Annotated in this window: 49 protein-coding genes (1 of these 49 only partly in view); 25 read left to right on the top strand and 24 right to left on the bottom strand. The window is 69.1% G+C overall.

Going from position 1 to position 56,571, the window contains the following annotated elements:
* On the top strand, positions 1-1,114 hold a 1,114-nt coding region (locus tag ATO3_RS24215), incomplete at its 5' end, for a glycosyltransferase (RefSeq protein ID WP_143747366.1).
* A gap of 159 nt (positions 1,115-1,273) precedes the next feature.
* Here the strand turns inward: ATO3_RS24215 and ATO3_RS24220 are convergent.
* The 7 genes from ATO3_RS24220 to ATO3_RS24250 form a co-directional block, all read right to left on the bottom strand.
* The gene (locus ATO3_RS24220; RefSeq protein ID WP_088652454.1) at positions 1,274-1,525 is read right to left on the bottom strand and encodes a hypothetical protein; all 252 of its coding nucleotides are present in this window, start codon (positions 1,523-1,525) and stop codon (positions 1,274-1,276) included.
* Positions 1,526-1,957: 432 nt separating this feature from the next.
* Positions 1,958-2,209 carry a hypothetical protein gene (locus tag ATO3_RS24225; protein WP_088652455.1) on the bottom strand — a complete coding sequence of 84 codons (252 nt, stop codon included), beginning with the start codon at positions 2,207-2,209 and terminating at the stop codon, positions 1,958-1,960.
* A 157-nt stretch (positions 2,210-2,366) separates the two neighbouring features.
* Positions 2,367-3,083, bottom strand: a complete 717-nt coding sequence (locus ATO3_RS24230) for a YjbF family lipoprotein (protein WP_088652456.1) — start codon at positions 3,081-3,083, stop codon at positions 2,367-2,369.
* Positions 3,080-5,305 (bottom strand): YjbH domain-containing protein, encoded by a 2,226-nt coding sequence (locus tag ATO3_RS24235; protein ID WP_088652457.1) that lies wholly within the window; start codon positions 5,303-5,305, stop codon positions 3,080-3,082. The genes ATO3_RS24230 and ATO3_RS24235 overlap by 4 nt, the downstream gene beginning before the upstream one ends.
* A 221-nt stretch (positions 5,306-5,526) precedes the next feature.
* Positions 5,527-7,413: a polysaccharide biosynthesis protein gene (locus ATO3_RS24240; RefSeq protein WP_088652458.1), complete on the bottom strand. Its 1,887-nt coding sequence runs from the start codon at positions 7,411-7,413 to the stop codon at positions 5,527-5,529.
* A 496-nt stretch (positions 7,414-7,909) separates the two neighbouring features.
* Entirely contained in the window at positions 7,910-8,623 is a 714-nt protein-coding gene (locus ATO3_RS24245; RefSeq protein ID WP_088652459.1) for an ABC transporter ATP-binding protein, read from the bottom strand.
* Between the two features lie 79 nt (positions 8,624-8,702).
* Positions 8,703-10,202: a capsule biosynthesis protein gene (locus ATO3_RS24250; protein WP_233152302.1), complete on the bottom strand. Its 1,500-nt coding sequence runs from the start codon at positions 10,200-10,202 to the stop codon at positions 8,703-8,705.
* Between the two features lie 453 nt (positions 10,203-10,655).
* Between ATO3_RS24250 and ATO3_RS24255 the strand changes: the two genes are divergently transcribed.
* A complete protein-coding gene (locus ATO3_RS24255; RefSeq protein ID WP_088652460.1) occupies positions 10,656-11,513 on the top strand; it encodes an ABC transporter permease in 858 nt (285 codons plus the stop codon).
* Positions 11,514-11,519: 6 nt separating this feature from the next.
* Positions 11,520-12,446, top strand: a complete 927-nt coding sequence (locus ATO3_RS24260; protein WP_088652461.1) for a glycosyltransferase — start codon at positions 11,520-11,522, stop codon at positions 12,444-12,446.
* A 244-nt stretch (positions 12,447-12,690) separates the two neighbouring features.
* Here ATO3_RS24260 and ATO3_RS24265 read toward each other — a convergent pair whose 3' ends face one another.
* The 3 genes from ATO3_RS24265 to ATO3_RS24275 all read right to left on the bottom strand — a co-directional run bounded on the left by ATO3_RS24265 (position 12,691) and on the right by ATO3_RS24275 (position 17,016).
* Complete coding sequence (locus ATO3_RS24265; protein WP_088652462.1) at positions 12,691-13,503, bottom strand: sulfotransferase family 2 domain-containing protein; 813 nt, start codon at positions 13,501-13,503, stop codon at positions 12,691-12,693.
* An 88-nt stretch (positions 13,504-13,591) separates the two neighbouring features.
* Positions 13,592-14,317 (bottom strand): CatB-related O-acetyltransferase, encoded by a 726-nt coding sequence (locus ATO3_RS24270; RefSeq protein ID WP_088652463.1) that lies wholly within the window; start codon positions 14,315-14,317, stop codon positions 13,592-13,594.
* A complete protein-coding gene (locus tag ATO3_RS24275) occupies positions 14,314-17,016 on the bottom strand; it encodes a glycosyltransferase (RefSeq protein WP_088652464.1) in 2,703 nt (900 codons plus the stop codon). The genes ATO3_RS24270 and ATO3_RS24275 overlap by 4 nt, the downstream gene beginning before the upstream one ends.
* A gap of 614 nt (positions 17,017-17,630) precedes the next feature.
* Here ATO3_RS24275 and ATO3_RS24280 point away from each other — a divergent pair.
* Together ATO3_RS24280 and ATO3_RS24285 are read left to right on the top strand one after the other, a co-directional pair.
* Positions 17,631-18,752, top strand: coding sequence for a DUF2793 domain-containing protein (locus ATO3_RS24280; protein WP_088652465.1), 1,122 nt, complete (start codon positions 17,631-17,633; stop codon positions 18,750-18,752).
* A 232-nt stretch (positions 18,753-18,984) separates the two neighbouring features.
* Entirely contained in the window at positions 18,985-20,031 is a 1,047-nt protein-coding gene (locus ATO3_RS24285) for a hypothetical protein (protein ID WP_088652466.1), read from the top strand.
* 50 nt (positions 20,032-20,081) lie between these two features.
* Here the strand turns inward: ATO3_RS24285 and ATO3_RS24290 are convergent, their stop codons facing one another.
* The 5 genes from ATO3_RS24290 to ATO3_RS24310 all read right to left on the bottom strand — a co-directional run bounded on the left by ATO3_RS24290 (position 20,082) and on the right by ATO3_RS24310 (position 25,756).
* Entirely contained in the window at positions 20,082-20,987 is a 906-nt protein-coding gene (locus tag ATO3_RS24290; RefSeq protein ID WP_088652467.1) for a sulfotransferase family protein, read from the bottom strand.
* A 162-nt stretch (positions 20,988-21,149) separates the two neighbouring features.
* Positions 21,150-22,070 (bottom strand): sulfotransferase, encoded by a 921-nt coding sequence (locus ATO3_RS24295; RefSeq protein ID WP_088652468.1) that lies wholly within the window; start codon positions 22,068-22,070, stop codon positions 21,150-21,152.
* 30 nt (positions 22,071-22,100) lie between these two features.
* Positions 22,101-23,456 carry a glycosyltransferase gene (locus ATO3_RS24300; RefSeq protein ID WP_088652469.1) on the bottom strand — a complete coding sequence of 452 codons (1,356 nt, stop codon included), beginning with the start codon at positions 23,454-23,456 and terminating at the stop codon, positions 22,101-22,103.
* Positions 23,457-23,467: 11 nt separating this feature from the next.
* Positions 23,468-24,955 carry a glycosyltransferase family 2 protein gene (locus tag ATO3_RS24305; protein ID WP_088652470.1) on the bottom strand — a complete coding sequence of 496 codons (1,488 nt, stop codon included), beginning with the start codon at positions 24,953-24,955 and terminating at the stop codon, positions 23,468-23,470.
* Positions 24,956-25,168: 213 nt separating this feature from the next.
* Positions 25,169-25,756: a hypothetical protein gene (locus ATO3_RS24310; protein WP_088652471.1), complete on the bottom strand. Its 588-nt coding sequence runs from the start codon at positions 25,754-25,756 to the stop codon at positions 25,169-25,171.
* 431 nt (positions 25,757-26,187) lie between these two features.
* Between ATO3_RS24310 and ATO3_RS24315 the strand changes: the two genes are divergently transcribed.
* Positions 26,188-26,895 carry a sulfotransferase family 2 domain-containing protein gene (locus tag ATO3_RS24315; protein ID WP_158218050.1) on the top strand — a complete coding sequence of 236 codons (708 nt, stop codon included), beginning with the start codon at positions 26,188-26,190 and terminating at the stop codon, positions 26,893-26,895.
* Between the two features lie 161 nt (positions 26,896-27,056).
* Here the strand turns inward: ATO3_RS24315 and ATO3_RS24320 are convergent, their stop codons facing one another.
* The 3 genes from ATO3_RS24320 to ATO3_RS24330 all read right to left on the bottom strand — a co-directional run bounded on the left by ATO3_RS24320 (position 27,057) and on the right by ATO3_RS24330 (position 31,073).
* Positions 27,057-28,106 (bottom strand): hypothetical protein, encoded by a 1,050-nt coding sequence (locus ATO3_RS24320; protein ID WP_088652473.1) that lies wholly within the window; start codon positions 28,104-28,106, stop codon positions 27,057-27,059.
* Between the two features lie 330 nt (positions 28,107-28,436).
* Positions 28,437-29,468, bottom strand: a complete 1,032-nt coding sequence (locus tag ATO3_RS24325; protein ID WP_088652474.1) for a ParB/RepB/Spo0J family partition protein — start codon at positions 29,466-29,468, stop codon at positions 28,437-28,439.
* 234 nt (positions 29,469-29,702) lie between these two features.
* Positions 29,703-31,073, bottom strand: coding sequence for an AAA family ATPase (locus tag ATO3_RS24330; protein ID WP_088652475.1), 1,371 nt, complete (start codon positions 31,071-31,073; stop codon positions 29,703-29,705).
* Between the two features lie 481 nt (positions 31,074-31,554).
* On the opposite strand from ATO3_RS24330, the gene ATO3_RS24335 reads away from it, so the two are divergent.
* Positions 31,555-32,580, top strand: coding sequence for a replication initiator protein A (locus ATO3_RS24335; protein WP_088652476.1), 1,026 nt, complete (start codon positions 31,555-31,557; stop codon positions 32,578-32,580).
* 125 nt (positions 32,581-32,705) lie between these two features.
* Here ATO3_RS24335 and ATO3_RS24340 read toward each other — a convergent pair whose 3' ends face one another.
* Positions 32,706-33,401 carry an FkbM family methyltransferase gene (locus ATO3_RS24340; RefSeq protein ID WP_088652477.1) on the bottom strand — a complete coding sequence of 232 codons (696 nt, stop codon included), beginning with the start codon at positions 33,399-33,401 and terminating at the stop codon, positions 32,706-32,708.
* Positions 33,402-33,808: 407 nt separating this feature from the next.
* Between ATO3_RS24340 and rfbC the strand changes: the two genes are divergently transcribed.
* The 6 genes from rfbC (at position 33,809) to rfbA (ending at position 38,923) form a co-directional block, all read left to right on the top strand.
* On the top strand, positions 33,809-34,369 hold the full coding sequence (gene rfbC, locus ATO3_RS24345; RefSeq protein ID WP_088652478.1) for a dTDP-4-dehydrorhamnose 3,5-epimerase: 561 nt from the start codon (positions 33,809-33,811) through the stop codon (positions 34,367-34,369).
* Between the two features lie 43 nt (positions 34,370-34,412).
* Positions 34,413-35,459 (top strand): dTDP-glucose 4,6-dehydratase, encoded by a 1,047-nt coding sequence (gene rfbB, locus ATO3_RS24350; protein WP_088652479.1) that lies wholly within the window; start codon positions 34,413-34,415, stop codon positions 35,457-35,459.
* A 127-nt stretch (positions 35,460-35,586) separates the two neighbouring features.
* Positions 35,587-36,303, top strand: coding sequence for a sulfotransferase family 2 domain-containing protein (locus ATO3_RS24355; RefSeq protein ID WP_088652480.1), 717 nt, complete (start codon positions 35,587-35,589; stop codon positions 36,301-36,303).
* Between the two features lie 27 nt (positions 36,304-36,330).
* Complete coding sequence (rfbD, locus tag ATO3_RS24360; RefSeq protein WP_088652481.1) at positions 36,331-37,200, top strand: dTDP-4-dehydrorhamnose reductase; 870 nt, start codon at positions 36,331-36,333, stop codon at positions 37,198-37,200.
* 4 nt (positions 37,201-37,204) lie between these two features.
* Positions 37,205-38,047, top strand: a complete 843-nt coding sequence (locus ATO3_RS24365; protein ID WP_088652482.1) for a sulfotransferase family 2 domain-containing protein — start codon at positions 37,205-37,207, stop codon at positions 38,045-38,047.
* Between the two features lie 3 nt (positions 38,048-38,050).
* Positions 38,051-38,923 (top strand): glucose-1-phosphate thymidylyltransferase RfbA, encoded by an 873-nt coding sequence (rfbA, locus tag ATO3_RS24370; RefSeq protein WP_088652483.1) that lies wholly within the window; start codon positions 38,051-38,053, stop codon positions 38,921-38,923.
* A gap of 178 nt (positions 38,924-39,101) precedes the next feature.
* Here rfbA and ATO3_RS24375 read toward each other — a convergent pair whose 3' ends face one another.
* On the bottom strand, positions 39,102-40,217 hold the full coding sequence (locus ATO3_RS24375) for a polysaccharide biosynthesis/export family protein (protein ID WP_088652484.1): 1,116 nt from the start codon (positions 40,215-40,217) through the stop codon (positions 39,102-39,104).
* A gap of 87 nt (positions 40,218-40,304) precedes the next feature.
* Here ATO3_RS24375 and ATO3_RS24380 point away from each other — a divergent pair, with 87 nt between their 5' ends.
* From ATO3_RS24380 to ATO3_RS24400, 5 genes are all read left to right on the top strand, one after another.
* On the top strand, positions 40,305-41,207 hold the full coding sequence (locus tag ATO3_RS24380; protein WP_088652485.1) for an NAD-dependent epimerase/dehydratase family protein: 903 nt from the start codon (positions 40,305-40,307) through the stop codon (positions 41,205-41,207).
* Positions 41,208-41,314: 107 nt separating this feature from the next.
* A complete protein-coding gene (locus ATO3_RS24385; RefSeq protein WP_088652486.1) occupies positions 41,315-41,929 on the top strand; it encodes a sugar transferase in 615 nt (204 codons plus the stop codon).
* A 310-nt stretch (positions 41,930-42,239) separates the two neighbouring features.
* The gene (locus ATO3_RS24390; protein ID WP_088652487.1) at positions 42,240-42,920 is read left to right on the top strand and encodes a WbqC family protein; all 681 of its coding nucleotides are present in this window, start codon (positions 42,240-42,242) and stop codon (positions 42,918-42,920) included.
* Positions 42,917-43,957 (top strand): PLP-dependent aminotransferase family protein, encoded by a 1,041-nt coding sequence (locus tag ATO3_RS24395; protein ID WP_088652488.1) that lies wholly within the window; start codon positions 42,917-42,919, stop codon positions 43,955-43,957. The genes ATO3_RS24390 and ATO3_RS24395 overlap by 4 nt, the downstream gene beginning before the upstream one ends.
* Positions 43,958-44,060: 103 nt before the next feature.
* Positions 44,061-44,954: a glycosyltransferase family 2 protein gene (locus ATO3_RS24400; protein WP_088652489.1), complete on the top strand. Its 894-nt coding sequence runs from the start codon at positions 44,061-44,063 to the stop codon at positions 44,952-44,954.
* 97 nt (positions 44,955-45,051) lie between these two features.
* Here ATO3_RS24400 and ATO3_RS24405 read toward each other — a convergent pair whose 3' ends face one another.
* Positions 45,052-46,017, bottom strand: a complete 966-nt coding sequence (locus ATO3_RS24405) for a GNAT family N-acetyltransferase (RefSeq protein ID WP_088652490.1) — start codon at positions 46,015-46,017, stop codon at positions 45,052-45,054.
* 90 nt (positions 46,018-46,107) lie between these two features.
* On the opposite strand from ATO3_RS24405, the gene ATO3_RS28895 reads away from it, so the two are divergent.
* The 5 genes from ATO3_RS28895 to ATO3_RS24430 all read left to right on the top strand — a co-directional run bounded on the left by ATO3_RS28895 (position 46,108) and on the right by ATO3_RS24430 (position 50,364).
* Positions 46,108-46,908 (top strand): class I SAM-dependent methyltransferase, encoded by an 801-nt coding sequence (locus ATO3_RS28895; RefSeq protein ID WP_158218051.1) that lies wholly within the window; start codon positions 46,108-46,110, stop codon positions 46,906-46,908.
* Between the two features lie 232 nt (positions 46,909-47,140).
* Entirely contained in the window at positions 47,141-47,347 is a 207-nt protein-coding gene (locus tag ATO3_RS24415; protein WP_088652491.1) for a cold-shock protein, read from the top strand.
* A 181-nt stretch (positions 47,348-47,528) separates the two neighbouring features.
* Positions 47,529-47,792 (top strand): DUF982 domain-containing protein, encoded by a 264-nt coding sequence (locus ATO3_RS24420; RefSeq protein ID WP_088652492.1) that lies wholly within the window; start codon positions 47,529-47,531, stop codon positions 47,790-47,792.
* Between the two features lie 104 nt (positions 47,793-47,896).
* The gene (locus ATO3_RS24425) at positions 47,897-48,157 is read left to right on the top strand and encodes a hypothetical protein (RefSeq protein WP_198963346.1); all 261 of its coding nucleotides are present in this window, start codon (positions 47,897-47,899) and stop codon (positions 48,155-48,157) included.
* A gap of 185 nt (positions 48,158-48,342) precedes the next feature.
* Positions 48,343-50,364 (top strand): hypothetical protein, encoded by a 2,022-nt coding sequence (locus tag ATO3_RS24430; RefSeq protein WP_088652494.1) that lies wholly within the window; start codon positions 48,343-48,345, stop codon positions 50,362-50,364.
* A 9-nt stretch (positions 50,365-50,373) separates the two neighbouring features.
* Here ATO3_RS24430 and ATO3_RS24435 read toward each other — a convergent pair whose 3' ends face one another.
* Positions 50,374-52,881, bottom strand: coding sequence for a right-handed parallel beta-helix repeat-containing protein (locus tag ATO3_RS24435; protein WP_158218052.1), 2,508 nt, complete (start codon positions 52,879-52,881; stop codon positions 50,374-50,376).
* Between the two features lie 407 nt (positions 52,882-53,288).
* Between ATO3_RS24435 and ATO3_RS24440 the strand changes: the two genes are divergently transcribed.
* Positions 53,289-54,002, top strand: a complete 714-nt coding sequence (locus tag ATO3_RS24440) for a sulfotransferase family 2 domain-containing protein (protein WP_158218053.1) — start codon at positions 53,289-53,291, stop codon at positions 54,000-54,002.
* Complete coding sequence (locus ATO3_RS24445) at positions 53,999-54,928, top strand: WcbI family polysaccharide biosynthesis putative acetyltransferase (RefSeq protein ID WP_088652497.1); 930 nt, start codon at positions 53,999-54,001, stop codon at positions 54,926-54,928. The genes ATO3_RS24440 and ATO3_RS24445 overlap by 4 nt, the downstream gene beginning before the upstream one ends.
* Positions 54,929-54,967: 39 nt before the next feature.
* On the opposite strand, the gene ATO3_RS24450 is transcribed toward ATO3_RS24445, so the two are convergent.
* Together ATO3_RS24450 and ATO3_RS28900 are read right to left on the bottom strand one after the other, a co-directional pair.
* Positions 54,968-56,236, bottom strand: coding sequence for a glycosyltransferase family 61 protein (locus tag ATO3_RS24450; RefSeq protein WP_158218054.1), 1,269 nt, complete (start codon positions 56,234-56,236; stop codon positions 54,968-54,970).
* Positions 56,233-56,571 carry the 3' portion of a sulfotransferase gene (locus ATO3_RS28900; protein WP_158218055.1) on the bottom strand. 225 nt of this gene lie beyond the right edge of the window, so the window shows 339 of its 564 coding nt (coding positions 226-564); its start codon lies beyond the right edge, outside the window — the gene reads right to left on this strand; it ends in the stop codon at positions 56,233-56,235. Before ATO3_RS28900 ends, ATO3_RS24450 begins: the two co-directional genes overlap by 4 nt.

Consider the following 56,571-nt stretch of genomic DNA (forward strand, 5'->3'; position numbering starts at 1 on the left):
CCGGGTCCTGTTCATCGACTATGCCACGCCGCGGCCCGACCGCGACGCCGGCAGCTATGCCGCGATCCAGGAGATCAGGCTGGTGCAGTCGCTGGGCTACAAGGTCACCTTCATGCCGCGCAACATGGCGCATCTGGGCGGCTATACCGAGGAGCTGGAGAAGATGGGGGTCGAGATGATCTATGCCCCCTTCTACATGACGATGGATGAATACCTGGACAAGCATGCCCAGGATTTCGATGCCTTCTACATCACCCGCTTCTACGTCGCCCGCGACGTGATCGCCAAGCTGCGCAAGCTGGCGCCGCAGACGCGGATCCTGTTCAACAACGCCGACCTGCACTTCCTGCGCGAGTTGCGCGCGGGGCTGGCCAATGACGATCCCACCCGGATCGAGGCCGCCCGCCGCACCCGCGAGATCGAGCTGGACGTGATGACCCAGGCGGATGTGGTGCTGTCCTACAACGACACCGAACACGCGGTGATCCAGTCCCATACCGACGGGGCGGTGAAGATCGCGAAATGCCCCTGGGTGGTCGAGGCGCCCGACACCGTGCCCCCGCGCGAGGGCCGCGCCGGCATGTCCTTTCTGGGCAATTACCATCACCACCCCAATACCGAGGCCGTGGAATGGTTCGCGCGCCAGGTGATGCCGCTGCTGCAGACGACCCATCCGGAGCTGGAATTCGTCATGTACGGCTCGGCCATGCCCGACGAGGTCAAGGCGCTGGCCAGCGACCAGATCCGGGCCCAGGGCTTCATCGAAGAGATCTCGGACGCCTATGACCAGCACCTGATCTTCACCGCGCCGCTGCTGTCGGGGGCGGGGATCAAGGGCAAGGTGCTGGCCGCGCTGGCCCATGGCGTGCCCTGCGTGATGACGCCGACGGCGGCCGAGGGGATCGGCCTGCGCCATGGCCACGATTGCATGATCGTCACCACGCCCGGCGACTGGCACGACGCGATCGACGCGCTGATCACCGATCCCGAGCTCTGGCACGCCATCTCCCGCAACGGGCGCGACTACGTGGCACGCAGCTTCTCCTTCGAGACCGCGCGCGGCCAGATGCGCACGGCCTTCGAGGCGGTGGATCTCTATTCGCCGGAATTCTGACCGGATCCTCGGACCATCGGACATGACAAAGGCGCCCCCGGGGCGCCTTTTCATATCGTCGGTACAGATATCATGGGGCCGCATCCGGTATCGTCAGGCCGAATGCCGCGTCCCCGCCAGGGCGAGGGCAGGGGGATCACGCCGCGTCGCAGGCCCGCGTCAGTTCGACGGGGCTGTCGTCGTGGTGGTCGTGGTCGTGGTGCTGTCGTCGCTGTCGCCGGATGCGATGACCACGATCAGAAAGCCCAGGGCGGTCGCCCCGATGACGGTTCCCGCGACCAGATCGGTGTCGCCGGCAAGCGGTGCCGGAACGCTCGGCGCGGGGGCCGGCGTGGGCGCGGGCTGAGCCGCCAGAAGGGTCGGGGCCGCCACCATGGCCGCCGCGGCGAAAAGGGCCGGAAGGGTCTTCATGCTCCACACTCCCAGGTGAGACTTAACATAAGGTAACGCATCCCCGTCCCGTTCACAACGAGATCCGCAGCGCCCTGCCCCCGCCACAGCGACAATCCGCCTTCGGGCCATGGGCCTCTGCGGGACCTCGGGGAGAGGCGAGAGAGAGCTTCGGAGCTGCGCGCGGGAGAGAGGCCCGGGCGAGACATCCGCCCTATCCTCCGGGAGCGCGGCAGGACGAGGCGGGAAGAGGCTCGGGGCCGCCCGGGCGGTCAGGCCCCGTCACGCAAAGGGCCCAGCCCGCAAACGCTCGACAAAACGCTCACAAAAACGGGCCAGACATGCAAAAGGCAGGCCCCTCAAGGCCTGCCCTGTCGGCCATCCGGCCGAATATGTGCAATCTGACCGTCGCGCGCGGCCCCGGGATCACCCCAGGTCGCGCGGGCCGCCACCTCAGTTGGTGGTGGTCGTCGTGGTGGTCGTGGTGGTGCTGTCGTCGCTGTCGCCCGATGCGATGACCACGATCAGGAAACCAGCGGCGGTGGCGCCGATGATGGTGCCGGTGGTCAGCTCGTTGTTGCCGGCCAGCGGTGCGGGCACGGTCGGAGCCGGCGCAGCCGTCGGGGTCGGAGTTGCCTGCGCGAGAGCGGCAACGGGAAGTGCTGCAACAGTCGCAGCGGCGATCAGAGCGGTGATGGATTTCATGCTCTAAAACTCCTTTGAATCTACTTGATTATCCACGTAGCGCAGCAAGATGCAAAATTCAACGTCAACTGCCTGTCTTCCGGCCCCCCGGCAGCTTTTTTCCGCTGCATTGCGGAAATGTGGCCAATTGAGCACCACCGCAGGCGGGTGACGGGTGTCACGGCGTCAACTGGCGGAAGGTGACGTAGCCGATATTCGGCCCCGCCCATTGCCGCGACCGCCAGACGGTCGGGCCGCGCGAATCGACCCAGTAGTCATTGACCACCGTGCCGCCCTTCAGCTCGCAGGTTTCGCGCAGGTGGCGCGTGGCATGGCGGCGCTCGACGATGACGATGGTCTCGGGGCCCAGGTCGTCGACGGCGCAGACGAAATTCATCACCACCGGCTTGTTGTCGAGCGCGGAATAGACCTGCCGCTTGGCCCCCTGCCCCGCGCTGCGCGACCGCACCGCCGCCAGCGCCGGGCCGCCCTCGGCCGAGACCAGGTCGCCGCCCAGGCCCCGGGTCTCGATCAGCACGCCGTCGCGCAGGGTCAGCGAGACATCGTTTTCCGTGCGCCAGACCAGCAGGCGGCCGCCCTCGGAGCCGGCGGCCTGGCCGTTGCGCTCGGCCGAGATGTACATGAAGGCGCGGCTGCCGGTCTTCTCGATCTCGGCCTGGATGAATTCGCCGTCGATCGTGTTCAGCACCGCGCGGGTCAGCGGCGGCTGCGCCGCGGCCTCGTCGGGGCTGACCGCCCGGGTCGCGGCGGCCTGCAGCGCGGCGAGGGTCTTCAGCGTGGCGCTGGTCTCGTCGCCGCGGTTGGAACAGGCGGCCAGCAGCGCCAGCGCGGCCAGCAGGGCGGGACGCAAAAGCCCGGGTTTCGCGAACATCATTGCCAGAACCTCACCGACTGGTCGTCCAGCGCCTTCCTGTGGGCCGCGCGGACCTGCGGATAAAGCCGGCCCGGCACGTTCAGCCTCTGGCCGCCGTCACGGGTGATCGGCGTGATCGTGGTGCCGACGGTCTGGCGGCTGGGCTGGCCCAGGATCCAGTTCACCGGCATCGAGAAGCGGATGCCCTTGTCGAACGAGCCTTCGCCGAATTCCTCGGCCGAGACGTTGGTGATCGTGAAGAAGGCGCCGATGCTCCAGCCGTTGTCGAAGGTCCGGTCGAGCGAGAAGGTGCCGCCCCAGTCGCCGGCCAGGTAGCGCCCGGCCGAGAATTGCGCCAGCAGGCCGGGGCCGAATTCGTAATAGGCCGTCGCATGGCCGGTGGCGACTTCGTAATCGTACTGGCCGAAGCCGAAGAGCTGGTCCTGGTCACGCTGCGCGACGTAGTTCGCCTCGATCCCCAGGCCCAGCGGGCTGTTCACCGGCTTCCACAGCAGCTCGGTCGAGACCCCGCCGAACATCTGTTCGAGATAGCCGACCGTCGCCCGCGCATAGAGATCCCTGCCCGGCCGCCACTGCCTGGCGGCATAGAGGTTGCGCATGGTGAAATCGTACTTGGCGTATTCCGCCCAGTCCGAGCGCACATGCGGCAGCACCGAGTTCGAGGGCCGCCCGCCGTCGAGATCGCCGAACAGCTTGTAGCGCAGCGCGCCACCGACGATCCAGCCGGGCGCCGGACGGTAGGCGCCGTTCAGCTCGATGCCGACATCCAGCCGGATCGGCTTGTCCGGGTCGAAATAGCTGGGTTCGAAATAGGGCTGCAGCGCATAGGTGAAGCGGGGATAAAGCCCGGTGTTCAGCGCCGCGTCCGGGCTCAGCTGCGGCGGGTCGGAATAGCCCAGCAGCGCATCCGTCGCCGCGGTCGCGTCGGGCTCGTATTCCAGCACCTCCAGGTCCGAGCGCCGGATGGTGATCCGGTTCAGCGCCATGCCGCCCGATTGCGGCACGATGTGGAAGGTCTCGACCGAGGGCGGCAGCACCTGCGCCATGGCCCGCGCGACCCGGCCGACCGCGCCCATCTGCGGCCAGTAGCGGCGGTTGGAATAGCGGACCTCGGCCACATGGGCGGAAATGGTCAGCGCCTCGACGGTGATGCCCTGCGGATCCAGCACCTCGATCAGGTTGTCGCGCAGCGCCGGGGGCACCTCGCGGCTGCCGGCCCAGGCGGTCGACCAGGCCTCGGGATCGGTGCGCGGATCCTGCCGCACCAGCACCGGTTGCGGCGCCGGGATCGCCAGCGGCGTGGCCGGGACCCTTGGGTTGGCCTGGATCTGGATGTTGAAGCCGAATTCGGAGCCGTACATGTAATAGCCGCCGAGCCGGATCGCGTCGTTGATCTGGTATTCGACCCCGAAGTTGATCGGCGACTTGCGCTCGAAGACGTTGGTGTCCTGCGTGGCCAGCACGTAATCGTCCGAGGAATATTCGACCTTGATGCCCAGCTTCTCGGTCGGCCGCCATTCGATCCCGCCGAAGGGGGCGAAGGGGCCGCGGAACCAGCTGTCGTAATCCGCCTGGCCGCCGGTGGAATTCGGATTGTAGGCCGGCCGCGTGCCGGTGCTGGCGATCGACCCGAAAGAGCCCAGAACCCCCCAGCCAAGGCCGCCGGTGACCTTCAGCGACCCGGTATTGCCAAAGCGCGACGGCGGCAGGGCAAAGGTCTTGGTCGCGGCGATATATTCGCCCGACGAGATCCCCGTGCCGATGAAATCCTGCAGGCCCAGCGTCACCGCCGGCAGCCGGTCGGTTTCCTTCAGCAGGCGGAAGCGCAGGTCGAAGCCGCGGTCGTAATAGGTTTCGAACCCGGCGAAATTGGCATTGGCGAGCGAGTTGTAGCGGAAGCTGGCCGCGATCCAGGGCAGCGCCTGGAAGGACAGCGTGTAGCGCCCGACCCCGCCGAACCAGGACACGCCCACGTCGATCTGACCGTCGGGCTGCGCCTCGCCCGAGGGCATGTCCATCAGGCCCGGCGCGCCGTAGAAGTTCAGCGACGGGCGCCCGGGATAGCGGAAAATGGTCGGCGCGGCCTCGGGCGTGCCGGGGGCCGCCATCGGATCCACGGGGCCGGTGACAGTGTTCAGCCCCTCGCCCAGCCATCGCGCCTGCGCCATCGCGCCCGGTCCCGAAAGCGCCCCTGCCACAGGCAGGATCAGGAAAGCCGTCAAGGCTGCTCCGGCGGCGCGCCCTGCGGGCGCGAAGGCGCCCTGCCCTGGCTGAAATCTTGTCGTCACGTGCCCTGCCCAGTCGTTCCAATGGCCTTAGACCATGGCCTGCCTGCCCCGATCAATCCACCCCCTGCCCGATCCCGCGGCACCGGCGAAAAAAACCCGGGCCTGCGGCTCTGATGCCGCGGTTTCGTCCGTTCCTCCCGGAATTCGGAAATCTCTCAGGAACTGCGCCCGCCGGCGGTGCCGGTGCCGCTCATCAGGCGGTAGCCCTCGACCCAGCGGGTGATGACGGCGCGGGCCGCGTCCTCGTCGCTGGCCGCCAGCGCGTGGCGCAGCGACCGCAGGACCGAGGCGACCTCGATCTCGCTCAGCTTCTCTTCGCGCGCGCAGAAGATCTTCTGGTGGCGGGTGCCGATCAGGTCGCCGGTGATGGTCAGCTCTTCTTCCAGCTTCTCGCCGGGGCGCAGGCCGGTGATCTCGATATCGATATCGCCTTCGGGATGCTCGGCGTCGCGCACGGTGTAGCCGGCGCTTTCGATGACCTGGCGCGCCAGGCGCATGATCGGCACCGGCTCGCCCATGTCGAGCACGAAGACCTCGCCGCCGCGGGCCTCGGCCCCGGCCTTCAGCACCAGTTGCACGGCCTCGCGGATGGTCATGAAATAGCGCTTCACGCGGGCGTCGGTCACGGTGACCGGGCCGCCGCGGCTGACCTGGTCCTGGAACAGCGGCACGACCGAGCCCGACGATCCCAGAACGTTGCCGAAGCGGACCATGGTGAAGACCGTGTCGTCGAACCGGGTGGCCAGATCCTGCACGACCAGCTCGGCCATGCGCTTGGACGCGCCCATGATGTTGGTGGGCCGCACGGCCTTGTCCGAGGACACCAGGATGAACCGTTCCACCCCGGTCTCGGCCGCCTCGCGGGCCAGTGTCTGGGTGCCGAAGACGTTGTTGGCAAGTCCGGGAAGCGGGTTCGCCTCGACCAGCGGCACATGTTTATAGGCGGCGGCGTGCAGGACGACCTTCACGTCGTGATCGGCCAGCACCTTCTTGACCTGGCGCGGATCGGTGACCGACCCCAGCACCGGCACCAGGTCGATGGAGGTCCCCTCGACCAGCTGCGACAGTTCCTGGTGGACGGTGTAAAGCGCCAGTTCCGACAGTTCGTAAAGCACCAGCTTGGCCGGCCGGCACGACAGCACCTGGCGGCAGAGTTCCGAGCCGATGGAGCCGCCGGCGCCCGAGACCAGCACCGCGCGGCCGCGATAGCTGTCGCAGGCCTCGCCCAGCGTCACGTCGCAGGCGGCACGGCCGAGAAAATTCTGCGGGGCGACGGGCGCGAGCTTGTCGATCAGCGCCTCCTCCCCGATCAGCTGCGCGAAGGAGGGCAGCGCCTGCACCTCCAGCCCCATCTTTTGCAACCGGCGCGCGATCTGCGCCTGCTTGGGCTGCGACAGCGAGGGCATGGCCAGCAGCACGCGGTCGACGCGGCGTTCCTTGACCAGCTCGGGGATCCGCGCGGGCGGGCAGACCGGCAGCCCGGCCAGCATCATGCCCTGCAGCGAGGTGTTGTCGTCGACGAAGGCGACCGGGTCGATCGTCTGGTGCGGCTTCAGCGCGGTGGCCAGCTGCATGCCCGTGGTGCCGGCGCCGTAGATCAGCACCCGGCAGCGCGGCTTGGCGCTGGTATAGACCGCCATCACCACCTGGTAGAGCACCGCGCGCATCGCCACGGCGAAGAGGAAGTAGATGATGCCGAACATCACGTGGGTGCCCGGCGGGAAGGGCAGATCCCACAGCGCCGAAAGCACCGCCGAGGCGCCCGCGGTCAGCAGCGCGAAGATCGCCGTCAGCCCGACGGCATGGCGTTCATAGGCGTTCAGCTGGATCTGCGGGATGCCCAGCCAAAGCGACAGCCCCGCGGCCGAGGCCACGAGATAGGGCAGGATCGGGGTGGTTTCCCCCAGCGCCGCCATGGGCGTCATCGGCAGGGACTGGACGACAAAGGTAAACAGCAGGGCCACCGGGATCAGCGCCAGATCTATGCCCAGAAAGACATAGCCTTTTTGCCGGCGCGTCAGGGTGTTCAGAAAACTCAGCATATTCAGGTCTCTGTCCCCAAAAGGTCGTTGGCTGTTCCCCATGGCCCCTTGTCAGAGCACGGGACGTTCAGAGAAAATGGCACCAGCCCAATGCAGTAAAAACAAGCAGCTGTACAAATAGCACGCAAAACGCTCTTATCCCAAATTAAGTATTTCGCCAAAGGTAAATGTCGCGGCCGCAGCATACGGCCAGTGGGAAGCGGTCATTTGGGCGGATGCCCGCCGGTTTTACGCCCCATTTCGCCCGGAAGTCGGGCGAATCCCCCCCTGCTGTCCCCGTTGTTTCCCGTTGTCGCGAAAGGGTTTTCCACGGCGCGGCCTGTTTTACCAGTACCGTTTCACCCGCAGTCTTAAGACCTGTCCCGCGCTTCGGATCGGGCCCCGGGCCGCGGCCCCGGCGGCGCTGTCGCCCGGGCTGAATTAAGATCTGGCGCAGGCGGCGGCCCCCCCGTTCCTGTCCCGGTCCCGCCCCCGTGTCCTGCCTGTTCCTGCCCCCTCAGCCCCCGGCCCGCGCCCGCGCCGCGCTGGTCATGCGGTCGATCGTGGCCCGCGTGGCCCGGCGCATGTTGTCCTCGTGGGCCGCGATCGCCTCCTCGAGATCCTCGTAGAAGGTCGCATGCCCGCCCTCCAGCACCACGCCCACGTCGCAGAGTTCCCGGATCAGCCCCATGGAATGGTTCACCACCACCGCGCCGGAATGTTTCATCCGCGCCAGGAAGACCGCATTGGCCTTGTCCTTGAAGGCCCCGTCCCCGGCCGAGGTGGTCTCGTCCACGAGATAGGTGTCGAACTGGAAGGCCATCGACAGGCCAAAGGCCAGCCGCCCGCGCATGCCGGTGGAATAGGTCCGCACCGGCATGTGGAAATGTTCGCCCAGATCGGCGAATTCCTCGACGAAATCGCGGGTCTCGTCGGTATCGGCGCCGTAGACGCGGGCCACGAACTTCACGTTCTGCGCCCCGGTCATGTCCTGACTGAACGAGCCCGCGAACCCCACCGGCCAGGACAGCGAGCCGGTGGTGACGACCTCTCCGGAGGTCGGCGGCACCAGCCCCGAGATCATGTTCAGCAGGGTGGATTTACCGGTGCCGTTGCGCCCCAGAAGCGCCACCGCCTTGTTCGAGGGCAGCACCAGGTTGAGATCCTCGCAGATCACCTTCTCGCGGCCCGCGGTGCGGTAGATCTTGGTGAGGTTGCGCAGCTCGATCATCGGCTCGGTCCCTTGGCTTCCGTCAGCTCCGTCAGGCCTGCCCCGGCAGCGCCGGGACGGCCGGGGTCAGGCGCCCGGATCAGCGCCTGTCGCGCAGCGCATAGGCCACCAGCACCAGGAAAGCCCAGGCCACGAAGAGGAACAGCACGATCACCGTCAGCGTGCTGACCCGGTCGGGATATTCCGCGCGCTCGGCCTTGGTCGGCGGCACGTGGGCGGCCAGGTAGCGGCTTTGCCGCCGCGCCTCGTTGCGGGCCGAATCAAAGGCCACCCGCGCCGCGGTATAGGCCTCCTGGGCGAATTGCAGGTCCGCGGCCAGCGCCTCGTACTGACCGACCAGGTCGGCCACCGTGGCCGACTGGTCGGCACCTTCCAGCCCGATCACCGAGCGTTCGGCGGCGATCTGCTTCTCGATCGCCTCGATCCGGCGGTCGATCTGGGTGACCCGGGGGTCGTTCTCGCGCGCGGTGTCGGCCAGCAGCTGGCGTTCGATCTGCGCCTGGGCCAGCTCGGTCTCCAGCGCGCCGATCAGGCCGGACTGGGACTGGCTCTGGATCGTGGGATCGACGATCTGGGTCCGGTTCCGGAAGGCCTGCAGCTCGATCCGCGCCTCGCGCAGCTGCTCCTGCGCCTCTTCCAGCTCGTCCCGGGCATAGCTGATCGCATCCTCGCGCGCGATCGCCGAAAGCCGGTTGATCATCGCGCTGCTCTCTTCGTAGATCGCCTCGGCGATGGCCTGGGCCTCGTCCGGATCGAAGGCCAGCACCCGCAGCTGGATCAGGCCGGAATTGCTGTCGTAGTAGATCTTGACCTTCTTGCCCCAGTGCGCGGTCAGGTCCTCGATCGTGCCGGGCCCGTTATAGGCGAAGATCGGGTCCTTCTCGACCCCGGGCCGGGACCACATCGCGCGGATGCCCAGGTCCTTGTCCACGGCCGAGACCAGCTGCTGGCTTTGCAGGAATTCGTAAAGGATATCGGTGTCCGACGAGCTGGAGCCCGACAGGTCCGACACCCCGAACAGCCCCTCGATCGAGGGGCCCTGTTCCTCGGTCCGGACCGAAAAGCCGACATAGGAGGCATATTGGTCGGTCGCCCGTTCCCACAGGTACCAGGCCGACAGGGCCGCCGGCAGCAGAACCAGGAAGATGAAGCTGGTGACCATCATGTAATGGCGCCGCTTGGCCCGGGCGCGGTGCACCGGGGGGGCGGCATTGTCGATGGCGGCCTGCTTGTTGGCCTCGGCCTCGGCCCGGGCCAGTTCGCGCTCGGCCTTCTGGGTCTCGGCGATGGCGCGGGCTTCCTTGCGGGCCTTCAGCGCCGCCTCGGCCTCGGCGCGCACGGCCTGGGCGGCGGCGCGGCGCGCGGCCAGCGATCCGGGCTTCGGCTCGCCCGTCTCCGGGTCGATTTCCCCGTCTGTACCGGCGTCCGTACCGGCGTCGGTCTCGTCCCGCTCGGTCTCGCCGGTCTCGGTGTCGTCACTCTGCCGGAAGCGCTGTGCGTCCTGGTCGGTCTGTGTCCCCGGGTCTTCGGCTCCGGTCTGTGCCGCCCGTTTCGGGTCGGCGGAGGAGGATGCGGTCAAAGGGCGCTCCGGACTGACGGTCATTGTATGTAAGGATTCCGTGATACATAAACGCAGGAGTTTTATTCAGCAAGCCGACAGCGCCCCGCCCGGGGAGGAGGCCCGCACCGCCGCCGCCAGCCCGACGTTCCGAGAGACGGCCCCGAGAGACAACCCAAGACCCGCGCCGGGACCCGCACCGGGACCCGGCATCCGGGACCTGGTATCCCGTCTCCGGAGTTCCGGCCTCCGCCGCGCCCGGGTAGAAAGCCCCGTCCCCACCCGAATCCAGAGGTCCCCAATGAGGTCCCCACTCCGGAGGTCCCGTATCCACAGCTTCCCGGCCCCGGCGCCTCGGTCCCGGGGGGCCCAAGGCCGAAAGCCCCGAAACCGCAGCAGAACTCAGACCGCCTGCCCCGAAACGCTCCGGGGCGCCCTGCTTCTTCAGACACGATCGACATCCGCAGATCCCGCATGACGGCCACACCCGATACCTCGTCCGCCTCCTCTTCGCTTTCGGATTACGCCCCGCCGCCGGTGGCGCGCGCGCCCGACCCCAGCACCAACCGCCGCTTCGCCACGTGCCGCACGATCGCTGCGCTGATCCTGCGCGACATGTCCGCGACCTATGGCCGCTCTCCGGGGGGCTATGTCTGGATGGTGCTCGAACCCGTGCTGGGCATCACCCTGCTGACGGCGATCTTCTCGGCCGGGTTCCGCAGCCCCGCGCTCGGCACCAATTTCGCGATCTTCTACGCCACCGGGCTGGTGCCGTTCCTGATGTATTCCACGATCTCGAGCGCGGTGGCCAACGCGGTGCGCACCTCGCGGCCGCTGCTGGCCTACCCGGGCGTGACCTTCTTCGACACGCTGGCCGCCAAGCTGCTGCTGACGACGCTGACCCAGGCGCTGGTGTCCCTGATCGTGATCACCGCGATCCGGTCGATCTACGTGACCCAGACGGTGATCGAGTTCGGCACCATCCTGACCGGCTATACCATGCTGATCGGCTTCGCCGCGGCGGTCGGGCTGCTGAACGGCTTTTTGTTCATGAAATACGAACTCTGGGGCCGGGTCTGGAGCATCATCAGCCGGCCGCTGGTGTTCATCTCGGGGGTGATCTTCCTCTATGAGAACATGCCCGAACCCTATCGCGGCTGGCTCTGGTGGAACCCGCTGGTGCATTGCATCGGCAAGATCCGCTCGGGCTTCTACATCCATTACGACGCCCTCTATGCCAGCCCGATCTACGTCTTTATCGTCACGGGGCTGGTCGGCCTGACCGGCATGCTGTTCCTGTCGCGCCATTACCGCGAATTGCTGGAGATCTGAGCCCCGATGTCCGCCGCGTCCGCGCCCGCCCTCTCCTCCGGCCCGCCCGTCCGCATCCTTCTGGCGACCTGGAACGGCGCGCGCTACCTGCAGGCGCAGCTCGACAGCTACCTCGCGCAGGACCACGACAACTGGGCGCTCTGGGTCTCGGACGACCTGTCGACCGACGGCACATGGGAGATCCTGCAGGCCTTCGCCGCCCGCCACCCCGAGCGCGAGATCGTGCTGAAACGGGGGCCCGGGCGCGGCTCGGCGGCGAATTTCCTGTCGCTGCTCTGCGACCCCGAGCTTCCCGTGGGCCCCGTGGCCCTGTCGGACCAGGACGATGTCTGGCTGCCGAACCGGCTGACGGTGGGGCTTTCGGGGCTGGACCGGGCGCATCCCATGGTCTCGGCCGCCCATACGCTGGAGACCGACGCCGCGCTGCGCCCGACCCGGCGCAAGCCGCGCCGGCTGCCGCGGCCGTCGTTCCACAACGCGCTGGTGCAGAACATCCTGGCGGGCAACACGCTGACGCTGAACGGCCCGGCGCTGGTGGCGCTGCGCCACGGCGGCGTGGCCCATGTGCCGTTCCACGACTGGTGGGTCTACCTGCGGCTCTCGGCGGTGGGGGCGCAGGTGCATGTGCATGACGACCGGGTGCTCTACTACCGCCAGCACGACAGCCAGACGCTGGGCGCCCACCGCGGGCTGATCGCCGGGGCCCAACGCATGGGCGCGCTTGCGGGGGGCCGCTACCGCGCCTGGGTCAAACAGAACCTCACCGCGCTGGTGACCCGCCCCGAAGGCCTGCTGCCCCCGCACCGCATCGCCGCCGAACGCCTGCTGAACGACCCGATCCGCCTGAGGGCCTTGCGCGAAAGCGGCGCCCGCCGCTCGGACATGGCCGGCCGCCTGATCCTGCCGGCGCTGGCCCTGACCCGGCGGATGTAACGGCGCACAGCTGACGGGCGCCCTGTCCCGGGACCTGTGCCCCTGGCCGGCGTTGCGTCGGAGTATTTGACCCAAGAAGAAGACAGGAGGACGGCGCGGACGGCCCTCCCCTCGGCTTGTTTGCAGATGTCGGACCCGAGGGCGGCAAACAGGGGGGCCATTGGGGCAGCGTGACCACCCCATGTCTTCACCTTTGGAAAAATACTCCTGCGACCGGCCCGCAACAGGCGCGCCGCCCAGGCCTTCAGGTGCTGACGCCCAGGCGCTCCATCAGTTCCAGGTCGCCCTCGGCGAAGGCTTCCAGATCGGCGCGGCCCCTGTCGGTGGCGATGCGGTTCAGAAGCTTCGGCCAGCGGCTCTGCTCGCGCGCCATCGGGCCCGCGTTGACATAGGTCCCCGTCACCGAGATCTGCGCGCCGAAGCGGGCGGCGATGTCGGCTTCCAGCTGGCCCAGGCCGGAGATCGGGTAGATCCGGTCGATATGCGAGGTGTTGGCCAGCGCCTTCTCAAGCCTCTGCGCCGCGGTCAGGTCGCGCAGCTCGGGCCGGCCGCGCATCTTCCGCGTGGCCAGGTAGGAGACGTAGAAATTGTCGTAATGATCCCGGATGAAGGCATTGAACCCGGCCGGTCCGCCAAAGAAATACTCCTCGGCCGACCGCTGCAGGATCAGCTTCTTGCCGTGGTTCTCGGGGCGCTCCAGCGCCGCGCGGTCCAGCGCCTCGGCCTCCTTCAGCAGGAAGAAGTAGAAGGACGCGATCCTCTCGCGCGGGTCGCGCAGCACGGTGAAGGTGAAGCGCCCGCCGGGCAGGGTTTCAAGCTCGGTCCAGTCGATATGGCCGGAATAGAGCGCATAGCCCGCCGGCATCTGCGGCGCGTCGCCCGGGGCCTGGGTATGGGTGCGGATCGGGCTGACATGCCGCCCCCCCACCATGGCGGCCAGGGCGTTGTGGATGGTCTGTCCCGCCGTCTTGGGGATGTGCAGGAAGACGATCGGCGATTGCGCCGCCAGCGCCGTGCCATTGGCCGAAGCCTGGGAGGTCAGGGATGAAATCGGCATGGTCTCACTCCGAGGGCTGGGCCTTGTCCGGCCGTTGTCCCGCCGCCGGGCGGGGCTTGAGCATTCACTCCGGCCCGCGCCGGACAGCTCAGCTGTTGCGCAGGTCGAAGACGTCGGGCTGGAACTCGGGCTCGCCATCCATGCCCAGCACGCCGGTGACGAACTGGTGCGGCTTCGACGGGTCCAGATGCGTCAGCTGCCAGGGCGCGAACCGCCACCAGCGCGAACGCAGCATGCCCGAGATGATGTTGGGGTCCACCCGCCAGCGCTTGATCACCGCCGGGTTGCCCGCGACCACCGCATAGGCCGGCACGTCCTTGGTCACCACCGCGTTGGCCGCCACCACCGCGCCATGGCGGATCGTCACGCCGGCGGCGATATAGGCGCCGTGGCCGATCCAGACGTCATTGCCGATATTGGTGATCTTCACCCGGGTCGGCGGGCCATCGAAGGTGAACTTGTAATCGTGGTATTCCCGCCCGCCGGTGAAGTTCCGGCCCAGCGAGAACAGCTGATCCCCCAGGTAGAAGGCCGGCGAGGTCGACACCCAGCTCATCGGGTGGTTCTGCCGCCCGATCTGCACGTCTTCCCCGAAGGAGCAGTAGCGCCCGATCCGCGCGGCGAAGCAATAGCCCGACACCTGGTAGGAGAACGCCCCCAGTTCGATCGAATGTTCGTAATTGGTCCATTTCAGGCTGCCCGGCGCCTCGAGCACCGTGTGCCGCGGCAGGCCGACCTGGCCGCCGTTGCCGCGCGGCAGAACCTCGATCCCGGCGTTTTCCAGCCGTTTTATGGGTATGCTGATCTTGCTCATGATGCATCGGCCCGCCGGACCGACCCTCGGGTCATCGGGCCGGTGTCGCGGGCGGTCTCTCCTGTCGTGCGGTCTTCGTCGGCATCTTCATCGGGACGGACGCCACCGGCCAGCCCGCTGTCGTCCCTGAGCGCGCTCAGCACGTCGCGGGCCAGCGTGCCGTCGGCATCGAAGGGCACCGCCCGGCCGTTGTCCGCGCGCGCCACCGCCGCGCCCTGGGCGCCGATGGCGAAGGCATAGACCGGCAGGCCGGTGGCCAGCGCCTCGTGGGTGGTGAAGGAAAAGGTCTCGGGCCAGACCGAGGGGATCAGCCAGTCGGTGATGCCGTAGCGCGCCGCCAGGTCGGGCAGCTCGGCGATCTCGTAATCGCCATGCACCGGGACGCTGGCGGGCGGGATATAGGCCGGGTCCACATTGCCGATCAGCACCAGGCTCAGGCCCTGTTCGCTCTCGATCAGCCGGCCCAGATCGGCCACCACGGCGGCGCCCTTCTGGTAGCCGATGTTGCCCAGCACCGCGACCGTGCGCGGGCCCGCCTCCGGCGGGACGAGGCGCGGCACGCGGGCCAGCATCTCGTGCGGGCGCAGCACCAGCTTGCCGGCGTGGTCGGGATAGGCCGCGCTCACCTGCAGGTGGCTGTCGTCCGAGAACACCACCAGCGCGTCCGCCCGCGCCATCAGCGCGCCCCAGGCCCCGCGCCACTCGGCCAGGGTGACCCTGGTGCCGTCGGGACGCTGGATGCCATGGGCGCTGTCGGTGCGGTCATCGGTGACCGGGCCGCGATAGCACCCGTCGGAATCGAGCAGCGTGTAGGAGGGCGTCAGCGGGAAGAAATCGTGGAACAGCACCTCGAGCGTGTCGGTCTCGCCCAGCAGCTCCAGCAGGTGGCCGGGCAGCTCGGCCGGGTCCGGGTCGCCCACCGCGCAGGAATAGACCAGGTGGCGCCGCGAGACCGGCTCCAGCAGGCGTTTCACGAAATCCCAGTCCTCGGTCATGCCCGCCACGCGGCCGGCCTTCGACACCACCTCGACCTGCCAGCGCGACGGCCCGCCCAGCCGCAGCACCAGCGACGGCCGGCCACGGTCGAGGTCGGTCTCGATCCGGCGCTCCAGGTATTTCTCGGCCCCGCCGCCCATGGAATGGGCCACGTAGATCGGAAAGCCGGTCTCTTCCTCCGCCTCGCCCGGGCGGCTCATCGCCCAGGCCACGGCCAGCGCCACGCGCGCGGTGACCAGCGGGTCGGCGGCGATGAAGCCCTGCACTTCCATGTCATAGGGCGGGTAGCGGCGCGCGATCGTCTCGTTGTTCTTCTTGACCAGCTTGAGCTTCTCTTCGCTGCCGAAGCTCTCGCCGCCGCGGTGTTCCACGAAGAGCCCGGGCAGCCCCAGGTGCTTGCCGCCCATGGCGCGGATCTTCTGGCACCAGTCGACCTCCTCGCCGTAGCCGCGGCCGAAGGAGGTGTCGAATTCCGGGACCTTGCGCAGGTAGTCGATGTTCATCGCCATGCAGAAGCCCACGCCGGTGGGGGCCTCGGCCAGGGTCGCCTCGGGGTGGAAGGTCCGGGCCAGGGCGTCCATCGCGTCGCCCTGCCCCGGTTCGATCACCGTGCGGGCGCAGATCGCCGGGACAGAGAAGATCTCGGCGTCGTTGGACATCGGCGTGACCGTGGCCACGTCGCGGCCCGCCAGGATCGGGCGCAGCAGGCGGCTGGCCCAGCCGGCCGGCACGAAGGCGTCCGAGTTCAGAAGCATCACGTGGTGGCCGCGCCGGAGCGCCTCGGCGAAGCCGCGGTTGACCGACCGGATGAAGCCCTTGTTCTCCTCGTTCAGCAGCAGCGTGATGCGGCCCGGCGCTTCGGCCTCGCGCTGGCCGACCCAGTCGGTCAGCCAGGGCCGCACCTCGGGGTCCGAGGAGCAATCCTCGATCACCACCAGGTGCCAGGGCAGGTCGGTGTTCTCCACCACGCGGGCCAGCACGTCGGGCAGCAGCGAGAAGGCGTTGTAGACCGGCAGCACGATGGTGACCGGCTGCGGATCGGGGGCGGGGGTCGGCGCAGAAGCGGGGGCCGGCGCAGAAGCGCGGGCCGGACCAGAGGCGTGGCCCATGCCCTCCGCCCCGCGCGCCTCCGCGAAGAGATGCACATCCATCGGCGCCGCCTCCGGCCGGGTGTCCAGCCCCAGGATCCGCTTCACCTCGGCCCGGGCGGCGGTGTCGTTGGACCGCAGCGCCTTCACCGCGTGGGGCGCCGCGCGCAGCACCGCGCCGAGAAACCGCAGGAACAGCCCCGCGCTGTTGCGCTTCAGCTGCAGCCGGCCGATCGGCGCGCAATGGTGCTGGATCCTGCGCGGCCCGGCCTCGGCCAGCAGGGTGAAGCGGCCGTTGCCGAAGGGCTGGGTGATCTCGAACCCGACCCGGGGCGAGATGCCGTAGGCCTCGGCCACGTCGGTGCGCAGGACCGAAGGCCGGGTCACGCCGCGGCTCACCCCCGAGACCAGGGTGATCCGCTCGGCGGTGGTCCAGCCGGTGAAGGTGACCCTGTCGCCGTGCAGCACCACGCGGTCCACGTGGCCGGTGATCTGCCCGGTGTCCAGCGCCCCGCGCTTCGACGCGCTGGTGGCGCCGAAGGAGAACCCTGTCACGGCCAGGTGCCGGTGCTGCCGGGCATAGCGCCTGAACAGGCCAAGCAATCTTCTGAACACGCCCCTGGATGCTCCTGTTGTCGTCCCTGCCGCGGCGCAGCTACGCCGGCCGCGGGTCCCGTGGGACGTATCGTGAAGGGCCGCCGGTGTCCATCGCGCAGCATGCAAGAGCGTTACCCTGCCGGGCAGACCTTTGCGCCGATGCCCGGCGCGTCCCCGCCCTTCCCCGCCGGTCTGCGGGCCATCTTTCGCCGGTCCCCCCGCGTCCGCCGTCCGCGTCTTTTGTCGCGCCCCCGCGGCGCCGCCCGGTCCCCTGCCCTCGCATCACGTCAGAGGCCAAACACCAGCAGATCCCAGCCCGGCCCAGCCCGGCCCACTCCCTGTCACGACGATCCCGGGATCCGGCCCATGGACCCCCACCCCGGTCCCGTCGGGGACCCCTCCGGTCCCCCGGGTTTCCGCGCGGCCTGCAGGATCGCGCCGCCCGCCCCGGTTGCCGGCCCTGACGGGCCGCCACCTGATCTGCCACCCGATCTGCCGCCCGGTCTGTCCCCCGATCTGCCACCCGGTCCGCCGCCTGTCGCGCAACACCCACCGCACGCCCTGCTCACCGGGCGTTCAGACCCGGCCGCTAGCCCTCTTGCCCGACATCGGCCAGCGCGAAGGTGCCCCCCATGCCCGACACAGCCCAAAGCTCCCCCGTCCTCTCCCTGCCCTATATCCAGCCCTCCCAGGCGCAGAAGCACGTGACCCACAACGCCGCCCTCGCCGCGCTCGACACGCTGGTGCAGGCGGTGGCCGTGGACCGCACCCGCACCGCGCCGCCCGATCCGGCGACCCCCGGCGCGGTGCATATCGTCGCCCCCGGCGCCACCGGCGACTGGGCCGGCCAGGACGATGCCATCGCCACCCGTGACGGCACCGGCTGGACCTTCCTGGCGCCGAAACCCGGCTGGCGCGTGCACGTGCTGGACGAGGGCTTCGACGTGATCTTCGACGGCGGCGAATGGGACTCGGCGCGGCCGGATTTCGACAACCTCCTGGGGCTGGGCATCGGCACCAGCGCCTCGGCCGGCAACCCGCTGTCGGTGGCGGGCGACGCCACGCTGCTGACCCATGACGGCGCCGGCCACCGGCTGAAGATCAACAAGGCCTCGGCCTCCGACACCGCCAGCCTTCTGTTCCAGACCGGCTGGTCCGGCCGGGCCGAGATGGGCACGATGCAATCCGACGATTTCGCCATCAAGGTCAGCGCCGACGGCAGCGCCTGGACCGTGGCGCTCCGCTTCGACGCCGCCAGCGGCGCCGCCTCGGGCGCGGCCGTGCAGCAGGATCCCTCCGACACCACCGCCGGCCGGCTGGCGCGCGCCGATTACGCCTATGGCCCCGGCAACCTGCTGGGCCAGGTGTCGGACTTTCAGGGCACGCCCACCGGCGCGGTGATCGAAAGCGGCACGGCGGGCGGCGGGCGGTACATCCGCTGGGCCGACGGCACCCAGATCTGCACCGCCGAGCTGGTGCTGAGCCATGCCGGGGCCGAGCGGCTGGAAGCCTACTGGAGCTTTCCCAAGGACTTCGCCGGCGCGGCCGAGGTCAGCCTTTCGGCGCTGCTCGATGCCGGGGATTTCGCCGCCAGCGTCTCGGGCCCCGGGCTGGACGCGGCGCTGGCACCCGCGGCCAGCGCGATCACCGCCACCGGCACCACGATCCGGCTTTACCGGGTTGCGGGGGCAGCGGATTTCTCAAGCGGCGACAGCGCCGCCTGCCGGGTCACCGCGATCGGCCGCTGGCTGTGATCGCGGCCGGGGGCGCGCGGGACTCCCCCGCGCGGCCCCACGCAACACGGCCCCGCGCCGGGGCACCGGCCGCCAGTGTCCCATATCTAAGACACTATCCCAAATAAGATCCCCCAGGCGCCCCCCGCGCGCGCGCTGGTCCGCCGGCCTCTCCCGGTGCTTGCCTTCCCGGTGCGGTCTGGTAACGAAGGATATCCTTCGGACCAGGTCCGGCGCATCCCGGGAATCCGCCATGCCCAGCTCTCTTCACCTCCACATCGGCCACGGCAAGACCGGCAGCAGCTATCTGCAATCGGCGCTCGCCCTGTCGCTCCCGGCGCTGGAGGCGGCCGGCATCTGCTACCCGATCGACGAGGCCACCGCGCGCTCGGCCGGCGAAGGCAACATCTCGGGCGGCAACATCCACGGCCGGGCCGGCGCCCTCGCGCAGCTGGCCGCCTCGGGCCGGGTGCCGAACGACCGCGCCTGCCTGCTCTCGGCCGAGAGCCTGTTCTACTACATCATGAAATCCCCCGAGGGCTTTCTCGAGGATCTCGCCGCCCTGCGCGGGCCCGATCCCGACAGGGTGCCGCTGCACGTGCTGCTCTACCTGCGCGACCCGGTCGATCACGCGGTGTCGCATTACCAGCAGTCGGTCAAGCGCGGCAATTACACCGGCACCCTGGCCGACAGCCTCGGCCTCTACCGGCTGCCCGCGCAGACCCTGCGCGTGCTCGAGGTGCTGCGCGGCGCGGGGGCCGAGGTCACGATCCTGAACTATTCGCGCCACCGCGCCCGGCTGCTGCCGACGCTGGAAAACTGGCTGGGCCTGGCCCCCGGCACCCTCGAGATCCCGCCGGTGGCCCAGGTCAACCGCTCGCCCACCCGGGCCGAGCTGGAGCTGCAGCGCCTGGTCAACGCCTCCGAGGCGCGGCAAAGCTGGCGCGTGGTCTCCGATCCGCTCTGCAACCAGCTGCCCGAGATCCGCTCGGAACAGCCGGCGCTGTCGTCCGGGGCGCTGGCCGCCTTCCTCGACCAGATGGCCGCGGTGATCGGCTCCGACGCCTATGCCGCCGCCGTGCCCGAGGCCGAACGCCCACGGGTCGGCACCCTGGCCGATTACGCGGGCCGCTTTCCCGATCCCGACGCGCAGGACGAGGCCGTCTACAGCTTCACCGCCGCCCAGCTGCAGGTGCTGGCCGGCGCCATCGGGGCCGAGATGAAGCGCTCCGACCACCTGCGCGACCGCCTGGAAAAGGCCCGCCGGCAGATCCACCGCCAGAAGAAGACCGCCGGCTGATCCCGGGCACGGGGTGGGTCACCCCGCCGCCGGACCCGTAGGGTGGGTTTTCAACCCACCGCTCCCCCCTTCGGAGCCCGCGTGACCCGGGCCACGTGTTTCGTCCAGGCCTCCAGGAAGGCCACCCCCGCGCCGTCGTCGTCCAGCCGCTCCACCGCGCGGCGCATCCAGCCCACCGGGTCGGGCGGCGCCGCCTGCAGGATCGCCTCCAGCGCCGGGCGCCGCGCCTCCACCGGTCCGATCGTCTCGTCGGCAAAGAACCCCGTCGCCCCGATCTGGCGCATCTTGCCGAGCGCGTCGCGCTCCACCTGCTGCATCTCGGCCACCGGCGGCTTGGGCCGGGCCGCGCTGCGTTCGCGCCGGCGCACGATCCGGCCCAGCTCGTCCTCGCGGAACTCGGGGGGCACGTCCGGCGCCACATGGGCCAGCGCCTGCCCCATCACCGCCCGCCAGTCCGCGACCAGCGGCCCCTGCGGCACCGCCAGGATGTGATCGCACCGCTCCAGCCGGTGCAGCGCCCGCAGCAGCACCAGCGCGTCGCCGAAGGCAAAGAGCGCCCCGCGCCCGCGCGGCCAGCTGTCCTCGGGATCCGCCGCGCGCATCGCATAGGACGCCGCCACCTGCTCCAGCGGGCGCAGGCACAGAAGCGACGGCACCGGGCCCAGCTGGTCGTAAAGCGCGGCGAGGTTGTAGAAATAGGTCGGCGTCTTGTTGCCCCAGACCCGGATCCCCCCGCCCCGCGCCGTCACCTCGGCGACCGAGGACGGGCGCCAGAGCGGATCGTCATGGGCCAGGAAATCCCGCGGCGCGCGCAGGGCCCCGTGATCCATGAAGGTCGGAAACACCTCCAGCCCGCAATGCACCCCCGGCACCGCCGAGAGATAGGCCGCCACCGCCGAGGTCCCGCTGCGCGGCAGGCCGTAGACGAGGTAATCGAGCGGTCTCAGGCGGGGCATCCCGGCACCTCCGGCAGGGCATCAGACGGGGCATCAGACGGGCCATCAGACGGGGCAGCGCGACAGCCCCCGAACGGGAAGCGGCCCCCTGTCGGACCACGCATCAGGACAGGTATCGGGGGGGCCAGGCGCATCGGCGGGAGGACGGGCATCCGGGCGGGCTCAGCCTGCGCCGCCGCAGGCGGGCTCCGTCTCCCGGAAATAGCTTTCATAGCCGTAGCCCATCGCATCGCCCACCGGGCCGCAGATCTTCACGAAGGTCTCCTTCTCCGCCTCGGTCCAGTCCAGCTCCGAGAACTTCAGGAACCGGGTCGGATCCCGCGTCGCGCTGGCCGCCTGCGGGCGCTCCGAGACGAGATAGGCGGCCATCCCCGCCTCCTCTTCCGGGGGCAGCTCCAGGTAGGCGGCGATGCGGGCGGCGATCGCCCCGGGCCGCACCGCCAGGTCGTTGAAATCGAAGGCCAGGTAATTGCCCTCCAGCTCCTCCTTCACCGTGGCCCAGGACCGGTTGCACCTGGCCCAGACCCGGCACTGGGCTTCGAAACTCCGGCCGCTGAACTTCCTGATCTTCGACTGGACGTTGTCCACGTGCCGCCGCGCGCAGAAGATGAACTTTGCATCCTGGTGGTAGCGGTTCAACAGCGGCACGGCGGCGACCATCCGGCTGGTCGGCGTCTTGTCCAGCAGGTAGCCCGACCGCCGCTGTTCCGACAGATAGGCCTCGTAGCCGCGAAACAGGTGGCGCAGCAGCGCCTCGCGGTCGATCCCGGCGCGGGCATTGCCCGGCCTTGGCCCGGCGGTGGTGGTGGCGCCATAGGCCAGCACCTCCTCGGAGAGGCGCGACAGCAGGGGCTGCATGTGGCCCTCGCCGTAACCGTTGTAGCGGGTCCGCGCCAGCGCGTTGCGCAGCGCCGAGGTGCCCGAGCGCGACGAGCCCAGGATGTAGACGATCCGCGTCCTGCCGTCCTCGGGATACATCCCGTGCAGGCGGTCCCGGCGGCGCGGCCCCCGGGCCCGGGCCTCCTCCGCGTCGGGGACCGGCGCGGTGTCCCCTATGCCCGGCATCTCCGTCGGTCCCGACATCCCGTCTCCCGTCCTTCTCCCGTCCGTGGCTCAGCCGGCCGTGCCCGGCGCCGCGCCGCTGTCCGGCCGTCCCGCGATCCCGGGCTCATCCGCGGCCTCTTCCGGGGCCCCCGACACAGCCCCCGAGACATCCGCCGTCACATCCGCGATCACGGCCCGGTGCGCCGCCCAGGCGTCTTCGACCGAGATCTCGTCGGGCATCTCCTGCGCCATGCTCTGCCACAGCTCGGCATTGCCGATGCAGATCTGCATCAGCTGCGCCAGCTCGGTGTCCGATCCGGGCAGGAACGAAAACCCGTTGACCCCCTCGATGATGCGGTCCGACAGCCCCCCCGCCCGCGAGGCCAGCACCGGGCGCCGCGCGTCCCAGGCCTCGGAGACCACAAGCCCGAAGGTTTCGGGCCAGATCGAGGGCGTCAGCACCCAGTCGACCGAGGACATCAGCTCGAAGACGTTGTCGCGGCTGTAGGATCCGACCTCGGTCACCACCAGCTCGGGCGGCGCGCCGTCGAGCACCGCCTCGATCTTGTCCAGGTAATCGGCGGTGGCATATTCCTTGTTGCCGCCGAAGACCTTGATCTCCACCGGTTTGCCGGTCGTCTCGGCCACCCGGCGCGCGGCCTTGAGCGCGACGTCGATCCCCTTGGCATCGACGAACTGGCCGAAGAAGCCGAAGACGTTCAGCCCCGGGCTGTGCTGCGGCACGAACCCCTCGGGGCGGCGGCGGCGGTGGCCATTGGCGATGACGGTGATCCGGTCGGCGTCCAGCCCCCAGTCGACATACCGCTGTTTCAGGTAGTCCGAGGGCGCGATGAAGCGGTCGACCCTGGCAAAGGCGCTCTGGAAGCCGCGGCGGCGCAGGATGAATTCATCCGTGGTCCGTTCGGGGAAGCAGCCGGTGCACTGATCGGGCCGCGTATCCTGGCAGATCCCGCCCTCGTGGTAGCGGTACAGCTGCCCCTGCCGGTGACAGATCGGCAGGTATTCGTGCAGCGTGTAGATGATCCTGGCCCCGGGCAGCACCTTGCGGATCAGCTCGATCACGTCGAGCCCGACCCAGAGCGAATGGTGCAGGTGGATCACGTCGGGCCTGTGGTCGCGCAGGAACCGGGCCAGCGCCTTGTTGCGGCGCGGGTCGTACATGCGGTGGAAGAAATCGTCGAACCGCCGCCCCGGCATCAGGAACTCGTCCTCGCTGTCGGGCAGCGCGGTGATCGCGGCGCCGACCTTGGAATATTGCGGAAAGCGGTTGCCGTCGATCGCCGCCAGCATGACCGCCTCGACCTGCGGATCGGCGGCGGCTGCATCGTGCAGGTCCTTGGCCACGTATTGCGCGCCGCCCCGCATGACCCGGGGATGGTAAAGCGAAAGGGTGAGAAACTTCATCTTGCCGGGCCTCAAAGCTGGGACAGGTCGGTGGCGGCGGGCGCCAGGAAGGGCGAGCCGGCGAACCGGCGCGAGTAATGCGCGCGGTTCAGCCACATCACCGCGCGCAGCCGGGCCGGGCGCGGCTTGCTCACGCCCTCCATGTGGATCCAGCGCGATCCCCGGTCCAGCCGCACGGGGCGCCCGGCCTCGAGCATCTTGAGGCAGAAATCGGCATCCTCGTAATAGGCGATGATGTAATCGGTGGGCAGGCCGCCCATCTCGTCGAACACCGCCTTGCGGATCCGCCACAGCGCCGCCGTCACCAGCAGCCCCTCCTCGGGGACCTCGCGCAGCGCCTCGGCCAGCTCTTCGGGGCTGTCGTCCACATGGGCGGTCAGCCCCTTGCCGTAATGCTCCACCCGCAGCACCGGTTCGGAAAAGCCCTGGCGCGCGTCCACCGCCATGTCGGCGGTCGTGTACATGCCCGAATGCATCAGCGACCCGTCGCCGTAGTACAGAAGCGCCCCGTCCAGCCCCTCGCCCGGGTCGCCCGCCAGGAAGGCAAAGGCCTGCTCTTCCTGCCCCTCGGGCGGGAAGATGTCGGGGTTCATGAAGATCAGCACCTCGCCGCGCGCGACCTTCGCGCCGTGGTTGTTGCCGGCCGAAAAGCCGGAATTGCCCGAACAGACATGGACCGAGATCGAGACCTCGTGCAGCTGGCTGAAGGCGGCGATCTGATCGGCCAGCACATGGGTTTCGCCGGTGAACTCGTTGAGCACCAGGATCACCTCCGCCGGCTGGCCGTCCAGCGCCGGCGCCAGGGTTTCCAGCTGCGGCATCAGCATCGAGATATCGCGGTAGATGGTGATGATGATCGACCGGTTCACCGGCCGGTCGGCGCCGGTCTCGTAGAGGCAGCTGAAGCTGAGCCGGTCGAGGTAGGTCTCCCAGAGCTCGGTGATGCCCGGGGCCAGGTGCCGGGCCGCGTCCATCGTCGTGCCGATGGCGCCGTCGGCCAGCACCGCGCAGGTGGTCAGCGCCTCGGTCATGAACTTCTGCACCGACATCAGGCGGGTGGTCGCGCTCTGGAAATGCTCCTTGCCGTTGACCAGGATCGTGATCGCCGAATGCGGGTCGAAATCGGGAATGCGCATCACCAGGACAAAGCCCGAGGGCCGGTCGAAATCGCCGATCGCCTCGGCCACGTCGAGCCGGCGGTACCAGCAGAAGCGGTCCGAGAGGTCGTCGAAATCGTATTGCATGTAGCCCACGACGAACGACAGCGTGATCCGGTCGGCCAGGCGCCGGTCGGCCCAGCCCGCCAGGCAGACATGCCCGTCCTCCGACAGGGCCATCTTCTCGATGCGCATGTAATCGGCAAGCGTCACGCCGCGGCGTTCGTTCTGGCCGTACTTGTCGTAATGCTCGCGCAGCGCGACGTCGTCCTCGTTGCCGTAAAGCTCGCCCAGATCGCCGTTGTCATCGGCATATTGCTTGTGAAGGAAAGTGGTTCTCATGTGTCCCCCGGCATCGGGGAGCGGTCAGCGCCGCCCCGGCCCGTCCTGTTCCATCTTCATGCGCGTCCCGGCCAGGCCGGCGCCTCTGTGTCGTCCGGCCCTGCCGGCGCCTGTATCTCGTCCGGCCGTGCCGGCGCCTGTATCTCGTCCGGCCGTGCCGGCGGGTTCATAACCTCCGTCCGGGCCGGCTGCGACCGCTTCGGTTTACCGGATCTATGGGTCTGCCCCGTCCCGGGATGCAAGCCGGAAAGACCGTCCTTCCCCGAACCCCACCTGCACGAAATGGTCCAGTGCACTGCGGAAGGCACCTTCGCGGATCGAGGCCAGCACATCGGGATAGTTTTTCAGGTAATCCGCGTTGTCGAGCCTGACCCGGTAGGGCATGCGGCCCTCGTAGATGCCGGTCTGCAGGTAATGCGCCCGGCCCGAGGCCAGCACCCCGCGCGCCACCGCGTCGGCCACGTCCGCGTAGCGGCCCAGGTACCATTCCTCGTCCACCAGCGCGCCCAGCCCCGCCGACAGCGCCTCGGCCAGCACGTCGCGCGGCAGGCCGACCTGGCCGCCCTCCACCCGGGCCTGGGTGCGGATCCGCCGCAACAGGTCCAGCCGCGCGCGCTCGTCGGTCTCGACGTCGGCAAGCTGCCGGGGGGCCGCCGGAGCTTCGGGCGCCTGCGGTGTTTCGGGCGGCGTGTCGGGCGGCGTGTCGGGCCCTGTTTCGGGCGCAGCGGCCCGGCTGTCCCGGTCGTTCCGGTTCTTGCCGGGCCCGTCCTCGTTCCCGACCTCGCTCTCGTTCTGGTTCATCCTGCCTCCCGGAATCCGTCTCGCCCTTCAATAGCAAGGATGGGACAGGAGACAAACAGAGCGCGCCACCGCAGGCGCCTGCGCTCTCTTCCCCAGCCCGCCTGCCCTGCCATTGCCTCCATCCGTGCCTTGCGCCCGATATTCCGCCCACCGGAGTGTCGCAGGTTCCGCCGCCCCATGCGAGCCTTCCCCGGGGTGCCGGCAAATATTGCCCAAACCCGCCCCAGCGGATAAGGGAGATGGAACCGCCCCGGCCGGCCGGCAAAAGGCGCCCGCGGCCGGGAGGACACGCCCGGAGAGGGACCGACGCAGGACCGGGCAGGGCAGACGAGATCACCGGGGGCACAAGGCCCGGGCCGCACGCGGCCTGCCCGCCCCGACGCATCCTGGCGGCGGCCGGGCAGAAGACGACAGGCAGACGGGCAGACCCCATGAAATTCATCCACCTTCACATCCCGAAAACCGCGGGCACCTCGCTGCGCGAGAGCATCGTCGTGGCCCATCCCGAGCTGAAGGTGCAGGGCATCGTCGACCCGGTGCCCGAGACGATCCCGGCCGAGGTCGACATCGTGTCGGGGCATATCTCCCACGAGGACGCGATGCGCTTCGGCGGGCAGATGGGCACCGACCAGGTGGTCACCGTGCTGCGGCACCCGATCGACCGCTTCGTGTCGATCTACTACTTCTGGCGCGAGCTTTACGACAAGGACATCGAGAAGACCCGCAAGACGACGACGGCGCACAAGCTGTCGCTTCTGGATTTCGCCCGGGCCATGGACGAGCCCGAGCTGTGTTCGGAGCTTTACAACCGGATGTCCTGGCAGCTGCATTCCAGCTACCGGCTGATGCGGCGCTTCGAGATGCGGCGCGATCACGGGATGACGCAGGACGACCTGGCCGAGCAGGTGATGGCGAACCTGCGCAGCTTCGCGGTGGTCGGGTTCCAGGACCATTACGGGGATTTCGTCGCGGCGATCAACGACCGGTTCAAGCTGGATATCGAGAACCGCAAGATCAACGTCACCCAGCGGCGCAGCTCGGTCGAGGACCTGTCGCATGCCGAGCTGCAGGCGATCCTGCCCTGGGTCTCGGTCGACATGGAAGTCTACGCCGCCGCCCTGCGCGAATTCGGCAAATAAAGCGCGCGCGGGCGAATTCCAGGACGCCCTGGGCTCCGCCCGTTCGCAGGCGACCTGTTTCGCGCGCGAAACATCTGCCGGGGATGTAGGGTGGGGTTCCACCCCACCGTTTGCACGCACCGATGACCGGAGGCGGTGGGGTGAAACCCCACCCTACGCCCCTAGCCCTTCTTCTCCAGCGTCTCGCGCAGCTCGGCCACCTCTTCCTTCAGCGCCAGCACCTGCGCCTGCAGCGCGAAGGTCATGCGGAACAGCATCTGCTGCAGCTCCCAGTCGCTGGCCTCCAGCTCCGGCGGGGTCACCGGGTCGAAGACCATGGGCGGCTGCCCCTGCTCTTGCAGCCGTGCATTGATCTGCTCCAGGTCCGCGCGGAACGTCTCCTGCGTGGCCTCCACGTCGCCGGCATCGGGCAGCAGCTCCTGCGGCTTCGGCACCACCCCGTTGGGATTGCGCGTGATCTGCAGCGGCGCCGCGAGCCGCCGGAAATCCGCCGCCCAGGTCGGCCCCGGCCGCGAGCCGCTGAACACGGTCCAGGCCGTCATCAGCCCGGCGCCCCGCGCCTCGTTCGCCCGCACCGAGGACACCCCCTCGAGCCCCAGGATCTGCCCGCAGAAATGCTGCGCCACGTCCCCGATCTCGTCGAAATTATAAAGCTCGATCTGCGGGAAATGCTGCGCCCAGGTCTCGACATGATCGGCATAGGTCAGCCGCGGCGCGGCCTCCTCCAGCCAGTCGGCATACTTGTGCAGCGCGCCCTGGTGGCGCTTCGACCGGATCTCGAATTCCGTGTAGGCCGAGATCGCGCGCTTGTCGTGGCGCCGCATGTAGACCACCGGGCGCACCTTGACCCCGTCGGCGGCGACCTTCTGCAGGATCCGCAGGATCCGCCACTTCTGCACCAGGAAGGCCTCGTTGCTCCAGACCACCTGGCGCACGCCCAGCCCGGCCAGCCGCTCCAGCTCGTCGCGCAGGACCTGCTCCACCTCCGCCTCCACCGGGGTGTCGGGGCGGGGGGCAAAGAACAGCTGCGGCCGGTCGCGTTCGCACCAGGCATGCGCCGTGGCGCCGGGCACCTCTTCCAGCGCGAGCCCCATGTAGGACAGGCCCGCCGCCGCCAGCGCCTCGGGATTGCGCATCAGCGTGAATTGCAGCGAGGTCGAACCGGCCTTGCCCGCCCCGATATGGACGATGAGTTCGGGAAGATCTGCCATGATGGTCTTTCCAGGATGGGCCAGCGCCGGGACGTCCCGCGCCGGAGGTCGCGTTGTGCCGCCCGTGATGCCATCGCCCCGGCCCGAAAGGCAAGCGTGGGGCGGGGGCCGGTTGAACAGGAGTGCGGGTGGAACAGGAGCGCCGGGCAAATGGCAGGAGAGGGCAGGGGGCGGCGGAGCCACCGGATGACACGGAAGCGCCGGGACGCCCTGGGCGCCGCCCGTTCGCAGGCGAAAAGGTCCACCGGACCTTTTCCGGGAAGCTTGCTCACTGTTTCGCGCGCGAAACATCTGCCGTGGCCGTAGGGTGGGGTTTCACCCCACCGCTCCCTACCGCCGCTCCAGCCAGTCCTTCAGATCCGCCAGCAGCGCCTCGTCCACCTGCTCGCCCGCAAGCTCGATCCGCCCGCTCTCCGGCCAGTGCCTCAGCACCAGCCCGGCGGTGATGTCGTAGCGCGTGAGATCCGGCAGCGGCTTCGCCCCCTTGCCCGCCGCCCTGTTCACGGCCCCCTTGGGCACGTCCGGCGCCGCATGGGCCTCACCCTCTTCCAGCATCCCCTGCAGCACCGCCAGCTCCTCGGCGGACGAACGCGCATCCGCCCGTTCCAGCCGCGCACGCAGCTCCTCCGCGCCGCCCTCCTCCAGCCGCTTCACCAGCGCCAGGCCCAGCTTCTCGGAAATCGTCCAGGGATAGCGCAGCACGTCGTCCAGCGCCGCGACCAGCCCCATGAACGACCCGATCTTCGACCGCTTCGACCGCGGCGCCGCGCCATAAAGCCCCTGCAGCGCCGCCCGGTCGGTCTCGAACACCCCCTCGGCCACGGCCCGGTGCGCGATCCGCGCGCGCTCGTAATGGCTCAGCCCCGCGCGGATCTCGTTCTCCTCGACCATCGCCACATAGGCCGCCTCGGCGCTCTCCGGCGCGGTCACCAGCGCCTTGACCGTGGCAAAGCGCGCCTCGCCGGTCTCCTCGTGCAGCCGCGTCAGCGCCGAGAGCCGCCGCCAGCCGGAGATCAGCCCATAGCGCCCGCCCTCCAGCTTCACCACCTCGATCGGCGTCTGCTGCCCGCGCGCCTTCAGCGAGGCCATCAGCGCGCCCATCTCCTCCTCGTCCAGCTGGATCCGGTCGCGCACCAGGTGCCCGGCGGCAATCGCCCCGATCGGCAGCGCCTCGATCAGCCGCCCCTCGTCCCGCGCCGCCTGCAGCGCCCCCGACAGCTCCGCCAGCGCCGCGGCCGACGCCGCCTCTCCGGCCACGGAGGCGATCGGCGCGGGGCCAAGACCCGCCGGCCCCGCCGCGGGGGCAGGGGAGGCAGACAGGTAATCCCCCTGCGCCGGGGTCAGTCGCTTGCGTTTGGCCATGTCAGAGCTCCTCTCGCGATCGGGTTAATCCCTGGTGAGCGTTGCGGTCGGGGGCTCTGCCCCCGTCGCCTGCGGCGACTCCCCCGGAGGTATTTTTGCAAAGATGAAGACAGGGGACAGCGCGCGGCCCGGCCCCTTGCCATGTTTGCAGATGTGGGATCCGCAGGGTGGAAAACAGGGCGCGCGCCCGGGGCCGTCGCGTCCACGTCCTGTCTTCATCTTTGCAAAAATACCTCATTCCCCGCTCTCCACCATGTCCCGCCGCCAGGTCCCGATGAGCAGACGCTTGAAGGCGGCATAGGTCGCATCGAAGGTCTCGCGCCCGCGGGCATAGGTCTCGCGGTTGAAGTCGCGGTAATCGGCCTCGTAGATGCCCGAGACCTGCTCGCCCGCCTGGCCGATCAGCGCGGTGAAATCCTGCCGGTGGGGCGAGAGGGTGCGGCCGAGGTAGGCCTGGATCAGCGAGGCCATCTCGCCCTGTTGCGCGCCGTCGTAGCGGGTGATCACCGCGCGCACCGCGTCCCATTGGAAATTCAGCTCCTCGCGGCCCAGGGCGCGGGCGGCGATGTTCTCGCCCTCCTCGATCGAGGCGAAGGTGGAATGGAGCATGTCGAAGAAGCGGCCCGTGCTGTCGAATTCGAGGAACGACGCGCCGAGGGGGACCAGCAGGATGTCGGCCGCCGCCAGCCCGTTGATCGTCAGGTAGCCGAGCGCGGGGGGCGTATCGATGAAGATCACGTCGTAATCCGACAGCACCCCGTCGGCCTCCAGCCGGTCGGTCAGCGCGTCCCAGAGCTTCCAGCCGCGCGAGGAGATCCGCCAGACCGGGATCTGGAATTCCGCCCAGTAGAGGTTCAGCTGCGCGCCGATCAGGTCGATATTGGGCCAGTGGGTCGGCTGCACCAGGTCCTTCGAGGACATCTCGAGCGCGGTCGACAGCATCTCGTCCAGCGGCTGGGGCGCCTCGCCCCGGGCGGCGCGGGCGCGGTTTTCCTCGCGCAGGTGGTCGCCGTAATGGCGGGCGATCAGCGGGAAGGCGGTCTGCCATTCGTCCTCGACGCGGCCGCCGAAGATCGAGGTCATGGAGCCCTGGCTGTCCAGGTCGATCACCAGCACCCGGTAGCCGTCGAGTGCCGCCGACATCGCCAGATGCGCCGCCGTCGAGGTCTTGCCGACGCCGCCCTTGAAATTGGCCACCGCCACGAGTTTGGCGGGCAGGCCTTCGGGCCGGTAAGGTTTGTATTCCTTCGCGCGCGAGCCCTGGCTGGCGAAATGGGCGCGCAGGCGCAGCACCTCGTCGAGGGTGAACCACTTCGCCCCGCCGTCGGTTTCCGAGCGGCCCTGGGGCAGGTCGGGATTGGCCTTCAGCACGCGGCGGAAATGGGCCTGGGCCACCGGGATCAGGTAGCGCGTGATCTCCCAGGTGGAGAAGAGGCGCAGCGATTTGCGCCCCTCGGTGTCCAGCCCGCGCGAGGCGAGATCGGCGCGGCCGCGGGCGCAGGCCTCGGCGATCTGTGCGAAACCGGCGGTGGTGCCGGGGGCGTCGAGCTCGGCCAGGGCGGCGTCCGCGTCGATGTTGAAATAGGGGGGGAGGGTCCCGGCCATATCTGGTCTTCCGCTCGATGTGCCTTGTTTTTCGCATTCTACGCCAAAAGGGCGTACATGGGAAGGATCGCGGCAGGTTGGCGGGATTTTCTTTGCAGATTCGGGCCTTGGGGCCCCTTTGCGCGGCGCGGATCAGGGCGGATCCGAAGGCGGCGGAAATTTTCTGATGAGTTAGAATCTGGTTATCTAAGTGTTAGGGGCGCCGGGGTGAGGGGGCAAGTCCTTGGATGGACATGGGAAATTCGCGGATCTGGAGGGAGAGGCGACTCTGATCCCACGATAAGGCGACTCCGATCCCCCGACAGGGTGACTCTGATCCCCCGATGCGCAGCGCGGGGCGCGCTGGACGGGGGGATGTGGACAAGTCTAGGGTGGCGTCAATGAAACCACGAAGCTCTGAGCCGGACGTCCGGAGCCCGGGGCGCAGGACGTGGCAAGACGGGACAACCGGCCGCAGAGCCGGCAGCAGAGGACAGGCAGGATGAGCGGCGCGGTCACAGCCGGCGCCGGGGGGCTGATGCCCGACCGGCACCCGCAGGGGGATTTCTTTCTCTGCGACATCTTCGATGCGCTGCCCAAGGACGACCTGGCGTCGATGGAGCATCCGCTGTTCTCGCTGTCCACCCGGCCCGACCGGCGGGTGCTGGAGTATGAGCACAACGGGGTCGAGATCACGGTGGTGCCCTCCGTGAAGGGGCTGGCCACGATCCATGACAAGGACATCCTGATCTTCTGCATCAGCCAGCTGATGGCGGCGATCAATGCCGGGCGGAAGGTCAGCCGGACGCTGCAGCTGAAGGCGCATGACCTGCTGGTGGCCACCAACCGCGAGACCAGCGGCGATGCCTATCGCCGCCTGCGCGAGGCCTTCGAGCGGCTGGCCGGCACGCGGATCACCACCAATATCGTCACCGGCGAGCGCGAGACGACGACGGGCTTCGGGCTGATCGAAAGCTGGGAGATCGTGCGTCGGTCGCGGGGCGGGCGGATGGTGTCGGTCTCGGTGACGCTGAGCGACTGGCTGTTCCGGGCGGTGCTGTCGAAATCGGTGCTGACGCTCAGCCGCGATTACTTTCGCCTGCGCAAGCCGCTGGAGCGGCGGATCTACGAGATCGCGCGCAAGCATTGCGGGCGGCAGGAGAGCTGGCGCGTGTCGGTCGAGGTGCTGCTGAAGAAATCCGGCTCGGCCTCGCCGCGGCGGGTGTTCCGGGCGATGCTGCGCGAGATGATCGCCAAGGACCACCTGCCCGATTACCAGATGCGCGAGGAGCCGGGCGACCTGATCCGGTTTTCGCTGCGCGAGGGCGTGGTGGAGGTGGTGCCGCCGCCGCTTTTGAAGGCCGACACGCTGGAGCGGGCGCGCGACATGATGCCGGGGGCGGACGTGCATGCGCTGGAGGCGGAATGGCGCGGCTACTGGGTGTCGACCGGGCGGCCGAAGCTGCGCAGCCCCGATCGCGCCTTCCTGGGCTTTGTCGCGGGCAAGGCGGGCCGGGGCGCGGGCTGACGGGAAGGGCGGTGGGTTGGAAACCCACCCTACGGGCGGCGGGACAGGAGGGTCGGGTGGGGTTTCACCCTACGGGCGGTGGGGCAGACGCGTAGGGTGGGGTTCTACCCCACCGTGCCGCGGGCTCAGCCGAGCAGCTCTTGCCGGATCGCGACCCGGTCGAGGCAGCGGCCCTTCTTGCTGTGCCCCGTCCGCAGCACCCGGTAGCCGAGCGCCCCGAGCCGGTCGCTGGTGCCGCGTTTTTCGGGGCCGATCTGCTCCCACAGCAGGATGTCCGGCAGCGGCGCCCGGTCCGCGCTGTCGATCAGCAGGCCGACGAGGATCTCGTCATAGCCCTCGGCGTCGATCTTCACGAAATCCGCCCGGTCCCAGTTCACCAGGTCCAGCGCCATGTCCGGCGGCAGGCAGGCGACCTCGATCCCGGTGACATCCGCGTCTTCGGGGGTCGGGCGGCCCATCAGGCTGGAGCTCTTGCCGTCGCGCCCCGCCACGTGCAGCACCCGGCGTTCGACCTGTTCGGTGATCGCGCAGTTGAGGAAATGCAGACGGTTGGAATGGCCCGCGTAATTGGCCACCAGCCGGTCGTAGGTCTCGGGGATCGGCTCGATCAGCAGGGCGCCCCAGGCCGGGTGATCGCGCAGGAACTCGAAGACGAAGTCCTTGTTGTCGGGCTTGGCATATTCATACATCCCCTCGTTCGCGCCGATCTGCATCAGCCGCCGCGGCGCCTCCTGCCCCATCGGCACCAGGAGGCGGGCAACCAGCTCGGCCTCCTCGATCTCGTCCGTGTCGGGAAAGGCGAGGAGGCTGGCAGAGGTCATGTGCAATTCCGGGTTGAGTTTCTCTTGCGGCTGACCGTAGCACGTGATCGCCTTTTGGGCTATGTGATTGCTGCTGTTTCCGGAGGATGCGGGCGCCCGGCGGAGGGGCTGAATGTTTCGCGTGCGAAACAGTGAGCAAGCGTCTCGGAAAAGGTCCGAGGGACCTTTTCGCTTGCGAACGGGCGGAGCCCCAGGGCTTCCTGGAATTCGTCCAGTGGTCGCAGCCCCCGTGCCCGGGATCCGGCGCCCGGCCCGCGCGCCACCAGCCCCCCACCAGCCCCCCAACAGCCCAGTCCCCCGCCGTCTGCCGGCCCCTGCCGCCGCCCGTGACCCGCCTGTCGCGCCAGCCCGTGACACCGCGGGCCGGGGTTGCTAAGAGAACCCGTGATTGAGCGGAAACGAGGCCCATGCAGATCGAAGAAACGCCGCTTCCAGGTGTCGTGATCCTGACCCCGAAACGCTTCGGCGATGCCCGTGGCTTCTTCTCGGAAAGCTGGAACCGCAGGCTTCTGGCCGAGCACGGGATCGAGATGGATTTCGTGCAGGACAACCATTCCGTCTCCGAAGCCGTGAACACCGTGCGCGGCCTGCATTTCCAGGCGCCGCCCGATGCCCAGGACAAGCTGGTGCGCTGCGGGCAGGGGGCGCTCTTTGACGTGGCGGTCGACATCCGCAAGGGCTCGCCCACCTATGGCCAGTGGTTCGGCACTGAACTTTCGGCCGAGAACGGCAGGCAGCTGCTGGTGCCGGCGGGCTTCCTGCATGGCTTTGCCACCCGCGCGCCGCATACGGAAATCATCTACAAGTGCACCGATTACTACGCGCCGCAATCGGACGGCGCCGTGCGCTTCGACGATCCGGACATCGGCATCGACTGGGGCCTGACGGGCGAGGCGGTGCTGAGCGACAAGGATGCCGCCGCGCCGCTGCTGAAGGATTTCGACAGCCCCTTCATCTGGCAGGGTTAGGCCCGGTCCCGATGGCGGAGGATCTCTTGCAAAGGAATAAGGCATGAAGCTTCTTGTCACCGGCGGCGCCGGGTTCATCGGCTCGGCCGTGGTGCGCCAGGCGATCGGGCAGGGCCACCAGGTGGTCAATGTCGATGCGCTGACCTATGCCGCCTGCCTCGACAACGTGGCAAGCGTGGCGGACGCGCCCGGCTATGCCTTCGAGCAGGCCGACATCCGCGACCGCGCGGCGATGGACCGGATCCTCGACAGCCACAAGCCGGATGCGATCATGCACCTGGCCGCGGAATCCCACGTGGACCGGTCGATCGACGGGCCCGGCACCTTCATCGAGACCAATATCACCGGCACCTACACCCTGCTGGAGGCCGCCCGGAAATACTGGGCGGGGGCCGGCAAACCGGAGAGCTTCCGGTTCCACCATATCTCCACCGACGAGGTCTTCGGGAGCTTGCCCGATGACCCGCAGGTGATGTTCACCGAAACCACCGCCTACGATCCGCGCTCGCCCTATTCGGCGTCCAAGGCCGCCTCCGACCACCTGGTCAGCGCCTGGCACCACACCTACGGGCTGCCGGTGGTGATGACGAATTGCTCGAACAATTACGGCCCCTTCCATTTCCCCGAGAAGCTGATCCCGGTGATCATCCTGGGTGCGCTGGCCGGCAAGCCGCTGCCGATCTACGGCGACGGGTCGAACGTGCGCGACTGGCTTTACGTCGAGGATCACGCCGACGCGCTGCTGACGGTGGTGCAGAAGGGCGAGATCGGCCGGTCCTACAACATCGGCGGCGAGAACGAACGCACCAACCTTGAGCTGGTGCAGACGCTCTGCGGCATCCTCGACCGGCTGCGTCCCGGCGCGGCACCCTACGCCGAGCAGATCACCTTCGTCACCGACCGGCCCGGGCATGACGCGCGCTATGCGATCGACCCGACCCGCATCCGCGAGGAGCTGGGCTGGCGTCCCTCCGTCACCGTCGAGGAGGGGCTGGAGAAGACCGTGCAATGGTATCTCGACAACGAGGCCTGGTGGCGCGCGCTGCAGACCCGCGAGGGTGTCGGCCAGCGCCTGGGCAAGGCCGGCTGACCGGATGCGCGCGGGCAGGGGGCAGGGCAGGGTCCGGGGGACCGGCAGGGCAGGGGGCCAGGCGCCGGCGACCTGCGTTCTGACTTGCGTCCTGAACGCCCCCCCGTTCGGACAGGAGGGCTGAGCCATGCCGATCGCGCGGGTCTCGGGCAAGCTGGTGCTTTTCATGCATGTGCCCCGCTGCGGCGGCACCTCGATGGAAGATTACCTCGAGGCGCGCTTCGGCCCGCTGGCGTTTCGCAGCCGGTTCTTCCTTGACCTGCCGCCGCCGATGCGCTGGACGCGCACCGCGCCGCAGCACGTGGCGGCGACCGACCTGGCGCGGCTGTTCCCGGCGGGGTTCCTGGACGAGACCTTTGCCATCGTCCGCCACCCGGTGGAGCGGCTGAAAAGCGTCTTCCGGTTTCAGCGCGACGTGGAACGGCGGTTCGGCCCGCGGCTGGATTTCGAACGCTGGCTGGTGCGCATGCAGAAGCAGGAGGCGATGCAGCCCTTCCTGCTCGACAATCACATCCGGCCCATGACCGAGATGGTGCCCGAGGGCGCGCGGATCTTTCACCTGGAACAGGGGATGGACCCGGTGATCGCCTGGCTGGACGATCTGGCCGGGGGGCCGGCGCCCGGGGTGCCGATGAAGCTGCGCAACAATTTCGCCGAGCGCGTGGCCTGGGCGAAGATCGAGCCGGGGCCGGAGCCGGTGGTCACCGACCGCGTGCGCGAGATCCTCTCGACCCGCTATGCCCGCGATTTCGAGCGCTTCGGCTACGATCTGGAACCGCCCGGCGCGGATACTTGTACGGATACAGGCGCGGATAAAGGCCCCGACCCGACGCCTGCGCCCTGAACACTTGGTTTACAGAAGGTTTGCCCCATGAACATTCTCGTCTTCGGCCACACCGGACAGGTCGCCACCGAACTGGCCGCCGCCGGCGACGCGGGCTTTGACCAGGTCGACACGATCACCTGCCTGAACCGCGACCTGGTGAACCTGGAAGACCCCGACGCCTGCGCCGAGGCGATCCGCGAGCGCAAACCCGACGCGGTGATCAACGCCGCCGCCTACACCGCCGTCGACCGCGCCGAGGAGGAAGAGGACCAGGCCCGCGTCATCAACGGCGAGGCGCCGGGCGCCATGGCCCGGGCCTGTGCCGGGCTGGGCATTCCCTTCGTCCAGATCTCGACCGATTACGTGTTCGCCGGCACCGGCACCGACCCCTGGGCGCCGGGCGATGCCACCGCGCCCCTGGGCGCCTATGGCCGCACCAAGCTGGCCGGCGAACAGGCGATCGCCGAGGCCGGCGGGGCCCATGCGATCCTGCGCACCTCCTGGGTGTTCTCGGCCCATGGCAACAACTTCGTGAAGACCATGCTGCGCCTGGGCGAAAGCCGCGACCAGCTGACCGTGGTCTCGGACCAGGTCGGCGGCCCGACCCCCGCCCGCGCCATCGCCGAGGCCTGCCTGACCATCGCCGACCAGCTGATCCGCGATCCCGGCAAGTCCGGCATCTACCATTTCTCCGGCGCGCCGGATGTCAGCTGGGCCGGGTTCGCGCGCGAGATCTTCGGGCTGGCCGACATCACCTGCGAGGTGGTGGACATCCCGACCTCGGATTACCCGACGCCGGCGGCGCGGCCGCTGAACTCGCGGATGGAGTGTTCGGCGACCGAGGCCACCTTCGGCATTCCCCGCCCCGACTGGCGCGCGGCCACGGCCGAGGTGGTGCAGCGGGTCCGGGGCTGAGCCCATGGCGCCGCAGCCCCCCCAGCCGCGTCTGTTGCGCTATGCCGCCGCGCATCGCAGGACGCTGGCCACCAACCCCGATCACGGCTTTGCCGCGGATTACGCGCTGTGCCATTACCGGGCCGGGGCGGTCTACAGCTTCATCCCCAAGAACGCCTGTTCGACCCTGCGGCTGAGCCTGGCCATCGCCAACGGCGCCATCGCGGGGCCCGAGGACTGGACCTGGATCCACGCCAACAACCCGACCTTCCGCGCCGCGCTGCGCGACCTGGCCACGGCGGATTTCACCTTCACCGTGCTGCGCTGCCCCCATGCGCGGCTGGCCTCGGTCTTTCTCGACAAGATCGTCGGCCGCAGCCCGGAATACTGGCTGCTCTTCCGCGAGACCGGCGAGACGATCGACCCCAAGCGCTTCAGCTTCCGCGATTTCGTGGGGCTGGTGAGCGCGGACGACGACTGGCAGCAGCTGAACGAACACTGGCGCCCGCAGGTCGATTTCCTGGTCTACGCCGAATACGACGCCTGGTACGCGGTGGAACGCATGGCCGAGGCGCGCGACGACCTGGCCGCGCGGATCGGCTTTGACCTGGTCGATGCGCGCGGGCTGACCCGCCACGGCACCGACCGGTTCGACCTGATCGAGGGCGATTACGCCGATACGTCCATGGCCGAACTGGCCGCGCTGCAGGAGGCGGGCCGCGCGCCGTCCCATGCGGCCCTTTACGACGACGCGCTGGTCGGGGCGGTGGCGCGGGCCTGGGCCTGCGACCTGGCGCTTTACCGCGACCGGATCGGGGCGGCGACCCTGACCTTTCCGGACGCGGATTTCGAACCCAAGGAGACCTGAGACATGACCAACCGCAAGGGGATCATCCTGGCCGGCGGCTCCGGCACGCGGCTTTACCCGATCACGGAGGGCGTGTCGAAGCAGCTCCTGCCGATCTACGACAAGCCGATGATCTACTACCCGATCTCGGTGCTGATGCTGGCCGGCATCCGCGAGATCTGCCTGATCACCACGCCGCAGGACCAGGAGCAGTTCAAGCGGACCCTGGGCGACGGGTCGCAATGGGGGGTGACGTTCACCTATGTGGTGCAGCCCTCGCCCGACGGGCTGGCGCAGGCCTATATCCTGGCCGAGGAATTCCTTGACGGCGCGCCCTCGGCGATGGTGCTGGGCGACAACATCTTCTTCGGCCACGGGCTGCCGGAACTGATGGCGGCGGCGGATGCGAAACCGGCCGGCGGCACGGTCTTCGGCTATCACGTGGCCGATCCGGAACGCTATGGCGTGGTGGCCTTCGGGGACCGGGGCCAGGTCACGCAGATCATCGAGAAACCCGCGGTGCCGCCGTCGAACTACGCGGTGACGGGGCTTTATTTCCTCGACGGCACGGCGCCCGCCCGCGCGCGTGAGGTCAAACCCTCGGCCCGCGGCGAGGTCGAGATCACCACGCTTCTCGAGATGTACCTGGCCGAGGGCCAGCTGGACGTGCAGCGCATGGGCCGCGGCTATGCCTGGCTGGATACGGGCACGCACGGCTCGCTGCTGGACGCGGGCAATTTCGTGCGCACGCTGGAAAGCCGGCAGGGCCTGCAGACCGGCTGCCTGGAAGAGATCGCCTTCCAGAAGGGCTGGATCGACGCCACGGCGCTGAAGGAGATGGCGGAACGCTACCGCAAGAACCGCTACGGCGAATACCTGATGAGCCTTCTCGGCTGAGGTCGCGCCAGGCGGACCGACGGCATCGCGGGTGGTGCCGTCGGGGTGGAGTATTTGTATCCAAGAAGAAGACAGGGGACGGGTCTTCGGGGTATCCCCTGTCTTCTTCTTGGCCCAAATACCTCCGGGGGAGTCGCCGCAGGCGACGGGGGCAGCGCCCCCATCACCCGGGTTCAGGTCAAAGCGAGTTCGCCGCGTTGAAGACGCCGAAGAACTGGCCGAAGATCTGCGAGATCGTCAGGACATCGTTGATCGGCGATTCGGTGGCGATGATCACGTCGCCGGAATTGACCGTGAAGTTCTGCGCCGAGAACAGCCCGTCGAAATTCGTCAGGTCGACCGAGAAGACCACCCGCGTGTTGCGCGGGCCGCGCACGCCGGGACCCACGGCCGAGCCGGGATATTCGCGCAGGATCAGCAAGCCGCGCGGGTCGGCGGTGCGTTCGTTCACGCCGCCGATGATCGACACCGCGTCCATGGCCGAGACGTGATCCTTCGGGAAATTGTGCAGCGCCTCGGTGCCGGTGGCGCCGAAGGACAGGAAATAGCGGTCGTCGTTTTCCACGAAGACCTTGTCGCCGCCGCGCAGGAGCGTGTCGTAGTTCGGGTTGTTCAAAAGCCGGTCGATCGAGGTCCCGTAGATAGAGGAGCCCCGCATCAGCCGGATCTGGGGATTGCTCAGCGTGCCCGAGACCCCGCCGCCGGCGGCGATCAGGCTCATCACCGTGTAGTTGCGGTCGGGCATCGGGTAGGTGCCGGGCGCGGCGACGCCGCCGATCAGCTCGACCGAATTGCCGCGGCCTTCGACCATGCCCAGCTGGACCTGGGCCGAGGGCACGATCGCCTCGAGCTGGGACTGGATTTCGCGCCGGGCCAGGTCGGGCGTCAGGCCGATCACGTCGACATCGCCGATATAGGGAACGAAGATCGTGCCGTTGGGCGCCACGCGCAGCTCGCCCAGCTGGACGGCGCGCTGTTCCTGGGTGGTCAGCAGCGAATTGTCCGAGCTGTCCCAGATCGTCATCGCCAGCATGTCGCCGGACTGGATGATCTGGCTCGAGGCGCCGGCGGTCTTGCCGATCCATCCCAGGCGTTCGGTCTTGCCTGTGTTGGGCCATTTCTCCACCGTGGGGAGAAAGGCGCGGGTGACGCTGTAGACGGCGAATTCGCTGTTGTCGTCGGCGACTTCGCGCAGGATCTCGTTGCTGGCCGGGCCGCTGGCGGGCAGACGGCCGCATGCGGCGAGGGCAAGACAGGTCAGGGCGATCAGGCAGAAGCGGATCGGGTGGTTCATGAGAAGCGGATGGCCTGTATTCCGTGCTGGTGCGCCGACGTTAATGGCCGGGAGGCGAGGGAGGGTCAAACTATTCCGTATCAAAAGGTGCAGATTCCTGCCGTCTTCGTCATTGGGGCCACAGGCCGCCTGGGACAGATCCTGCGCCGTCACTGGGGCGACGCAGGCGCGGGCGCGCCGGTGATCTGGGGCGCGCGGCGGGCCGGGCCGGATCGGGGCGCGGGGCTGGTGGCCTGCGATCCGCTGGGCGATCCGGACGGGCTGGCGCGGGCCGCGGCGGGGGCGGGGGCCGCGGCGGGGGCGGGGGCGCTGCTCTGCCTGGCCGGGGTGACCCCGGCGGCGGCAAGCCGCGGCGCCGATTTCGACGATGACGCGCGGCTGGCGCTTGCGGCGATGGCGGCCGGCGATGCGGTGGGCGCGCATGTGTTCCTGTGTTCCTCGGCGGCAGTCTACGGCCGCGCGGCAGGCCCGCTGCGGGAAGAGGACGCGCCGACCCCGGCGGCGCCCTACGGCGCGGCCAAGGCGGCGATGGAGGCGGCGGTGCTGGCGCGCGCGGCGCGCACCGGCCAGAGGGTGACGATCCTGCGCATCGGCAATGTCGCGGGGGCGGATGCGATCCTGGGCGGCTGGCGCGAGGGCTTTGCCCTGGATGCCTTTCCCGATGGCACGACCCCGGCGCGCAGCTACATCGGCCCCGGCATGCTGGCGCGGGTGCTGGGCGCGCTGATGCGGCGGCGGGACCTGCCGCAGGTGCTCAATATCGCGGAACCGGGGGCGGTTCAGATGGGCGCGCTGCTGGATGCGGCGGGCCTGCCATGGACGGCCCGCGCCGCCGGGGCGGGGGCGATCGCGCGGGTGGAGTTCGACACCGCCCGGCTGGAGGCGCTGGTGCCGCTGGAGCCCGCCCGGCCCGGGGCGCTGGTGGCGGACTGGCGTGCCGACCGGGCGGCGGAGGCGGCGGGGACCACGGTGGGAGGGCCGGTGGGGTGAAACCCCACCCTACGCCGGCGGCCGGCGGGGATCGGACCCGTCCCGCAGGGACGCGGGGCGCGCCCGGGTCTTGCGCGCGGGGCCGCGCCGGGCCATGACCCTTGGCCATGACACCAGCCAAGCGCCTTCTCGACCTGTTCTTCGCTGTCCTGCTCGTGGGTCTCCTGGGGCCGGTGATGCTGGGCCTGCTGATCTGGCTCTGGGTGAAACAGGGCCGGCCGCTGTTCTACGTGGCCGAGCGGATGAAGACCCCGGACCAGCCCTTCATGCTGTGGAAGCTCAGGACCATGACCGTGGTCGACAGCGATGCCGGCGTCTCGGGCGGGGACAAGGCGGCGCGGATCACGCCCGCCGGCGCCTGGCTGCGGGGCAAGCGGCTGGACGAGTTCCCGCAGCTGTGGAACATCCTGCGTGGCGACCTGAGCTTCGTCGGTCCGCGCCCGCCCCTGCGCGCCTATGTCGAACGCTTCCCGGAGATCTACGGCGAGGTGCTGAAATCCCGCCCCGGGGTGACCGGGCTTGCGACCATCGTCTACCACAAGCACGAAACCGCCCTGCTGGAGCGCTGCGCCACGCCGGAGGAGACCGACGCGGTCTATGCCCGCAACTGCGTGCCAAGAAAGGCGCGGCTGGACCTGATGTACCAGAAGAACCGCAACATCTGCGTGGATTTCGACATCGTCTTCCAGACCATCGGCAACCTGGTGCGGCGCGGGAAATAGGGCGCCCTGTTCCGGGGGCGGTGCCCGGGAGAGCCGTGGTGTCGGAGTATTTTTGCCAAGAAGAAGACAGGGTTCGGTGCTTCGACCCCCGTGATGTGCCTTGTTTGCCACCCTGCGGATCCGACATCTGCAAACACGTCGAAGGTTGGATCATCCGCGCCGTCCTGCTGTCTTCTTCTTGGTAAAAAATACTCCGGCGCGCCACATCAGCCCGAGCGGACTTCGGGACAGGGCGGGATGGACCCTCTGGCGGGACAAGCGCTAGAACGGCGGCAGGGACGGGCAGGACAAACGGGAGCCGCCAGAGCAGATGAGCCGGATCGCGATCATGCAGCCCTACCTGCTGCCCTACCTCGGCTACTTCCGGCTGATGGTGGACGTGGATGCCCTGGTGCTGGGCGACGTGCAGCAGTTTCCCCGGCGCGGATGGGTGCATCGCAACCGGCTGACCGACGACAGGGGCGCCCCCGGCTGGCTGACCCTGCCGCTGAAGCCGAAACCGCTGGGAACCCGGATCGGAGAGATCGCCTTTGCCGAGGGGGCCGAGGTCACCTTTGCCCGGAACATGGCGCGCTTCGCCGCCTGCCGCAGTCCCAACGCGGCGACGGCGCCCCTGGTCGAGACGCTGGCCGCGCTCGAGGGGACGCCCCTGGCCGTGATCCGGCGCCTGCTGGAGCAGGTGGGCGCGGCGCTGGGGCTGCACACGCCGCTGCTGCTGCAATCCGACTTTCACGATCCCGCCGCCGAGGGGCTGAGCCCCACCGAGCAGATCATCGCGCTTTGCCGTGCGCTGGGGGCGGATGAATATGTCAACGCGCCGGGGGGGCGGGCGCTTTATGACGGGGCGGAGTTCGCGCGGCACGGGGTGAGGCTGCTGTTTCACGATCCCTATCCGGGGCCGATGGACAGTATCCTGCAGCGGATGACCGACGCGCCGCTGGACGGGTTGCGCCGCGAGGTGGTCGCCACCGCCACGGTGCAGCCGGCATGAGCGGGGCCGGGGACACCGCGGCGCCCCTGGGCGGGTTCTTCGGGCTGGAGCTGCCCGACACCGGTGCGGGGCTTTGGGCCCATTGGGGTGCGGCGCGGGGCCTGGCCTTTGCCAACGCGACCTCGGCGCTGGCCGCGCTGGTGCGCCGGGCGGCGCCGGGGGCGGTGTGGTTTCCGGGATTTGTCTGCGCCGAATTCACCCATGCCGTACCGGAGGGGCAGCGCCGCTATTACGCGGTGGACGAGGATCTGGGGCCCGAGGCCGGTACGCTGGATCCGGCGCCGGGGGATATCGTTGTCGGTGTGAACTATTTCGGCCGGGCGGCGGGGGCAGCGGGGGCAGCCTGGCGCGCGCGGGTGGCGGCGCATCCGCGGGTCACCTTTGTCGAGGATTGCGCCCAGGCGCTGGACACCGGGGTGGCGCCCTGGGGGCAGTGGCGGCTTTATTCCCCGCGCAAGCTGGCCGGTATTCCCGATGGCGGGCTGCTGGTGCCCATGGACGGGGCGGGGGGCAGGCAGGTCCTGCCGCCCGCCCCCGAGGCCCCGCCCGTGGAGGCGGTGCAGGCGGCGCTGGCGGCCAAGCTCGCGCGGATGGAGCACCCCCTGGACAATGCGCTGTGGCATCCGATGAACCAGGCGCATGAAGCCGCCCATGCGGTCAGCGGGCAGGGGATGAGCACGCTGTCCCGCAGGCTCATGGGGCTGATCGACGTGGCCGCGGTGTCCGCCCGGCGGCACGAGAATTACCGGGTGCTGGCCGAGGCCCTGGCGCCATGGTCGGTGCTGGCCGATCCCGATCCCGCCTTCGTGCCCTTCGGCTTTCCGGTGCGGCTGGCGCCGGGGCAGAGGGACCGGGTGGCGCAGGCGCTTTACGGGCAGGGGATCTTTCCGGCGGTGCATTGGCGCGACCTGCCCGGCGTGCCCTCGGCCCGGGACCGGGCGCGGGCCGAGAGCTGGCTGACCCTGCCCTGCGACCAGCGCTGGAGCGTGGACGACATGGCGCGGATGGCGCGGGCCTTTGCCGGGGCGGCGGCATGAGTGCCGCGGCAAAGGCCCGCGCGGGTGCCGCGATGGCGCCGCCCCCCGGGGGGCTTGCCCGCCTCCCGGCCTCTTCTGACCCCTCGACCCCGAAAGGAACGCCATGAAGATCGCTGCCTGGCTTGGCTGCAAGGACGAGGCCGAGCTGATCGGCCATACGATCGCGCATCTGCGCGGGATCGGCGTGGATCACATCTATGCCGTCGACGTGAAATCCACCGACGGCACGCTGGACATCCTGCAGGCCGAGGCCGGCCGGGGCGACCTGGAGGTGCTGACCATCGATGTCGAGGCCGAGGGCCCCGAGAGCGAACACCGCGTGGCCGCGGAGGTCATGGCCCGGGCGACGGCGCGGGGCATGGACTGGCTGCTGTTCTGCGATGCCGATGAATTCTGGATGCCGCGCACGGGGCGGCTGCGCGACATCGCGGGGCTGGAGGAGGCCGACGTGATCGAGGCGCGGCGCTACAACGTGATGCTGGCGGAAGACGGGCCCTGCCTGCGCTTTCCGCTGACGGTGGACCGGCTGGACGAGGTGCTGGTGCATTGCCCGCCGCCCGCCGGCCGGGGCGGCTGGCGCAAGGTGCTGGCCGAGGATCCCTCGATTCCCTGGATCCGGGTGGTGCCAAGCCCCAAGCTGATGGTCCGGCTGACCGGCGTGGCCGCGGTGCAGGCCGGCCACCACGCGGTGCAGCAGGCGGGCGACGCGGCCACGCCGGTCAAGGTGACGGCACCGGATGCGCTGATCGCCCATGTGCCGTTCTCCACGCCCGGGCGGTTCCGGCTGAAGGTGCGCAACATCGTCGAGCTGCACGAGATGACCGGAGAGCCCTGGCCGGAGGGGCAGGCCTGGCACTGGCGCATGTTCCGCGACGGCGCGGCCGAGACCGGGGTGGAGGCGGAATTCGCCCGCAACATCACCGCGCCCGAGCAGCGGGACGAGATGCGCGCCGAGGGCACGCTGCGGCCATTGTCGGAGCTGTGGGGCGCGGGCTGAGGGCGCGTGCCCGGCGGACCGGACAGGGATCGCGACAGGGATCGCGCCGGGGGCCTGCCCGGGGCGCGCGGCCCTGACCTGGCCCCTGACCCGGTCCTCAGACCCGGTAGGGCGGGAAGCGGTCCGGGTTCAGGCGGTCTCCGGCGGCGGCGCAGAGCCTGTCATGGGCCCCCCGGTCATAGACCTGCCGGACCGAGAGCAGCGGGAATTCATCGGCGTTGAACCGCCCCTTGGTCCAGTGGATGCCGTCCCCCGGCGTGCCCGCCCCGCCGATGTTGAAATAGCGGACCCCCATCGCCCGGTAATGTTCGGCCATGCGCCAGAACATCCAGGCCCCAAGGGAGCGCCCCGCCTCGGTCGTGGCGGCAAGGTGGCCGTCCACGTGATCCCCGTGGCGGTGGGTGAGATAGGCGGCGACGATCCCGCCCTCCACCTCGGCGCCGAAGAGGTCGAGGCCGTCGGTTTCGTACCAGGTCTCGATACAGGCGCGGGGGAAGACGGAACTTGCCTTCAGCCGCGCCATCGCCGGGTAGTAGAGATCGAGGAAGGGCTGTTCCAGCCGCGCCCTGCCGGTGACAAAGCCCACGCCCTGGCGGTCGGGTTTCGTGATCGTCCTGCGGGCGTTGCGGCTGGTGCTCGTGGCCAGGTCCCAGGTGGAAAGATCGAAGCGGATCATGATGTTATGGGCGCGGATATGATCCGGGTCCAGCGCCTGCAGGCCGTGGTTGTCCAGCCCCAGCTGGATGTAGCCCGTCACCCATCCGCGGTCGGCCGCATAGGCGGCCCAGGCCTGCAGCGGGGCAAGGCTGTCGGGGACGATCGCGGCGCCCGACAGGCCCGGGATCGTGGCGATGTCGCTGAGCCCGCTGCCCGGTATGGGGCGCTCGACGAAGGGCAGCAGCATCCGCGCGCCACCCGCCTCCACCACCGCCAGCCGCGGGTCGAGCCCGGCGGCCGCCAGCCCGCGCGCATAGCCATGGGTATGCGACGGCAGGCCATGCGCCTCCACGGCGGCGGTCCAGGCCTCGGGCTCGGACAGGGTCAGGATCGTGACAGCCGACATGGGCTATGCTACGCGGCGCGCAGAGGGAACGGGCATCGGATCTTCGGGATCATCGGGGATCGGCCTGGCCCGCAGTCATGGAGAATTGGCGTGCAGCAGAACACGGTAGACCTCTGGGATCAAGGCTGGGCGCCGCTCTACGACGACATGGACAACGTGCGCAGCCCGAACCAGCACACGGCCTTCTACGTCGGTCTCGTGACCCCCGGAACGGGCAGCCTGCTGGACCTGGGCTCGGGCACCGGGTCGATCACCGCGCCGGTGGTGGAGAAGATGCGCGAGGGCGGCGCCGACCGTCCGGCGGTGGGCGTGGACCTGGCCCCGGCGATGGTCGAGCTTGCCGCCGCGCGCTATCCCGCGATCGACTGGCGCCTGGGCGACATCAAGTGCCCGCCGGTGGCGCCGGAGGAGCGTTTCGACCTGGTGATCTGCTGTTTCCACACGATGCAGGCGCTGCGGACCGAGGCGGACATGGCCGAATCCCTGTCCAACATCCGCGACGCGCTGGCCCCGGACGGGCGCTTCGCCTTCGACATCTACCAGCCCAACCGCGCCTATCTGGCGAAGGCGGCGGCCGGCGGGCTGGAAGACGGGCGCGTGGTGCGGGAATTTTCCGACAGAACGGGGCGCAGGCTCAGGGTGCGGGAATATTCGACCTACGACCCCGAGACACTGCTGTTCAGCGGCACGTGGTACCTGCACGACGGGGTGACCGACGCGCGTCTGCCGCTGGAGCCGATGGACCAGACGCTGCGGCAGTATTTCGCGTCCGACATGGAGCGTCTGCTGGCCGACGCGGGGCTGCAGATCGTCGAGCGCTACGGCGATCTGGACCGGTCCCCCTTCACGCCCGAGGCGAAGCGGCAGGTGATCGTCTGCGGCCAGGGGTGAGGGGTGCCAATCTCCCTCGTATAAGCATTGTTATGTGAAATACACCTGCCTGCCGCCCCGGGCCGGTCCTGTCTCATGCGCCCCCTTGCGGCGAATCCCCTGCGCGTCTATATAGGGCGGGCTAAGCATCTTCCTTCGATCTACTGTTTCCTGACCGCTTCAGTTGTTCTTATGACGAAACTGAGCCGGGCCACCGCGTCGTGTGGGTGGCATTACTACAGGAGACATCACGATGGCCAATGGCACCGTGAAATGGTTCAACGCCACCAAAGGTTTCGGATTCATCGCCCCCGAGCATGGATCGAAGGACATCTTCGTCCATATTTCCGCGCTTGAGCGCGCCGGCATCCACAAGCTGGATGACGGCCAGGCCGTGACTTTCGACATCGAAAGCGGCCGCGACGGACGTGAATCCGCGTCCAACCTCGCCCTGGCATAAGCCGGCGCCGACATGACGGGACGGGCGGGGGTCTCCCCCGTTCGTCGACCTTTTGCCGGCGCGGCATCCGACCGGGATGCCCTGCGGCCGCCATGGGCAGAGGCTGGTGTCCGAACGTTTTCGAACCCGCCTCCGAACCCCATGCAAAACAGGTGCAACCGGCACCTGAGAATTGAAAATCATGATAGAAATCAACTGGGGCACGCCCCTGACCTACGTCGTGTCGCAAGACGGCGACACCAAGAAATTCACCACGATCGAACAGGCCCGCTACTGGCTTCGCAAGAAATGGCCCGTCGCGGATCACCACCGGGACCGGGCGATCGACCATGTCGACGCGGCGATGCAATGCCTCGCTCCGGTCGACGCGGCCCGCCAGGCCTTTGCCCGGGCGGCGCAATCTGCCGGCTTCGTTGCCTGGCATGACACTGCCGCACCGGCCTGACCGACCGGCGCCCCGTTCCGCGGCGCGCCCCGGCGGGCCCCGGCCCCATGCAGCCCCGCCGGCCCAAAGCACGGTCCCGGCGCGTAGCCCGAACAGGACCGAAGATGGCAAGACTCACGAAAGAGACGATGTTCAAGAAGACCTCCACCCGCGCGGAGACGCTTCTGGACAAGACGACGCGCGCGGCGCAGGAAATCATCGACGACGAGACCGAGCTGCGCGCCACCAAGACCGCGCGCCTGCGCAAGGCCCGGCTCGAGCGGGAGGCCACGGCGCCGGCGACCCCGCCCAAGGCCGCCCGGACGCGCAAGGCCGCCACCGCCGGCAAGGCGGGCAAGACCGGAAAGACCGGCACGGGCAGCTGATCCCCGTTTGATCCCCGACTGAGCCGCGATGAAGCCGGGGGCCCGCCGTGGCCCCGGGCCCGGGCGCGTGTCTCGCCCATTGCCTCCCCTGCCTTCGATGCCCCACACTCCGCCCGCGTGCCCGCGCCGCCGTACCGGAGATCGCCGGGACGGGGCCGAAACGGGACCGGAACGGGGCCAGAGACATGACAGACACCGCCATCTTCCGCAGCCTGCGCCGGGCCCGCCTCTGCACCCTGCTCTGTGCGGCCCTCGTCCTGGGCGCCGGGGCCGTGGCGGCGCAGCCGGCCCCGCGGAACGCGCCGGGAGAGCTGCGGCCGATCTGGCGGAACCAGCCGGTCATCGGCATCTGGCTGAGCGGCGGACAGGGGCTGGAAAAGGTGCCCGCCTATCTCGATCACACCGATTTTCCCTATGCCCGCCGGCCCTACCCCGAAGAGGTGCCCTTTGCCGACCGGCTGACCGTGGTGCGGCTGCTGGGTGGCTGGATCCCCTCCGATCTCGGCAAGGGCGAGACGCGGGGTTACGATGCGATCGCCGAGGCCGACCTGGTCACCCGGCGCCATGGCGGGCCCAGCCTGCGGACGACGCCGCTGATCGATCTGGGGCCGCTGGATTGCGACGACGCGGCCGGCCGCTGCACAGGCGACCTGCACTGGACGGTGCCCGAGGGCCAGGCCCTGCAGATCACCTCGGAGGGCGCGGTGCTGGTCTGCGCCGACAGCCCCGGCCGGCAGGCGGTGGGCGATTTCCGGATCGGAACGGAGCGGGTCTTCGATGTCTTTCTTGGGAAAGATTGTCCCATGAATGGGACACAAGAGAGCGGGCAGCAGCCGGTGGGCTCGATGACCGTCGATCCCTCGGAGCTGGTCTATCATTTCGAGCTGATGAAGGCCCGGCTCGATCCCTATATCGCGGCGGGCTACACCGACCTGACGCTGGTGCTGGACAATTTCCCCTGGGATTTGCCCTACGCGCCCGTGACCGGCACGATCGGCCAGACCGCGCCGCCGGCCAGCGTGGCGGAATGGGCCGCCTTCGTGGACCGGATGACGGGCGCGCTGATCGCCTATTACGGGCGCCCGGTGGTGGAACGCTTCCGCTTTCGCCTGGGCACCGAACAGCAGTCGAAGGACCGCTTTTCCGGCACGCCGGAGCAATACCTGGCGCTTTACGAGGCGACGGTGGAGACGATCCGGGGCCACCTGCCCGACGCGGTGATCGGCCCCTTCAACCAGGCCGGGGCCAGCGCCGATCCCGAGGGGCTGACCTATGCCTATCTCTACCGGGCGCTGCCCGATCCGGGCTATATCGGCTATGTCGCCCATTCGCTCTATTACGTCCCCAGGGTGCGGCAGGGCACGGTGGCCAACACCCATATCAGCCAGCGCCTGCCCGCTCTTCGCAGGCTCTGGGCCGGGCTGCCGATCCCCCGGGGCGTGCCGGTGGAATTCCAGGAATTCGGCGTGCTGCGGAACGTCCAGGATGTCCCTACCCCCGAGCCGGGCGCGCGGGGGGCCGCGATGCATGTGGCCGATGTCTTCGACCTGCTGGGCGCCGGGGTCGGCGGGCTCTGGCACTGGACGGCGTTCGAACGGCTGATCGTGGCCCGCGAAGGGGTCGAGACCCGGATCCTGCTGGGCCGGGGCTGGCTTTATCTGGTGCTGGAGCGGTTCCTGGGCGGGACGGTCTACGATGTCTCGCCGCTGGCGGGGGCGGAGGATGCACCGATGGTCGGTGCCCATTACATCGACATGGATGAGGCGGGCGGCGGGGCGGACGCGCTGGTGGTCAGCGCCTTCAACCTCGATCCGGCGCGGGATTCCCCCGATCCCCGGAAGGTCACGGTCACCGTCCCGAAAGAGCTGATGCCCGATCCCGGCGCGGCGCGGATCGACCAGGTGGCGCTGAACCAGGGCAACGCGGTCTACGACCTGATCCGCGCCGACCTGGCGGCCGAGGGGCTGCTGGCGGCGAGGTTCGCCGATCTTCCCGGCGCGCCGACGGGGTTTCTCAAGGAGATGACCGGGCCCGAGGGCCAGGCCTTTGTCGCGCGAAACTGGGACAGGTACCGCGCCGGGATCGAGGACACGCTGATGCGGCAGCCCGCCGCCCCCGCGATCGCCGAGGAGACGGAGAGCTACCGCATCACGCTGGACCTGCCGGCGCCCGGGGTGCTGGTGCTGCTGCTTGCCCCGGGGGGCTGACTGCTCCGGTCAGGGGCAGCAGACGAAGCGCAGCGTGCAGGTCTCTTCCAGCAGCACGGTGTTCAGGCGGAACCCGTCCTCCATCCAGCTGACGAATTCCACCCGGCAGACCTGGGCCGCGGCGGCATTGACCAGCCGCACGATGTCGCTGTCGTAGAACCAGGTCTTGGTGGTGCCCGCGGCATCGGTGGTGAAGGCCCAGGTGAAATCGTTGCGCACCCCGCTCCGCCTCCAGGAAAATTCGCCAAGCGCGGTGCTCAGGTCGTTGACCTGGTTGGTATGGGCGAAGACGCGGACGGATTTCGGCCGGAAGCCGGGGCGGATCTCGAACGGGCCGGTGCCGGTCAGGACCTGGTCGATGTTCACCGGCGCCTCGGAGGCATGGCCCAGGTTATACGCGATATGCAGCGGCATGGTCGGCTTGAACACGTTGCCGATGGTCATGTCCCACAGCCCCATGCCGGCGGGGATGTTGCGCAGGTCGTTGCCGCGCACGGTCAGGTCGCCGGACTGGTTCGAGCCGCCGGCGCGCGCCTGGCGGAAGATATGCGACGGATAGCCCGGGCGGGTCTCGATGAAGGTATTGCCCTCGAAGCGGACGTTGTCGCAGCCCCCGGCGCTGGAGGTGCCGACGCTGATCACCGCCTCGGTGCGGATGTTGATCCCGGTGCCGCAGACCGGAACCGAGCCCTGGTTGTAATTGAAGCGCTCGGAAAACGGGCCGAAGGGCAGCCGGTAATTGCCGGTGGTCGTCAGCCCGGTGTTGTTGTTCCGGAAGGTGCAGTTCTCGATGATGTAATTATGCGACCCGGTGGCGACCAGCGCCTTGTTCGACGCGCCCTCGAGCAGGCAGTTGCGCACCGTCACGTTGCGGGCATCGGATTCGATCAGCTGCGAGGCGATGTCGGTCAGCACGTTGTCCTTGAGCACGCAATCCTCGATCAGCGCCTGCCCGCCGTTATAGCAGACGCGGGAATTGATGAAGACCGTGCTTTCCCCGCAGCCCGAGGCATAAAGCCGGCGCAGCGTGCCGCCCTTGGCCGGCATGAAGGCGATGGCCGAGCGTTCGGCGTCGATCACGGTGACATCCTCGACCAGGGTGCCGTCGCTGGGGGCATAGCTGGCCAGCGGGTTTTCCGGATTGCCGTAGGATTGCACCCAGATGCAGTGATAGGCGCCGTCGCTCTTGCCGCAATTCTCGAAGCGCAGGTTGCGGTAGACGCCGCGCAGACAGCCGCCGTCGGCCAGCGCGCGGCAGTGGAAGTTGCGGAACACCACGTTCTCGACCCGGGGGCTGACCACCTTGGAGAACGAGAGGCCGGAGCCGACCGCCTCGAAGTCCGGATTGCGCCGGTCGACCTCCGGCGTGGCCAGCAGCGAGACATCGGCATAGCCGCCCATCGGCCAGACCACGGGCGTGCCGGAATAGCCATACCCGCCGTCCTGCACGATCACGCTGCTCAGCGTGCCGTTCTCGATCGTCGCCACCGCCTGGGCGCCGCGCCCGCTGCCGCCCTCGAAATACAGGTTCACCGTGTCCGCCTGATAGGGATGGGTCGGATGGCTGTTCCAGCCCGAACCGCCGTTGTTGATGACGACATCCGTGATCTGGTTGCCGACCACGGTGGCGGCCAGCGACACGCCGGAAATCCCCGCCCCCAGCGCGCCCGAGCCGGGGCGGTAATCCTCCTCGGGGTCGGTGACCGGCGTGCCGTCGGCCTGCGCAAGCCAGCGCGAGAACGGCAGGTCGGTGCCGTCCAGCGTGCAGTTCACGATGGCGATGTCGCGGGCGTCGCGGTCGGGACCGGTCTTGTTGATGTCGCGGTTGCCCAGCCAGACCTCGCCCAGGGTGGTGTCGGGATGGACCTTCAGCGTGGTCACCCCCTCGCCCTGGCCCTGGAAGATCACGCCCGAGGCGATCGTCGTCTCGGTCAGGCAATAGGTCTTGCCCAGCCCGCCCAGCAGCACGCCGCCGCCCTGGCTTTCCAGGTAATCCATCGCCGCGTTCCAGGCGGCGGTGTCCTTCGACACGCCGTCGCCCTTCGCGCCGAAATGTTCCAGCATGACCGGCGCCACCGGCAAGAGCCCCGGCAGGTCCGGGATCGCCGTGGCGCCGGTGGCCCAGATATAGCCGATGCCGCCGGCGCGGATCTCGTCGCCGTCCTGGCCCGGCTCCATCCCCGACAGGGTGCCGCGGCTGGCGGTCATCGGCCCCGGATCCGGCGTCCCGCCGCCCGGCTCCAGGTCAAGCTCGAAGACGTCGATCACCGCGCGCCCCTTGGGGCTGCCGGCCAGCCACAGCGTCTCGCCCACGTCGCAGCGCACCACCTGGCTGCGCCCCGGGCGCAGCAGATGCGCCTTGCGCGGCTCCAGCGCGGGCTGGGTTTCGGCCGGGGTGCGCGCCCAGCGGATGTCGGTGGACGCGGTGTTGCTGACCAGCATCTCGCAGATGTCCACCGCCGGGTGGCTGTTGGTCGGGGTCCAGGCGGGGGTCAGGGTGTAGGGCGTCGATACCATCTGGCTTATCCTGTCTTTCCAAGCATTTGGGCCGAACATTCGGGCAGGCGGACAGCCCGCCAGGCGCCGGCATCCTTGTCGTGGAAGCTCTATTTCGTGGTTAACAGGGCGTCCGCGCATCCGCGCAACTGCCCCGCGCCCGGCCCTGCGGCCCGCCCCCGCCTCGCGCGCAGGTTCCTGCCGCGGTGCTCGGCCGGGGCCCCGCCGCCGCAGAGGGCGCCGCGCCGTTCATCCGGCACGACGGCCTCGGCTTGTACGGTTTCCGGAAACATCCTAAGAAAACGGTTGATCCCATGCCCCCAACCTCGGCAGAAAGCCGGAACCCTAAGGGGGGCCGGGGCCCTTGGGCGCCCCGCGGGCGGCACGAGACGCAGACAAGACAGAGAACAAAGCGGAAGAAGCGCGGAATGGATCGCACGGTCGTCCTTCATTATCACCTGTTCAAGAACGCGGGGACGTCGCTCGACCAGATCCTCAGGCGCAACTTCGGCCCGCGCTGGGTCACGCGCGAATTCCCGATGAGCGAGGACAACAGCGCCGAGCTTGCCGAGTGGATCCGCTCCGAACCCGGGGCCGTGGCCTTTTCCACCCATACCGCCATGGGGCCGGTGCCCCGGATCGAGGGCGTGAACATCGTCTCGGTCATGCTGCTGCGCGATCCGGTCGCGCGGATCCGCTCGGCCTATCGCTTCGAGCGCAAGCAGGACGCCGACACCTGGGGCGCCGAGCTGGCCAAGCAACACGATCTCGAAGGATACGTGCGCGCCCGGCTCGAGCGGGTCAACGACCGCCAGTGCCGCAATTTCCAGACCCACCGCCTGGCCTCCATGGTGCCCGGCGACGCGCCCGAACTCGACCGGGCCCGCGCGGGGCTGCGCCAGCTGTCGGTGGTGGGGCTCGTGGAGGCCTTCGAGGACGCGGTGTCGGACCTGGCCGGGGCGATCCGCCCGGCCTATCCCGATTTCGAGTGGAAGACCGTGCGCGCCAACACCACCACCGCGGCGCCTCCGACCTCCGAAGACGCCCGTATCGACACGCTGATGGCCGAGGCGAACGCGGATGACAGGGCGCTGCTGGCCGAGGCCCGGGCGCTTCTGGACGGCGCCCGAGAGCCGGAATGAAGCTGCTTGTCATAGGCAATTGCCAGGCCCGGCCGCTGTCGCGCATCCTGTGCAGCGGCGGCAGCTTCGAGGCGCTTGCCCCGATCATCCTGCACCTGTCGAAGGACGATCAGAAGGCCGAGCACGAGGCGGCGATGGATGAAGCCGACGTGATCCTGACCCAGCTGACGGCCGAGAATTTCCAGGTTGCGCATCTGGTGGCGGCGCGGGTGCGTGACCGCCATCCCGGCAAGGTGCTGATCTGGCCCAACCTGTTCCATGCCGGCCAGCATCCGTTCCTGCGCTACCTGACCCATCCCCGGTACGGTCGGATCCTGGGACCGCTCGACGCCTATCACGATCTTCGCCTGATCGCCGAATGGCGCGCGGCGCGTGGTCTGGGGCCGGCCCCTGCCGGGGATCTCGCGGCGCTTGCCGCCGAGGTCCATGCCGAGGCCAGCGCCACGCTGAGCGCGCGCGAGGCCGCCTGCGACGTGGGCGTGTCCGATCTGATCGCGGCCCATCACGCCGAGCGGCTGCTGTTCTACACCTTCAATCACCCGGTGCGCTGGCTTCTGGACCAGCTGGCCGGGCGCATCGCCGACCGGCTTGCCGACCGGCTGGGCCAGCCGGTCCCTCTGAAACCGCTGCCGCCGGCCTTCGAGCCGCTGAACCAGTTCACGCCGCCGCTGGCCGATGTGCTGGGCGAGCTGGACCAGGCGCCGCAGCCGCCCTATCGCGGCATCGAGGTCGAGCTTGCCCCCGGTCACGCGATCCGCCCCGGCGCCCGCACGACCTATACGCCCGAGGCGCTCAGGGCGCGGTATTTCGACTGCTACGATCACCTCGGCCCGCTGATGACCGAGGCGGTGGCCGATCTGCGGACAACGCCGGCGGCGGGTTTCGATCACGTCTTCCTGGGCCCCCGAACCCGAATCCGAACCTGAATCCGAACCGCCAAGCGGCCTGCAATCGGCGCCTCCGCGCTAGCAGACCCGGCTCAGCGCCTCTTCCAGCCGGTCCAGCGGAACGACCACGTCACGGCGGTTGTGGGCCGCGTTATGCTGGACCGTCCTGTAATCGACCGTGCCGAATTCGGGATCCTGGCAGGTCACGGATTCATAGCCCAGTCCACGCAGCCGGGCCATGTACCAATAGGCATGCGTCCCGCAGAGCGGCGCATGCAGTTCCACGACCGACCCACCGTCAGGCTGGAAGGCCAGGTTTGCCAGCCCTGCGCCATGCACCCCCATCAGCACCTCGACCCCGGCAAAAAGCTGCAGCTGCGCGCGGACGGACATCGTGGCCGGATCGCCGAAGGCAAAGCCGAAGCGTGCCGCAAGCGCGCGGGTCTCCTCGGCATTGACGATGTTGCGGGGCAGGCCCGGGGCCCGTTCGATCATGAACCGCCGCGCCTGCGGGCCGTCGGGATCCTTCGGGATCCGCGCGCGGATGCGCGCCAGAACGGCGAGATGCGCGTCCGAGCCGACCTGGGCCGGGTGGCGCAACCCGTTGAAACTGTCCGACAGCAGCACCAGGTCGGCGAAGCGCACCGTGCCACGCACCCTGGGCCCCGCCCCCGACTGTCCTCCGGGCCGCCCCGCCAGCGCGCGCAAGGGCAGGCCCAGCATCGCCGCGATCTCGTCGGCATATCCGAAGGGGTGGAACAAAAGCGCCTGGCGCGCGCCGAAGGCGCTCTCGGCCAGAAAGGCCCGCGGCAGCTTGTCGAACAGGAAATGGCAGATGTTCGGCTTGATGAAAAAGTCATCAATCAGCACCGACGGCGCGTCGATCTCTTCCTCGACCTCTTCGAGGAAGGGCGCCGCGCCGAAGAACATGCCGTTGATCAGCCGGCCCTCGCGGTCGAACAGGTAGAATTCCGGCCGCCCCATCCTGCTCACGTCGAAGGACAGGCGCACGTCGCGGAACCGGAAGGCGTCAAGCCGCAACCGGGGCATGCGCTGGTTGCGGTGGAAAACGTAGTGATCGTCGAAGGTGGGCGCGGCGATCTCGGGGCCCGGATCGGGCGGCATCACCGTGATGCGCTCTGCGGCGGCCTCGTCCAGCGGGGCCACGCCGATCTCGGGCCAGGCCGCATCCGCATCGGCCAGCATGGCCCGGATCTTTTCGGCGTCGAACAGCCAGTCGGTGGTCAGCACGCCGCTGAGCGCCCCCCGGGTCAGGCGCAGGAAATGGGTCGGCAGATCGTCGGGCGCCTTCGGGGGGGTGTTTTTCGGAGCCGCGGGCGCAGTCATTCCGTCTTGCCCCGAACGGCCCATTTGTCGGTGTCGAGCTGGAAATCCAGCTTGCCCTGCAATTGCGCCCAGTCCGGCTTGTCGATGTCCCAGACGAACAGGCGCTCGCGCAGCGGACCCGAGAAGTACTCCAGCACCGCCAGGTGATGGCGGAACCATTCCAAGCGCCAGCGGTCGAAGGTCTCGGCATCGGTCTCGTAGCCGTAATAACGGCGATAGGCCGAGGTATAGGCCCCCTCGCCATGCTTGTGGCGGCTGCGGATCCAGCCCTCGACATTGCGGGTGTTGAGAATGAAGAGCGCCTCCGGGTAGGCGGCGTGCAAGTCCCGGAAATA

The sequence above is a fragment of the Marinibacterium profundimaris genome (assembly GCF_002210095.1).
Taxonomy (GTDB): domain Bacteria; phylum Pseudomonadota; class Alphaproteobacteria; order Rhodobacterales; family Rhodobacteraceae; genus Marinibacterium; species Marinibacterium profundimaris.

Excerpts from the sequence above, each read along its gene's own strand:
- ATO3_RS24220 (WP_088652454.1), bottom strand. The coding sequence starts at position 1,525 with ATGAAGACCCTTCCGGCCCTTTTCGCCGCGGCGGCCATGGTGGCGGCC.
- ATO3_RS24225 (WP_088652455.1), bottom strand. The coding sequence starts at position 2,209 with ATGAAATCCATCACCGCTCTGATCGCCGCTGCGACTGTTGCAGCACTT.
- ATO3_RS24230 (WP_088652456.1), bottom strand. The coding sequence starts at position 3,083 with ATGATGTTCGCGAAACCCGGGCTTTTGCGTCCCGCCCTGCTGGCCGCG.
- ATO3_RS24240 (WP_088652458.1), bottom strand. The coding sequence starts at position 7,413 with ATGCTGAGTTTTCTGAACACCCTGACGCGCCGGCAAAAAGGCTATGTC.
- ATO3_RS24245 (WP_088652459.1), bottom strand. The coding sequence starts at position 8,623 with ATGATCGAGCTGCGCAACCTCACCAAGATCTACCGCACCGCGGGCCGC.
- ATO3_RS24255 (WP_088652460.1), top strand. The coding sequence starts at position 10,656 with ATGACGGCCACACCCGATACCTCGTCCGCCTCCTCTTCGCTTTCGGAT.
- ATO3_RS24260 (WP_088652461.1), top strand. The coding sequence starts at position 11,520 with ATGTCCGCCGCGTCCGCGCCCGCCCTCTCCTCCGGCCCGCCCGTCCGC.
- ATO3_RS24265 (WP_088652462.1), bottom strand. The coding sequence starts at position 13,503 with ATGCCGATTTCATCCCTGACCTCCCAGGCTTCGGCCAATGGCACGGCG.
- ATO3_RS24270 (WP_088652463.1), bottom strand. The coding sequence starts at position 14,317 with ATGAGCAAGATCAGCATACCCATAAAACGGCTGGAAAACGCCGGGATC.
- ATO3_RS24280 (WP_088652465.1), top strand. The coding sequence starts at position 17,631 with ATGCCCGACACAGCCCAAAGCTCCCCCGTCCTCTCCCTGCCCTATATC.
- ATO3_RS24285 (WP_088652466.1), top strand. The coding sequence starts at position 18,985 with ATGCCCAGCTCTCTTCACCTCCACATCGGCCACGGCAAGACCGGCAGC.
- ATO3_RS24290 (WP_088652467.1), bottom strand. The coding sequence starts at position 20,987 with ATGCCCCGCCTGAGACCGCTCGATTACCTCGTCTACGGCCTGCCGCGC.
- ATO3_RS24295 (WP_088652468.1), bottom strand. The coding sequence starts at position 22,070 with ATGTCGGGACCGACGGAGATGCCGGGCATAGGGGACACCGCGCCGGTC.
- ATO3_RS24300 (WP_088652469.1), bottom strand. The coding sequence starts at position 23,456 with ATGAAGTTTCTCACCCTTTCGCTTTACCATCCCCGGGTCATGCGGGGC.
- ATO3_RS24305 (WP_088652470.1), bottom strand. The coding sequence starts at position 24,955 with ATGAGAACCACTTTCCTTCACAAGCAATATGCCGATGACAACGGCGAT.
- ATO3_RS24310 (WP_088652471.1), bottom strand. The coding sequence starts at position 25,756 with ATGAACCAGAACGAGAGCGAGGTCGGGAACGAGGACGGGCCCGGCAAG.
- ATO3_RS24315 (WP_158218050.1), top strand. The coding sequence starts at position 26,188 with ATGAAATTCATCCACCTTCACATCCCGAAAACCGCGGGCACCTCGCTG.
- ATO3_RS24320 (WP_088652473.1), bottom strand. The coding sequence starts at position 28,106 with ATGGCAGATCTTCCCGAACTCATCGTCCATATCGGGGCGGGCAAGGCC.
- ATO3_RS24325 (WP_088652474.1), bottom strand. The coding sequence starts at position 29,468 with ATGGCCAAACGCAAGCGACTGACCCCGGCGCAGGGGGATTACCTGTCT.
- ATO3_RS24330 (WP_088652475.1), bottom strand. The coding sequence starts at position 31,073 with ATGGCCGGGACCCTCCCCCCCTATTTCAACATCGACGCGGACGCCGCC.
- ATO3_RS24335 (WP_088652476.1), top strand. The coding sequence starts at position 31,555 with ATGAGCGGCGCGGTCACAGCCGGCGCCGGGGGGCTGATGCCCGACCGG.
- ATO3_RS24340 (WP_088652477.1), bottom strand. The coding sequence starts at position 33,401 with ATGACCTCTGCCAGCCTCCTCGCCTTTCCCGACACGGACGAGATCGAG.
- rfbC (WP_088652478.1), top strand. The coding sequence starts at position 33,809 with ATGCAGATCGAAGAAACGCCGCTTCCAGGTGTCGTGATCCTGACCCCG.
- rfbB (WP_088652479.1), top strand. The coding sequence starts at position 34,413 with ATGAAGCTTCTTGTCACCGGCGGCGCCGGGTTCATCGGCTCGGCCGTG.
- ATO3_RS24355 (WP_088652480.1), top strand. The coding sequence starts at position 35,587 with ATGCCGATCGCGCGGGTCTCGGGCAAGCTGGTGCTTTTCATGCATGTG.
- rfbD (WP_088652481.1), top strand. The coding sequence starts at position 36,331 with ATGAACATTCTCGTCTTCGGCCACACCGGACAGGTCGCCACCGAACTG.
- ATO3_RS24365 (WP_088652482.1), top strand. The coding sequence starts at position 37,205 with ATGGCGCCGCAGCCCCCCCAGCCGCGTCTGTTGCGCTATGCCGCCGCG.
- rfbA (WP_088652483.1), top strand. The coding sequence starts at position 38,051 with ATGACCAACCGCAAGGGGATCATCCTGGCCGGCGGCTCCGGCACGCGG.
- ATO3_RS24375 (WP_088652484.1), bottom strand. The coding sequence starts at position 40,217 with ATGAACCACCCGATCCGCTTCTGCCTGATCGCCCTGACCTGTCTTGCC.
- ATO3_RS24385 (WP_088652486.1), top strand. The coding sequence starts at position 41,315 with ATGACACCAGCCAAGCGCCTTCTCGACCTGTTCTTCGCTGTCCTGCTC.
- ATO3_RS24390 (WP_088652487.1), top strand. The coding sequence starts at position 42,240 with ATGAGCCGGATCGCGATCATGCAGCCCTACCTGCTGCCCTACCTCGGC.
- ATO3_RS24395 (WP_088652488.1), top strand. The coding sequence starts at position 42,917 with ATGAGCGGGGCCGGGGACACCGCGGCGCCCCTGGGCGGGTTCTTCGGG.
- ATO3_RS24400 (WP_088652489.1), top strand. The coding sequence starts at position 44,061 with ATGAAGATCGCTGCCTGGCTTGGCTGCAAGGACGAGGCCGAGCTGATC.
- ATO3_RS24405 (WP_088652490.1), bottom strand. The coding sequence starts at position 46,017 with ATGTCGGCTGTCACGATCCTGACCCTGTCCGAGCCCGAGGCCTGGACC.
- ATO3_RS24415 (WP_088652491.1), top strand. The coding sequence starts at position 47,141 with ATGGCCAATGGCACCGTGAAATGGTTCAACGCCACCAAAGGTTTCGGA.
- ATO3_RS24420 (WP_088652492.1), top strand. The coding sequence starts at position 47,529 with ATGATAGAAATCAACTGGGGCACGCCCCTGACCTACGTCGTGTCGCAA.
- ATO3_RS24425 (WP_198963346.1), top strand. The coding sequence starts at position 47,897 with ATGGCAAGACTCACGAAAGAGACGATGTTCAAGAAGACCTCCACCCGC.
- ATO3_RS24430 (WP_088652494.1), top strand. The coding sequence starts at position 48,343 with ATGACAGACACCGCCATCTTCCGCAGCCTGCGCCGGGCCCGCCTCTGC.
- ATO3_RS24435 (WP_158218052.1), bottom strand. The coding sequence starts at position 52,881 with ATGGTATCGACGCCCTACACCCTGACCCCCGCCTGGACCCCGACCAAC.
- ATO3_RS24440 (WP_158218053.1), top strand. The coding sequence starts at position 53,289 with ATGGATCGCACGGTCGTCCTTCATTATCACCTGTTCAAGAACGCGGGG.
- ATO3_RS24445 (WP_088652497.1), top strand. The coding sequence starts at position 53,999 with ATGAAGCTGCTTGTCATAGGCAATTGCCAGGCCCGGCCGCTGTCGCGC.
- ATO3_RS24450 (WP_158218054.1), bottom strand. The coding sequence starts at position 56,236 with ATGACTGCGCCCGCGGCTCCGAAAAACACCCCCCCGAAGGCGCCCGAC.